49 protein-coding genes, 1 tRNA gene and 2 pseudogenes (2 of these 52 cut by a window edge) are annotated in these 56,637 nt (G+C 74.2%); 20 read left to right on the top strand and 32 right to left on the bottom strand.

Features of this window, described 5'->3' with window-relative positions; all coding sequences use genetic code 11:
• The 3 genes and pseudogenes from PU704_RS06375 to PU704_RS06365 all read right to left on the bottom strand — a co-directional run.
• A pseudogene (locus PU704_RS06375) lies at positions 1-107 on the bottom strand (carbohydrate ABC transporter permease); its annotated part reaches 214 nt to the left of the window's first position; the annotation flags it as partial.
• A gap of 130 nt (positions 108-237) precedes the next feature.
• The gene (locus tag PU704_RS06370) at positions 238-1,128 is read right to left on the bottom strand and encodes an aldose 1-epimerase family protein (protein ID WP_277550704.1); all 891 of its coding nucleotides are present in this window, start codon (positions 1,126-1,128) and stop codon (positions 238-240) included.
• A gap of 220 nt (positions 1,129-1,348) precedes the next feature.
• Positions 1,349-2,545, bottom strand: coding sequence for an ROK family transcriptional regulator (locus tag PU704_RS06365; protein ID WP_277550703.1), 1,197 nt, complete (start codon positions 2,543-2,545; stop codon positions 1,349-1,351).
• 185 nt (positions 2,546-2,730) lie between these two features.
• Between PU704_RS06365 and PU704_RS06360 the strand changes: the two genes are divergently transcribed.
• The 5 genes from PU704_RS06360 to PU704_RS06340 all read left to right on the top strand — a co-directional run bounded on the left by PU704_RS06360 (position 2,731) and on the right by PU704_RS06340 (position 10,036).
• The gene (locus tag PU704_RS06360; protein WP_277550702.1) at positions 2,731-4,008 is read left to right on the top strand and encodes an ABC transporter substrate-binding protein; all 1,278 of its coding nucleotides are present in this window, start codon (positions 2,731-2,733) and stop codon (positions 4,006-4,008) included.
• Positions 4,005-4,907, top strand: a complete 903-nt coding sequence (locus PU704_RS06355) for a carbohydrate ABC transporter permease (RefSeq protein ID WP_277550701.1) — start codon at positions 4,005-4,007, stop codon at positions 4,905-4,907. The genes PU704_RS06360 and PU704_RS06355 overlap by 4 nt, the downstream gene beginning before the upstream one ends.
• Entirely contained in the window at positions 4,907-5,806 is a 900-nt protein-coding gene (locus tag PU704_RS06350) for a carbohydrate ABC transporter permease (protein WP_277550700.1), read from the top strand. The genes PU704_RS06355 and PU704_RS06350 overlap by 1 nt, the downstream gene beginning before the upstream one ends.
• Complete coding sequence (locus tag PU704_RS06345; RefSeq protein WP_277550698.1) at positions 5,803-7,581, top strand: glycoside hydrolase family 13 protein; 1,779 nt, start codon at positions 5,803-5,805, stop codon at positions 7,579-7,581. Before PU704_RS06350 ends, PU704_RS06345 begins: the two co-directional genes overlap by 4 nt.
• Before the next feature lie 112 nt (positions 7,582-7,693).
• Complete coding sequence (locus PU704_RS06340; protein ID WP_277550697.1) at positions 7,694-10,036, top strand: DEAD/DEAH box helicase; 2,343 nt, start codon at positions 7,694-7,696, stop codon at positions 10,034-10,036.
• A gap of 4 nt (positions 10,037-10,040) precedes the next feature.
• Here the strand turns inward: PU704_RS06340 and PU704_RS06335 are convergent, their stop codons facing one another.
• The 7 genes from PU704_RS06335 to ssd all read right to left on the bottom strand — a co-directional run bounded on the left by PU704_RS06335 (position 10,041) and on the right by ssd (position 15,229).
• On the bottom strand, positions 10,041-10,376 hold the full coding sequence (locus PU704_RS06335) for an Rv3654c family TadE-like protein (RefSeq protein WP_380112960.1): 336 nt from the start codon (positions 10,374-10,376) through the stop codon (positions 10,041-10,043).
• 145 nt (positions 10,377-10,521) lie between these two features.
• Positions 10,522-10,923: a TadE family type IV pilus minor pilin gene (locus PU704_RS06330; protein ID WP_047803079.1), complete on the bottom strand. Its 402-nt coding sequence runs from the start codon at positions 10,921-10,923 to the stop codon at positions 10,522-10,524.
• 271 nt (positions 10,924-11,194) lie between these two features.
• Positions 11,195-11,509, bottom strand: a complete 315-nt coding sequence (locus tag PU704_RS06325) for a DUF4244 domain-containing protein (RefSeq protein ID WP_277550696.1) — start codon at positions 11,507-11,509, stop codon at positions 11,195-11,197.
• A gap of 126 nt (positions 11,510-11,635) precedes the next feature.
• The gene (locus tag PU704_RS06320; protein WP_277550695.1) at positions 11,636-12,202 is read right to left on the bottom strand and encodes a type II secretion system F family protein; all 567 of its coding nucleotides are present in this window, start codon (positions 12,200-12,202) and stop codon (positions 11,636-11,638) included.
• Positions 12,199-12,951, bottom strand: coding sequence for a type II secretion system F family protein (locus PU704_RS06315; RefSeq protein WP_277550694.1), 753 nt, complete (start codon positions 12,949-12,951; stop codon positions 12,199-12,201). The genes PU704_RS06320 and PU704_RS06315 overlap by 4 nt, the downstream gene beginning before the upstream one ends.
• Positions 12,948-14,141 carry a TadA family conjugal transfer-associated ATPase gene (locus PU704_RS06310; RefSeq protein ID WP_277550693.1) on the bottom strand — a complete coding sequence of 398 codons (1,194 nt, stop codon included), beginning with the start codon at positions 14,139-14,141 and terminating at the stop codon, positions 12,948-12,950. Before PU704_RS06310 ends, PU704_RS06315 begins: the two co-directional genes overlap by 4 nt.
• Positions 14,138-15,229 (bottom strand): septum site-determining protein Ssd, encoded by a 1,092-nt coding sequence (gene ssd / locus PU704_RS06305; protein WP_277550692.1) that lies wholly within the window; start codon positions 15,227-15,229, stop codon positions 14,138-14,140. Before ssd ends, PU704_RS06310 begins: the two co-directional genes overlap by 4 nt.
• 143 nt (positions 15,230-15,372) lie before the next feature.
• Here ssd and PU704_RS06300 point away from each other — a divergent pair, with 143 nt between their 5' ends.
• A complete protein-coding gene (locus PU704_RS06300; protein ID WP_277550691.1) occupies positions 15,373-17,115 on the top strand; it encodes a bifunctional 3'-5' exonuclease/DNA polymerase in 1,743 nt (580 codons plus the stop codon).
• Between the two features lie 150 nt (positions 17,116-17,265).
• On the opposite strand, the gene PU704_RS06295 is transcribed toward PU704_RS06300, so the two are convergent.
• The 3 genes from PU704_RS06295 to nth all read right to left on the bottom strand — a co-directional run bounded on the left by PU704_RS06295 (position 17,266) and on the right by nth (position 22,737).
• A complete protein-coding gene (locus PU704_RS06295; RefSeq protein WP_277550690.1) occupies positions 17,266-20,976 on the bottom strand; it encodes an nSTAND1 domain-containing NTPase in 3,711 nt (1,236 codons plus the stop codon).
• A gap of 109 nt (positions 20,977-21,085) precedes the next feature.
• Positions 21,086-21,775, bottom strand: a complete 690-nt coding sequence (locus tag PU704_RS06290; protein WP_082157331.1) for an NUDIX hydrolase — start codon at positions 21,773-21,775, stop codon at positions 21,086-21,088.
• Positions 21,776-21,861: 86 nt separating this feature from the next.
• Positions 21,862-22,737: an endonuclease III gene (nth, locus tag PU704_RS06285; RefSeq protein WP_277550689.1), complete on the bottom strand. Its 876-nt coding sequence runs from the start codon at positions 22,735-22,737 to the stop codon at positions 21,862-21,864.
• A gap of 174 nt (positions 22,738-22,911) precedes the next feature.
• Between nth and acs the strand changes: the two genes are divergently transcribed.
• Together acs and aroQ are read left to right on the top strand one after the other, a co-directional pair.
• Positions 22,912-24,861, top strand: coding sequence for an acetate--CoA ligase (acs, locus tag PU704_RS06280; RefSeq protein WP_277550688.1), 1,950 nt, complete (start codon positions 22,912-22,914; stop codon positions 24,859-24,861).
• 122 nt (positions 24,862-24,983) lie between these two features.
• Positions 24,984-25,433, top strand: coding sequence for a type II 3-dehydroquinate dehydratase (gene aroQ / locus PU704_RS06275; RefSeq protein ID WP_277550687.1), 450 nt, complete (start codon positions 24,984-24,986; stop codon positions 25,431-25,433).
• Between the two features lie 4 nt (positions 25,434-25,437).
• Here the strand turns inward: aroQ and PU704_RS06270 are convergent, their stop codons facing one another.
• Positions 25,438-26,610, bottom strand: a complete 1,173-nt coding sequence (locus tag PU704_RS06270; protein ID WP_277550686.1) for a MarP family serine protease — start codon at positions 26,608-26,610, stop codon at positions 25,438-25,440.
• A 262-nt stretch (positions 26,611-26,872) separates the two neighbouring features.
• On the opposite strand from PU704_RS06270, the gene PU704_RS06265 reads away from it, so the two are divergent.
• A complete protein-coding gene (locus tag PU704_RS06265) occupies positions 26,873-27,550 on the top strand; it encodes a Crp/Fnr family transcriptional regulator (protein WP_047801914.1) in 678 nt (225 codons plus the stop codon).
• A gap of 78 nt (positions 27,551-27,628) precedes the next feature.
• Here PU704_RS06265 and PU704_RS06260 read toward each other — a convergent pair whose 3' ends face one another.
• Genes PU704_RS06260 through PU704_RS06250 form a run of 3 tightly spaced genes read right to left on the bottom strand, consistent with a single transcriptional unit; the run spans position 27,629 to position 29,259 of the window.
• A complete protein-coding gene (locus tag PU704_RS06260) occupies positions 27,629-28,555 on the bottom strand; it encodes an NUDIX hydrolase (protein ID WP_047801915.1) in 927 nt (308 codons plus the stop codon).
• Positions 28,539-29,024 (bottom strand): RidA family protein, encoded by a 486-nt coding sequence (locus PU704_RS06255; RefSeq protein WP_047801916.1) that lies wholly within the window; start codon positions 29,022-29,024, stop codon positions 28,539-28,541. The genes PU704_RS06260 and PU704_RS06255 overlap by 17 nt, the downstream gene beginning before the upstream one ends.
• Before the next feature lie 40 nt (positions 29,025-29,064).
• Positions 29,065-29,259: a DUF4177 domain-containing protein gene (locus PU704_RS06250; RefSeq protein ID WP_047801917.1), complete on the bottom strand. Its 195-nt coding sequence runs from the start codon at positions 29,257-29,259 to the stop codon at positions 29,065-29,067.
• A gap of 91 nt (positions 29,260-29,350) precedes the next feature.
• Between PU704_RS06250 and PU704_RS06245 the strand changes: the two genes are divergently transcribed.
• Together PU704_RS06245 and PU704_RS06240 are read left to right on the top strand one after the other, a co-directional pair.
• A complete protein-coding gene (locus tag PU704_RS06245) occupies positions 29,351-31,507 on the top strand; it encodes a transglycosylase domain-containing protein (protein WP_277550685.1) in 2,157 nt (718 codons plus the stop codon).
• 14 nt (positions 31,508-31,521) lie between these two features.
• On the top strand, positions 31,522-32,439 hold the full coding sequence (locus PU704_RS06240; RefSeq protein ID WP_277550684.1) for a metallophosphoesterase: 918 nt from the start codon (positions 31,522-31,524) through the stop codon (positions 32,437-32,439).
• A gap of 146 nt (positions 32,440-32,585) precedes the next feature.
• On the opposite strand, the gene PU704_RS06235 is transcribed toward PU704_RS06240, so the two are convergent.
• Positions 32,586-33,158, bottom strand: coding sequence for an RBBP9/YdeN family alpha/beta hydrolase (locus PU704_RS06235; protein WP_277550683.1), 573 nt, complete (start codon positions 33,156-33,158; stop codon positions 32,586-32,588).
• Positions 33,155-33,313, bottom strand: a complete 159-nt coding sequence (locus PU704_RS06230) for a hypothetical protein (RefSeq protein WP_170301020.1) — start codon at positions 33,311-33,313, stop codon at positions 33,155-33,157. The genes PU704_RS06235 and PU704_RS06230 overlap by 4 nt, the downstream gene beginning before the upstream one ends.
• 185 nt (positions 33,314-33,498) lie before the next feature.
• Here PU704_RS06230 and PU704_RS06225 point away from each other — a divergent pair, with 185 nt between their 5' ends.
• The 4 genes and pseudogenes from PU704_RS06225 (at position 33,499) to PU704_RS06210 (ending at position 38,485) form a co-directional block, all read left to right on the top strand.
• Positions 33,499-36,333: an FAD-binding and (Fe-S)-binding domain-containing protein gene (locus PU704_RS06225; protein ID WP_277550682.1), complete on the top strand. Its 2,835-nt coding sequence runs from the start codon at positions 33,499-33,501 to the stop codon at positions 36,331-36,333.
• A 55-nt stretch (positions 36,334-36,388) separates the two neighbouring features.
• Positions 36,389-36,805: pseudogene (locus PU704_RS06220) on the top strand (MarR family winged helix-turn-helix transcriptional regulator); the annotation flags it as partial.
• Between the two features lie 190 nt (positions 36,806-36,995).
• Entirely contained in the window at positions 36,996-37,418 is a 423-nt protein-coding gene (locus PU704_RS06215; protein ID WP_062735092.1) for an organic hydroperoxide resistance protein, read from the top strand.
• Positions 37,419-37,477: 59 nt separating this feature from the next.
• Complete coding sequence (locus tag PU704_RS06210) at positions 37,478-38,485, top strand: NADP-dependent oxidoreductase (protein WP_277550681.1); 1,008 nt, start codon at positions 37,478-37,480, stop codon at positions 38,483-38,485.
• Here the strand turns inward: PU704_RS06210 and PU704_RS06205 are convergent.
• Positions 38,475-39,173, bottom strand: coding sequence for a haloacid dehalogenase type II (locus PU704_RS06205; protein ID WP_277550680.1), 699 nt, complete (start codon positions 39,171-39,173; stop codon positions 38,475-38,477). The two genes, PU704_RS06210 and PU704_RS06205, sit on opposite strands and share 11 nt — an antisense overlap.
• Before the next feature lie 319 nt (positions 39,174-39,492).
• On the opposite strand from PU704_RS06205, the gene PU704_RS06200 reads away from it, so the two are divergent.
• From PU704_RS06200 to PU704_RS06190, 3 genes are read left to right on the top strand one after another with little or no spacing between them, the layout of a single operon-like run.
• Positions 39,493-39,918: a YybH family protein gene (locus PU704_RS06200; protein ID WP_277550679.1), complete on the top strand. Its 426-nt coding sequence runs from the start codon at positions 39,493-39,495 to the stop codon at positions 39,916-39,918.
• Positions 39,915-41,378 (top strand): purine-cytosine permease family protein, encoded by a 1,464-nt coding sequence (locus PU704_RS06195; protein ID WP_277550678.1) that lies wholly within the window; start codon positions 39,915-39,917, stop codon positions 41,376-41,378. Before PU704_RS06200 ends, PU704_RS06195 begins: the two co-directional genes overlap by 4 nt.
• On the top strand, positions 41,365-42,054 hold the full coding sequence (locus PU704_RS06190; RefSeq protein WP_277550677.1) for a cyclase family protein: 690 nt from the start codon (positions 41,365-41,367) through the stop codon (positions 42,052-42,054). Before PU704_RS06195 ends, PU704_RS06190 begins: the two co-directional genes overlap by 14 nt.
• A gap of 115 nt (positions 42,055-42,169) precedes the next feature.
• Here PU704_RS06190 and PU704_RS06185 read toward each other — a convergent pair whose 3' ends face one another.
• The 5 genes from PU704_RS06185 to PU704_RS06165 form a co-directional block, all read right to left on the bottom strand.
• Positions 42,170-42,901, bottom strand: coding sequence for an HAD family hydrolase (locus PU704_RS06185; protein WP_277550676.1), 732 nt, complete (start codon positions 42,899-42,901; stop codon positions 42,170-42,172).
• 168 nt (positions 42,902-43,069) lie between these two features.
• On the bottom strand, positions 43,070-44,638 hold the full coding sequence (locus tag PU704_RS06180) for a M28 family peptidase (protein WP_277550675.1): 1,569 nt from the start codon (positions 44,636-44,638) through the stop codon (positions 43,070-43,072).
• Positions 44,639-44,786: 148 nt separating this feature from the next.
• On the bottom strand, positions 44,787-46,229 hold the full coding sequence (locus PU704_RS06175; RefSeq protein ID WP_277550674.1) for a M28 family peptidase: 1,443 nt from the start codon (positions 46,227-46,229) through the stop codon (positions 44,787-44,789).
• 294 nt (positions 46,230-46,523) lie between these two features.
• Positions 46,524-48,119, bottom strand: coding sequence for a M28 family peptidase (locus PU704_RS06170; protein ID WP_277550673.1), 1,596 nt, complete (start codon positions 48,117-48,119; stop codon positions 46,524-46,526).
• A 157-nt stretch (positions 48,120-48,276) separates the two neighbouring features.
• Entirely contained in the window at positions 48,277-49,485 is a 1,209-nt protein-coding gene (locus PU704_RS06165) for a M28 family peptidase (RefSeq protein ID WP_277550671.1), read from the bottom strand.
• A 272-nt stretch (positions 49,486-49,757) separates the two neighbouring features.
• Between PU704_RS06165 and PU704_RS06160 the strand changes: the two genes are divergently transcribed.
• Positions 49,758-49,834: transfer RNA gene (locus PU704_RS06160), tRNA-Pro, on the top strand.
• 160 nt (positions 49,835-49,994) lie between these two features.
• Here PU704_RS06160 and PU704_RS06155 read toward each other — a convergent pair.
• Positions 49,995-50,585 carry a thymidine kinase gene (locus PU704_RS06155; RefSeq protein ID WP_277550670.1) on the bottom strand — a complete coding sequence of 197 codons (591 nt, stop codon included), beginning with the start codon at positions 50,583-50,585 and terminating at the stop codon, positions 49,995-49,997.
• Between the two features lie 441 nt (positions 50,586-51,026).
• Here PU704_RS06155 and PU704_RS06150 point away from each other — a divergent pair, with 441 nt between their 5' ends.
• The gene (locus PU704_RS06150) at positions 51,027-51,260 is read left to right on the top strand and encodes a hypothetical protein (protein WP_277550669.1); all 234 of its coding nucleotides are present in this window, start codon (positions 51,027-51,029) and stop codon (positions 51,258-51,260) included.
• A gap of 77 nt (positions 51,261-51,337) precedes the next feature.
• Here the strand turns inward: PU704_RS06150 and PU704_RS06145 are convergent, their stop codons facing one another.
• The 6 genes from PU704_RS06145 to PU704_RS06120 all read right to left on the bottom strand — a co-directional run.
• Positions 51,338-52,066 (bottom strand): hypothetical protein, encoded by a 729-nt coding sequence (locus tag PU704_RS06145; protein ID WP_277550668.1) that lies wholly within the window; start codon positions 52,064-52,066, stop codon positions 51,338-51,340.
• Between the two features lie 34 nt (positions 52,067-52,100).
• Complete coding sequence (locus PU704_RS06140) at positions 52,101-53,609, bottom strand: hypothetical protein (RefSeq protein WP_277550667.1); 1,509 nt, start codon at positions 53,607-53,609, stop codon at positions 52,101-52,103.
• Between the two features lie 149 nt (positions 53,610-53,758).
• The gene (locus PU704_RS06135; RefSeq protein WP_277550666.1) at positions 53,759-54,511 is read right to left on the bottom strand and encodes a class F sortase; all 753 of its coding nucleotides are present in this window, start codon (positions 54,509-54,511) and stop codon (positions 53,759-53,761) included.
• A 5-nt stretch (positions 54,512-54,516) separates the two neighbouring features.
• Entirely contained in the window at positions 54,517-55,386 is an 870-nt protein-coding gene (locus PU704_RS06130; protein WP_277550664.1) for a type II secretion system F family protein, read from the bottom strand.
• Between the two features lie 28 nt (positions 55,387-55,414).
• Entirely contained in the window at positions 55,415-56,362 is a 948-nt protein-coding gene (locus tag PU704_RS06125) for a type II secretion system F family protein (RefSeq protein ID WP_277550663.1), read from the bottom strand.
• A protein-coding gene (locus PU704_RS06120) for a TadA family conjugal transfer-associated ATPase (protein ID WP_277550662.1) crosses the window boundary here: on the bottom strand, positions 56,362-56,637 show its final stretch. It continues 1,266 nt past the right edge of the window; 276 of the gene's 1,542 nt are visible here — the last part of the coding sequence; its start codon lies beyond the right edge, outside the window; its stop codon occupies positions 56,362-56,364. Before PU704_RS06120 ends, PU704_RS06125 begins: the two co-directional genes overlap by 1 nt.

The following is a 56,637-nucleotide window of genomic DNA, read 5'->3' as shown; positions in this document are numbered from 1 at the left end:
CACGCGCTGATGAAGACGAAGATCGCGACCGCGGTGAGGATCGAGCGGGACAGGGGCAGGATCACCGACCAGAACACCCGCAGGTCCCCGGCCCCGTCGAGGCGTGCGCGGGCACCGGGGGCCGAGGGCTCCGACCGTGCCGGCGCAGGGGACATCGAGCGGCTGTGCCGGGCGCAGCAGGGTCCGGCCGTCGAGGCACGGCGGACGGACCGGCGCGCCCGCACGGCCCGGTCGTCCTCAGAACGCGCGGAGCTCCCAGTCCAGCGCGTGCTCGGCCCCCGGGGCGAGCACCACGAGGTCCTGGCCCGAGTTGAAGGCGTCGGGCGGGCAGTCCATCGGCTCGACCGCCAGCCCGCTGCGCGGCGCCCCCACGAGGTGGTCGCCGGTGTGGATCTGCACCCAGGCGGCGCGGGGGTCCCAGCCGAGCAGCGCGCCGTGACCGTCCGGGGCGGTGAGGCGGACCGTGCACCGCCCGTCGTGCGGGACCACGCCGGTGAACGCGTTGTCGACGAAGGCCCCCCGCAGCGGACGCCCCGCCCGGAAGTCGAAGGCGCCTCCCGCCGTGTCCTCCAGACCGGTCGGCAGCAGCCGGTCGGGGGAGACCTGCAGCATGCTCGACGCGTCGAGCTCGAGGACCCAGTCGTCCACGTCCCCGGCACCGGCCACGACGTAGGGGTGCGAGCAGCACCCGAAGGGCGCGTCGGCCTCCCCCTCGTTCCGGGCCCGGATCCCCACCCGCAGGCCGTCCTCACCGAGCGTGTAGCGCACCTCCACCCGCACGGCGAAGGGGTACCCGGGGTCCGCGCCCAGTCGGAGGGCGAGCACCACGTCCGTCGAGCTGCTGGAGACCACCTCCCACTCGCGGTCGAAGACCAGCCCGTGCAGGGCCGTCCTGCGCTCGGGCTCCGTGACGGGGACCTCGAGCCGGCGGTCGGCGAAGCGGTACCGGCCGTCGGCCAGGCGGTTCGGCCACGGGGCGCACACGACGCCCCGGAAGTCCTCGGTCGTGGTGCCCGGCTCCCGGGCCACCACCAGGCCCCTGCCGTCGTGCTCGAGCGCGCACAGCGCGGCCCCGAGGGTGTCGACGAGTGCGGTGTAGCCGCCGGCGGCGAGCGGGAACGACGTCACGGGGTCCTCCTGGAGGGTGGGGCCGCTCGCGGCGGCCGCGAGGACGGTGGGCGACCGGGACGGCGGTCCGGGTCGGGGCGGGGCGCCGCTGCTGCGCCGGGGGCGGCGGAAGGGCGTACCGGAGCGACGCTATCAGCGCGGTGCCGCCCGTGGCGCAGCGCACACGCCACGGGCGCGCGGGGACTCCCGGGCGACCGTGGCACGGTGCCCCCGCAGGGCCTCAGCCGGCCGCCGCCCCCAGCTCCAGGTCCAGGGCGTGGCGCTCCACGTGGTCCAGGGCCAGGCGCACCGCCCCCACCGAGACGACCGCGTCCCCGAGCACGGAGACGGCGACCCGCGGAGGCGTGGCGGTGAACCGTGGCAGCTGCTGGTCGATGCCCTCCAGCAGGACCGCGGAGGACTCGGCCACGGCCCCGGCGATGACCACCAGCTCGGGGTCGAGGAGCGTGCCCAGCAGGCCGATGACCCGTGCGAGGCGCTCGGCCAGCCGGTCGAGGATCCGCCGGGCCACGTCGTCCCCGGCGGCCGCCGCGCGGAAGACGTCGCGGGCCTCCACCGTTCCGGCGGGCCCGGCCAGGTTCCGCAGCGCGGTGGCCGGCGCGCCCGGCAGCAGCGCCTCGGCGCCCCAGGCCCGGCACAGCGCCGCGATGCCGTCCGGGCTGCCGACGCCCTGCACCAGGGCCAGTCCGCCGAGCTCGCCCGCCGCACCGGAGCGGCCGTGCAGCAGGCGGCCGGCCTCCATCACCCCGGTGCCGATCCGCTCCCCGGCCAGCATGACCACGAGGTCGTCCACCCCGGCGGCGGCACCGCACCAGCGCTCGGCCATCGCGGCGAGGTTGGCGTCGTTGGCCAGCAGGGTGGGCCAGCCGCGGCGCTCCTGCAGCCGGCGCTCGAAGCCGAGGTCGAAGGCCTCCCAGAACGGCTGGCCGTGGGAGATCCTGCCGCGGCGGTCCACCGGCGCGGCGATCCCCACGGCGGCGGCCAGCACCGCGTCCGGGGCCACGGCGGCGTCCGCGAGCGCGCCGTCGACGGCGGCGTCCACGGTGCCCAGGCGCCGCGCCGGGGCCGGGTCGGCGAAGACGCGGGTCGCCCGGCCCAGGACGCGGCCCCGGAGGTCGGCCACCACGGCGGTGGTCCTGGCCTCGCCGACGTCCACGCCGACGACGAAGCCCGCCCGGTCGTCGAACCGGAACCGCCGCGCGGGCCGGCCCACCTGCGCCCCGGAGGACCCCTCGACCTCCTGGATCCAGCCTCGGTCCAGCAGGTCGTCGCACACGGCGATCACCGTGGTGCGGACCAGGCCGGTGGCGGCCATCAGCTCGGTGACGGTGACCACGCCGGCGTCGCGCAGGACCTGCAGGACCGCGCCCAGGTTGGTCCGCCGCAGCAGCTGCGGAGATGTTCCGGCACGGCTCACTCGATCCCCCTTGACGCTCGTCGGATGTGATCCGCATAATAGTCCAAGCAATAAATCTAAGTCGTAAATATATTCTCGGAAGACCCGGTCGGCGACCACCGCGGGTCGCCACCGCAGGAGATCCGCATGCGCACCAGGTCCCGCCCGTCCTCCCGGCCCGCCGCCCCGCCGTCAGCGGGCGCGAGGTGAGGGCCTCCGCGACCGCCCGCCGGTCGCTGCTCCGCCGGACGGGCCTCGCCGCATGCGCACTGCTGCTGACGGGCTGCTCCGCGGGCGAGGCGCAGCAGCCCACCACCATCACGTTCTTCCAGTTCAAGGGCGAGGCCGTGGCCTATTTCGAGGAGCTCGCCCGGCAGTTCGAGGTGCAGAACCCGGACGTGCGCGTGGTCGTGGACAACGTCCCCGACCCGGAGACCGCCCTGCGCACCCGTCTGGTGAAGGAGGACGTGCCGGACGTGCTGACCCTCAACGCCAACGGGACCTTCGGCGAGCTGGCCTCGGCGGGCGTGTTCGCCGACTTCGCGGGCTCCGCGGCGCTGGAGGACGTCAACCCGGCCTACGCCGAGATCGTCCAGGAGCTCGGTGCGGGCTCCGAAGGGGCGGTGAACGGCGTTCCCTTCGCGGCCAACGCCGGCGGCGTGCTCTACAACGAGGAGCTCTTCGCCGAGCACGGCGTCGCCGTGCCGCAGACGTGGGACGAGCTGATCGCCGCGGCGCGGACGTTCGAGGACCGCGGCGTCACCCCCTTCTACGGGACGCTCGCCGACGCGTGGACCGGCCAGGCGCCGCTGGCACCGATCGTCCCCCAGACCACCCCCGAGGACTTCTGGGAGCAGCGCTTCGCCGGCGAGACGACCTTCCAGGAGGCGTGGCCGGAGGCCGCCGGGAAGCTCGCGGAGCTGTTCGAGCACACCCAGCCGGACCCGGTGGCCACCGGCTACGAGGACGGCACCGCCGCCTTCGCCCGGGGCGAGTCGGCGATGCTGCTGCTGGGCAACTACGCGGTGCCCCAGATCCGCTCGTTCGAGCCCGGCTTCACCATCGGCAGCTTCGCCCTGCCCGCCACGAACGACCCGGCGCAGACCGTCCTGGTCTCCGGCGTGGACGTGGTGATCACCGCCGGCGCGGACACCGAGCACCCCGAGGAGGTCCGGCGCTTCGTCGAGTTCCTCATGCAGCCCGAGGTCGTCCAGGACTACGCCGAAGAGCAGACGGCCGTGCCGACCCTCGAGGGCCTGTCCAACGACGACCCCGCCCTGACCGGGATCCAGCCCTACATCGACCAGGAGCGCATCGTGGGATTCTTCGACCACCAGTTCATCCCCGCCGTCCCCCTGGGTCCGCTGCTGCAGCAGTACCTCATCGACGGGGACCGGGAGGCGTTCCTGACGTCCCTCGACGAGAGCTGGGACGAGGTCGCCACCCGGCGCAGCTGGGGCCTGGGAGCAGTGGAGTCCCGATGAGCGCCACGACCCGCCCCGCCACCGCCCGCAACCGCCGTACCGGACCCGGGCGTGCCTACTACTGGATGGTGCTCCCCGCCCTGGCGCTCTTCCTGCTCTTCCACACCGCCCCGGTGCTGCAGGGGGTCTTCTACAGCTTCACCGATTCCCCCGGCTACGGCGACTGGGACTTCGTCGGGCTGTCCAACTACGCCGCGCTGTTCGGCGACGAGAGGGTGCGCGCCGCCTACTGGTTCACCTTCCGGTTCGCGCTCGTGGCCACGGTCCTGGTCAACGTCCTCGCCCTGGCTCTGGCCGTGGGCCTCAACGGGAGGATCAGGTTCAAGAACACCCTGCGCGGGGTCTACTTCGTGCCGAACGTGCTCGCGGTGCTGGTCATCGGCTACGTCTTCAACTACCTGTTCACCAACTCGCTGCCGAGCATCGGCGCCGCCCTGGGAATCGACCGTCTCTCGACGTCCCTGCTGGCCGACCCCGAGCTCGCGTGGGTCGGGATCGTCGTCCTGGCCGTGTGGCAGGCGGTCGCGTTCAACATCATCATCTACCTCGCCGGCCTGCAGACCGTGCCGGCCGAGCTCTACGAGGCCGCCGCCATCGACGGCGCGGGCCCGTGGAAGCGGTTCTGGTCCATCACCTTCCCCATGATCGCGGCGTTCTTCACGCTGAACATGGTGCTGTCGCTGAAGAACTTCCTCCAGGTCTTCGACCACATCATCGCCATGACCGGCGGCGGACCGGGCACCGCCACGGAGTCCGTCTCCGTGCTCATCTACAAGGGCGGCTTCCAGGGCGGGGAGTACGGCTACCAGATCGCCAACGCCGTGGTGTTCATGGTGGTGCTGGTGGTCTTCGCCGTCGTCCAGCTCCGAGTCCTCCGCCGCGAAGAGGTGTCCGCCTGATGTCCTCCACCCACGTCGCCGCCCCGCCCAGCGGGACCGCCGCCCCCGGGACCGCCCCGCGCCCCGCCCGACGACGGCGCACCGGCGCCCGGGTCGACTGGTGGCTCACCGCGCTGCTGGTCGTGCTGGCCCTGACCGTCCTCGTGCCGCTGTACTTCACGGTGGTCACCGCCCTGAAGACCCCCGACCAGCTGGGCGGAAGCGGCTTCGCGCTCCCGACCGAGGTCCGGTGGGCCAACTTCGCCGACGCCTGGACGCTGACGGACTTCCCCCGGGCAGCGCTCAACAGCGCGGTCATCACGGTGTCGGCCGTGGCCCTGACCCTGCTGACGAACTCGATGGTGGCCTACGCGATCGCCCGGAACATGCACCGGCGCCTCTTCAAGGGCCTGTTCCTCTACTTCGTCTCCGCGCTCTTCGTGCCCTTCCCCATCCTGATGCTCCCCGTGGCCAAGCAGACCGCGCAGCTGGGCCTGGACAACCCGGCCGGGCTGGTCCTGCTGTACGTCGTCTACGGCCTGTCCTTCAACATCTTCATCTTCACCGCCTACATCCGCTCCATCCCCCTCGAGCTCGAGGAGGCGGCCCGGATGGACGGCGCCGGCACGTGGGGCGTCTTCTGGCGGGTGATCTTCCCCCTGCTCACGCCCATGAACGCCACCGTCGGGATCCTGACCTGCCTGTGGGCGTGGAACGACTTCCTGCTCCCGCTCATCATCGTCTCCGACCCCGGGCAGGCGACCCTGCCGCTCGTGCAGTACGTTTTCCAGTCCCAGTTCCAGACCAACTACACCGTCGCGTTCGCGTCCTACCTCATGGCGATGGCACCACTGCTCGTGGTGTACGTCCTCGCCCAGCGGTGGGTCATCTCCGGCGTGACCCGAGGAGCCGTCAAATGACCACCAGTCCTCAGCAGCACGACCTCACCACTGCCCCGGCCCCCGCGTGGTGGACCGACACCGTGGTGTACCAGATCTACCCCCGCTCGTTCGCCGACTCGAACGGCGACGGGATCGGTGACCTGGGCGGGATCCTCGCCCACCTGGACCACCTCGAGGCCCTGGGGGTGGGCGTGATCTGGCTGTCGCCGATCTACCGCTCCCCGCAGGACGACAACGGCTACGACATCAGCGACTACCAGGACATCGACCCGTCCTTCGGCACGCTCGAGGAGTTCGACGAGCTGCTCGAGGCCGTGCACGCCCGCGGCATGAAGCTCGTGATGGACCTCGTGGTCAACCACACCTCCGACGAGCACCCCTGGTTCGTGGAGTCCCGCTCCTCCCCCGACTCCCCCAAGCGGGACTGGTACTGGTGGCGCACGCCCCGCCGCGGCATGGAGGCGGGGGCGCCCGGGGCGGAGCCGACCAACTGGCAGAGCATCTTCTCCGGGCCCGCCTGGGAGCTCGACGAGGCCTCCGGCGAGTACTACCTGCACCTGTTCTCGGCCAAGCAGCCGGACCTCAACTGGGAGAACCCCGAGGTGCGCCGGGCCGTGCACGCCATGATGCGCTGGTGGCTGGACCGCGGGGTGGACGGCTTCCGGATGGACGTGATCAACATGATCAGCAAGGACGTCGCCGCCGACGGGCACCTGCACGACGGGCCGCCCGTGGAGGGGACCCCCTACGGCGACGGCTCGGTGTCCTACACCAACGGGCCGCGCATCCACGAGTTCCTCCAGGAGATGCACCGGGAGGTCTTCGCCGGCCGGGACGCCCAGCTGCTGACCGTGGGCGAGATGCCCGGCGTCACGGTGGAGGAGGCGGTGCTGTTCACCGACCCGGCCCGGGCCGAGGTGGACATGGTCTTCCAGTTCGAGCACGTCAACCTCGACCACGGCCCCGGCGGCAAGTTCGACCCGAAGCCGCTGCGCCTGACCGATCTGAAGGCCTCCCTGGGCCGGTGGCAGGAGGGTCTGGAGGAGGTGGGCTGGAACTCCCTGTACTGGAACAACCACGACCAGCCCCGGGTGGTCTCCCGCTTCGGCGACGACTCCCCGGAGCACCGGGTGGCCTCCGCCACGTGCCTGGCCACGCTGCTGCACCTGCACCGCGGCACGCCCTACGTCTACCAGGGCGAGGAGCTGGGCATGACCAACACCGACTTCGGCTCGATCGAGGACTTCCGGGACATCGAGTCGGTCAACCACTACCGGCACGCCGTGGCCGCCGGGGCGGACCGCGCCGCCGTGCTGGAGGGCCTGCGCTGGACGGGCCGGGACAACGCCCGCACCCCGGTGCAGTGGAGCGCCGGGGAGCACGCCGGGTTCACCACCGGCACCCCGTGGATCCCGGTCAACCCGAACCACGACGTGGTCAACGCCGACGCCGCCCGGGCGGATCCGGGCTCCGTGTTCCACCACTACCGCCGGCTCATCGAGCTGCGCCGCACCGAGCCGGCGGTGGCCCTGGGCGACTTCACGATGTTGGTCCCGGAGCACGAGCAGGCCTACGCCTTCACCCGGCGGCTGGGCGACGTCGAGCTGCTCGTGCTGGCCAACGTCTCGGGCGAGGACGTGCGCGCCGACCTCCCGGACGCCGCCGCGTGGGCCGGCACCGAGGTGCTGCTCGGCAACCGGGGCGGCAGCGCCGCTCCGGCGGACGTCACCGTCCTGGCCCCCTGGGAGGCGCGCGTGCACCGGCGGGTCCACGGCGCGGCCGGACAGGACTGACGGAACGGGTCCGGCGCCGGGTCGCCCGTCCTGTCCCCGGCCGGCGCGTCCCGCGGTCCCGGCGGCCCTTCCACGGGTGGGGCCGCCGTGACCGCGGTGGCACAATGAACCGGTGCCGTCCTCCGACCACGCCTCCCTGATCCCCCTGCTCGGCCGCGGCGACGCGCCGGAGCAGGTGCGTCATGTCCGGGAGCTGCCGGACCGGGACGCGGTGACGGCCCCGTGGCCCGAGCACCTGCACCCGGACGTGGTCGCGGCCTACGAGCGGCTGGGCGTGCACCGGCCGTACCTGCACCAGGTCCAGGCCGTACTGGCCCCCCGGCACGTGGTGGTGGCCACCGGCACGGCCTCGGGCAAGTCCCTGGCCTACCAGCTGCCCGTGGCCGACGCCGTGCACCGGGGACGGCTGGCCGCACTCGCGCATCCCGGCATGGTGCGCCACCCGGACGAGGCCACGGCCCTGTACCTCTCGCCCACCAAGGCCCTGGCGGCCGACCAGCTCAAGGGGCTGGAGGCGCTGGGCCTGCCGACCCTGCGCGCCGCCACCTACGACGGCGACACCGACCCGGCCGAGCGCCGCTGGGTCCGGGACCACGCGGACGTGGTGCTGTGCAATCCCGACATGCTGCACTACGGTGTGCTGCCCAACCACGCGCGCTGGTCCCGGTTCTTCCGCCGGCTCCGGTACGTCGTCGTGGACGAGGCGCACTCCTACCGCGGGGTCTTCGGCTCGCACGTGGCCAACCTCATGAGGCGGCTGCGCCGGATCTGCCGGGCCTACGGCGCCGACCCCGTCTTCATCGGGGCCTCGGCCACCTCGTTCGAACCGCACGCCTCCTTCGCCCGGCTCGTGGGCGTGCCCGAGGCCGAGGTGACGCCGGTGACCACGGACTTCTCCCCGCACGGGCCGGTCACCGTGGTGCTCTGGGAGCCCGAGCAGACGGACGGCGTGGGCGAGAACGACGCCCCGGTGCGCCGGACCGCGCTGGCCGAGGCCGCCGACATGCTCACGGACCTGGTGCTGCACCGGGTCCGGACGATCGCCTTCATCAAGTCCCGGCGCGGCGCGGAGACGATCGCCCAGATCGCGCACCGCCAGCTCGAGGAGGTCGATCCCTCGCTGGCCCACCGGGTGGCGGCCTACCGCTCCGGTTTCCTGCCCGAGGAGCGCCGTGCCCTGGAGGCGGCCCTGCGGGACGGGCGGCTGCTCGGCGTGGCCAGCACCTCCGCCCTGGAGCTCGGCATCGACGTGGCGGGCCTGGACGCCGTGGTGGTGGCGGGCTGGCCCGGAACCCGGGCCTCCTTCTTCCAGCAGATCGGCCGGGCGGGCCGGGCCGGGCAGGAGGCGCTGGCGGCGTTCGTGGCCGGCGACGACCCCCTCGACACCTATCTGGTGAACCACCCGGAGGCCGTCTTCGACGTGGACGTCGAGGCCACCGTCTTCGACCCCTCGAACCCCTACGTGCTGGCCCCGCACCTGTGCGCGGCGGCGGCCGAGCAGCCGCTGCGGGCCGAGGAGGTCGGCGCGTTCGGCCCCACGGCGGCGGAGGTGCTCTCCTCCCTGGTGGCCAACGGGCACCTGCGCCGCCGGCCGAGCGGGTGGTTCTGGACGCACCCGCAGTCCGCGGCCGGGATGGTCTCCCTGCGCTCGGACGGGGGCGGGCCGATCCGGATCATCGAGACCGACACGGGCGCGGTGCTGGGCACCATGGACGCCCCGCAGTCCCACTACCAGGCCCACCCCGGGGCCGTGTACGTGCACCAGGGGCGGACCTACCTCGTCGACGAGCTCAACGAGGCGGACTCCTACGCGGCCGTGACCCGGGCGCACCCGGACTTCTACACGACCGCCCGGGACGTCACCCAGGTCACCGTGGTGGCGGAGGAGCGCTCGGAGACGTGGGGGCCGGTGACCGTCCACTTCGGCCAGGTGCAGGTCACCACGAAGGTGGTCTCCTTCCAGCGCAAGGCCGTGACCTCCAACGAGGTGCTCGGCGAGGAGCCTCTCGAGCTCGACGCCCGGGACCTGTTCACCAAGTCGGTGTGGTTCACCGTGCCCGGGCCGGTGCTGAACGGCGCCGGGATCGAGGAGCCGGACGTCCCCGGCTCCCTGCACGCGGCCGAGCACGCCGCCATCGGCCTGCTCCCGCTCGTGGCGTCGTGCGACCGGTGGGACGTGGGCGGGCTCTCCACCGCCCTGCACGCCGACACCGAGCTGCCCACGGTCTTCGTCTACGACGGGCACCCCGGCGGCGCGGGCTTCGCGGAGCGCGGCTACGACACCGCGGTCGCGTGGCTGCGCGCGACCCGTGAGGCGATCTCCTCCTGCGAGTGCGAGCACGGCTGCCCGTCCTGCGTGCAGTCGCCCAAGTGCGGCAACCGCAACAACCCGCTGGACAAGCAGGGCGCGGTGAAGCTGATCGACGCGCTGCTGCGCAACGCCCCGGGCGCCTGAGCGCTCACGGGTCCCGGGGCGGACCGGCCCGGGAGACCCCGCGGGCCGCGCCGAACCGGGCCAGCGGCCCCTCGAGCGCGACCGCGGTTCCCACATCGACGACGACCCGGTCCGGCTCCACCAGCTCGCACAGCTCCAGCTGAGCGCCGTTGGCCTGCGCGACGCGGGCGGCGGTGCCGCACGGCTCACCGGCCGCGAGTCCGCGGGCGACGTCCGCGGCGGCGAGCGCGGCGAGGTCCGCGGCCTTGCCCGCCCGATGGGTCGCGATGCCCGCCTGCGCCAGCAGCAGCACCGTGACCAGGAGCACGCCGAGCACGAGGGAAAACGTCAGGGCGTGCACGGTGCCGCTGCCACGGTCATCGTCACGGTCACGGTCACGGGCACGGTCACGGTCACGGTCACGGTCACGGTCACGGGCACGGGCACGGGCGGCGGCCGGTGTGCTGCCGGCCGGCACCGGGCCGACCGCCGGGCGGGCTGCCGGGTCAGCCACCGTGGTCCCCGGCCGTGCGGGCGCCCTCGGTCTCGGCGGAGGCCTCGGCGCGCAGCTCCCAGCCGCCCCAGGTGCCCAGGATCCCGGGGGCGGGGCCGGCCACGACCACCGTGGAGGTCCCGGTGCCGGCCTCGACGTGCACCGCGGCGTCCCGGCCCGCCACGGACAGCGCGGTCGAGCGGACGGTCGCGGAGCTCTCGCCGCGGGCTGCGGCCCGGGCCGAGGCCCGCGCGGCCTCCTCGTAGCGGATCAGCGTCATCCCGGCCGCGGCCGCGGCGAGCAGCACGGCCAGGAGCAGCACGAGCGCGGGCAGCAGGACCGCCGTCTCGGCGGTGACGGCCCCGCGGTCGGGACCCGCGGTGTGCGGCGACGGACGGGGGCGTTCGGCGGTCATGGCGGTCTCCTCGGGGACGGTGAGCGAACGGTGGGCAGGCGGAGGGCAGTGGTGATGAGCCGGTGAGCCGGTGGGTGAGCGGACGGGACGGCTGCGAACGGCCGGGCGCCGAGGACGGCCGGCTCCGGGCGCGGGGAACGGTCACCCACCCCGCGGGGCGCCGAGGATCACAGGGAGCCAAGAGCCGTGACAAAGGGAGGACCGCGGGACGGGAGGACCGCGGGGTCCGCGGCGCCGGGACCGGCGCCGCGGACCCCACGCGGCACGGTTCTCAGACCCCGAGGGCCTTCTCGATGATCGCGGTCAGGAGCTCGCGCACCTGGCCGGAGGAGAGCACCGCGGCCATGACGCCGCCGAAGGCCGCGGCGGCGAGCACCACCATGGCGTACTCGACCGTGGTCGCCCCGAGGTCCGCCTCCTCCGCCCGCCGGAGCGGACGGGGCGGAGCGGAGGCGCCGCGGCGGGCGGCTCGGGCGGCGGTGGCGGTGAGGCCGGTGCCGTGGGCGAGGTCGGATGCCACGGACCTGCGGCGCCGGAACGCCTCACGGGAGGAGAACCGGGGCCGGGAGAGCTGCTGCTGGGACATGACGGGTCCTTTCGGGATGGGTGGAGCAGATGGAGGGAGGCGGCCTGATCCGCCTCGATCGGTGGACGGTGCAGCGGGCGGAGGCGGCTCCCGCGGACGGGGGCGCGCGGCTCCGGGCGCGGCGGGTCATCGGAACACCTCCGGGACGAGGCCCATCACGACCGGCAGCACGCCCCAGCAGACGAAGGCCGGCAGGGAGCACAGCCCCAGCGGCAGCACGAGCTGCACGGACAGCACCTCCGCGGCGCGCTCGGCCCGCCGGTAGGCGGCCCGGCGCACCTGGGAGGCCTGGGACCGCAGGCTCCGCGCCGAGGGTGCCCCCGAGGTCGCCGTGAACGCGAGGGCCTCGCGGTAGTCCTCCAGGTGCGCCGGCAGCTCGCCGGCCGCGGCCCAGGCGGTGACCCACGGCAGCCCCAGCCGCAGCCCGGCGCCCACCCCGGCCAGGGCACTGCCGGGAGCGTGCCCCCGGCTCCCGCCCAGCACGGCCACGGCCTCCCCGAGCGGCAGCCCGGCGTCCAGCATGGCCGCGGTCAGCTCCACGAGGACCCCGGCGGAGACGTGCGCCGCGGGAGCCCGGCGGCCCACCGTGGCCGGGCCCGAGCACGCCGTCAGGCGCGCCCGGTGGGGCAGGAGCACCACGGTCGCGGCCGCGAGCAGGAGCAGGCCCACGGCGGCGGCGATCAGGGCCGTCATCGCGCACCCACGGCCTCGGCCCGGCCGATCAGCGCTCGCGTCCACGCCCGGCCGAGGACGGTGAGGACCGCGCCGGCGACGAGCGCGGCCGCGCCCCACGGCGTGGTGAACAGGGTGCGCAGCGGGTCGACGCCCATCAGCATGCCCAGGGCGATCCCGAGCACCGGCAGCCAGGACAGGATCCGGACGGTCGACCGGGGGCCCGCCAGTGCGGTGCTCCGGGCCGCCTCGGCGTCCAGCTCGGCCTCGAGGGCGTCGGCGAGCCCGCCGAGCAGCTCGGCCAGCGGTGCACCGGTGCGCTCGGAGACCTCCCAGCACAGCGTCAGCTCGGCCGTGGCCGAGGCCGCCCACCGCTCCAGGGGCCGGTGGCCGAGCGCCGGGGCGGGAACGGCGGCGAGCGCGTCCGCGGTGCCCAGGCCCAGGTGGGCGGCGGCCGCCACGGCGGCGCACAGCTGCTCCAGGTGACGGGCCGTGGGTGTGCGGGACCGGTGGCCGGCTCCACCGGCGGCGCCCTCGAAGGCCGTCGCCGGCGACCGTCCCGCCTGCAGCAGCGCCGCCAGCCGGCGCAGCAGCGCGACCCACTCGGCCGCCTCCGCGGCGGCGTCCCGGGAGAGACGGGACCGCCACGCCGTCATCCGCTTCCTGCCGGGGTCCCGCCGTGCGGCCGCCCGGACCCGGTGGAGCGGTCCGCCCAGCAGGGCGGCGGAGCAGCCGGCCAGGCACAGGGCGAGGACCAGCAGCGCGCTCACGGGGTGCTCCGCGCGGTGGCCGGTGCCGCGGCGAGGGACCGGTCCAGCAGGGCGCACAGTCCCGCCCAGCCCGGTCCGCGGCGCAGCCGCCCGTCGGCCTGGACGGCGGCGGGCACCGTGGCGAGGGCTCCGGCGCGCTCCTCGAGCAGGGAGACCGCGCGGACCTCGCGGCGCCCGCCCGCACGGGCGACGTGGACGACCAGGTCCAGGGCGCTCACGGCCTGCAGCGTGACCGCCTCCCGGCTCATCCCGGCGAGCGCGCCCAGGGCCGCGAGCCGGGCGGGCAGCGCCTCGGCGGAGTTCGCGTGGACCGTGCCCGCTCCCGTGTGCCCGGTGTTGAGCGCGGTGAGGAGCTCGCGCACCTCGGCCCCGCGGCACTCCCCCACCACGAGCCGGTCCGGGCGCATCCGCAGCGCCTGGCGGACGAGCTCGGCCAGGTCGATGCCTCCGGCGCCCTCGGCGTTGGCGTGCCGGGCCTGGAGCCCGACCACGTGGGGATGCTCGGGGCGCAGCTCGGCGGCGTCCTCGATCAGCACGATCCGCTCGTGCTGCGGCGACCGGGACAGCAAGGCGTTGAGCACGGTGGTCTTCCCGGCTCCGGTCGCCCCGCTGACCAGGAAGTTCGCCCCGGACTGCACCGCCCCGGCGAGCAGCTCGGCCGTGTCCGGGTGGAGGGTGCCCACGTCCACGAGGTCCTGCAGGGACAGGGTCCGGTGGGTCCGGAAGCGCACGGAGAGCAGGGTCCCTCCGGTGGAGACGGGCGGCAGGACGGCGTGCACCCGGTACCCGCCGGCGGTCTGGACGTCGGCGCACGGGTGGGCGGCGTCGAGCCGGCGACCGGCGGCGGTCACCAGCCGCACCGCCAGGGCCCGCACCTCGGCGTCCGAGCGGAACGGGGACGCGACCCGCCGCACCCCGGCCCCGGTCTCCAGCCACACCTGGTCGGGCCCGTTGACGTAGACGTCGGTGAGTCCCCGGTGCGGCAGGAGGGGCTCCAGCGGACCGAGCCCGGTGAGCTCGGCCCGCACCACCTGGACCGCGTGCAGCGTGCCGGCCGCGCCCAGCACGCGGCCACCGGCGCGCACGGCCTCGGCGATGTCGGCGTCGGTGACGGGGCCCGGGGCGGAGAGCAGCCGGTCCCGCACGTCCTCCAGCAGCGCGTCCGGCAGCTCCGGCGGGGAGGCGCTCACCGCAGCGCTCCCACGGCCGCGAGCAGCCCGGCCACGTCCCGGCCGAGCCGGCGGGAGCGGCCGGCCTCGAGGAGGCGGCCCGTCTCGGCGGCCTCGGGCACCCCGCCGCAGAAGCGCACGGATCCCGCGACCGGCAGGCCGGTCGCGGCGGCGGCGAGGGCGTCGTCCACGTCGGCCACGTTGAGCCCGGCAGGCACCAGGCGGGCCGGGATGCCGGCCAGCAGGTCCGCGGCCCACCGGGCGGCCAGCATGCCCCGGACCGTGCGGGGCGCCGGCACGAGGACCTCGTCGCACAGGACGGCCGTGTCCGCCGCCGCCGGGCCGGCCCGGCCCAGGTCCACGACGACAAGCTCCGCGGCCCGGCGCAGGGCTTCCAGCACGGGCGCGTAGGGCGCGGGCGCGCCGTCCGGGCGGGAGCGGTCCCAGGAGAGCCACCGCAGCCGGCCGGCACGGGCGAGGGCCGGCCACAGCTGCTCCGCGTGCACGGTCCCGGCGATCCGCTGCAGGTCCGGCCAGCGCAGCCCGTCCCGGTCCTCGAGGCCCAGCAGGACGTCGATGCCGCAGCCCTCGCGGTCCGCGTCCACCAGCACGGCCGTGCGCTCCTCCTGGGCGGCCCGGTCCGCGAGCCAGCACGCCAGCGTGGAGGCGCCCGCCCCGCCCACCGCACCCAGGACGCCCACGACGTGCCCCGTCCCGCCCGGGCCGGGTCCGCCCGTGCTCCTCGCGCAGAGCAGGTCGGCGAGCCAGCCGGCGGCGTCCGGCAGCACCGCGACGGTGCAGCCGCCGAGCTCGGCGGCCCGGTCCCACAGCCCGGTGTCCTCGGGCCGGCCCACCAGAACGGTGCCCGGCCGGACCCGGCCCCGCACCGCGTGGTGCACGTCCACCAGCTCGGTGTCGGCGAGCGGCGCCCGCGCGGGAGAGCTCGGATCGGCGGGCTCGGCCAGCAGCTCGGCGCCGGCCGCGGCGCAGACGCGTCCGACCGTGGCGCGCAGGGCGGGGTCGTCGCTGACGAGGCGGACCGTGCGGACCCGGGCGGTGAGGGCGCCCGGGGTCCGGGCCGGGGCGGGGCGGTGGGCGGCGGTGCTCATGGCCCCACTCTCGGTCCGGGCGGCCGGACCCGGACCGGGCCGGGCGGGACGTGTGGACGGGCTGCCGGGCACGGCGCGGCGCGGGCGCGTGTGCAGTCCGGGCACCGGCCTACGGTGACGGACCCGTGCAGGACAATGGCCTGATGCACATCGTGGTGGGAGCAGCGGAGGAGGGACGGGCCGGGCACCGTGCCGTGGTGGTGTCCGACGGGGCGGCCGGCGCCGCCGTGGACGTGCCCGCCGGGGAGCTGGCCGCGTTCGTCACCGCGCGCGAGGAGGCCGCCCGCCGGGCCGGGGACACCGCCCCGCGCTGGGCGTGGGAGCGCACCGGAGCGCTCTATCCCGAGCTGCTGGCCGCGGGAGCGCGCGTCGAACGGTGCCACGACCTGCGGCTGTGCCAGGCGATCGTCGCCACGGCCGCGACCGCGCACGGCTCCGGGGCGCAGGGCCCCCTCCCCTACGCCCCCGTCCTGCCGGCGCTGCCGGAGGACGAGGCGCCCGGCCTGCTCCCGCCCCCACGGCCGGCGCAGGACCAGTCGAGCCTGTTCGAGCTGCCGCGCGCCGCCGGGCCGGGGGTGGACGAGCTCGTGGGCGAGCTGCTGGCCCAGCTCGCCGCCGTGGCCGGCGCGGCGGACCCCCGCCGGCTGACCCTCCTGCTGGCCGCGGAGTCCCAGGGGGCGCTGATCGCCGCGGAGATGCAGCACGCCGGGGTGCCCTGGCGCGAGGACGTCCACCGCGCCCTGCTGGAGGAGGCGCTCGGGCCCGAACCGGCCCCCGGGGAGCGGCCCGAGCGGATGGAGCGGACCGTCCGGCGGCTGCGGGAGGTGCTGCACGCCCCCGGGCTGAACCCGGACTCCCCGCAGGAGCTGCTCAAGGCCATGCGCGCGGCGGGCATCGACGTGACCAGCACCCGGCAGTGGGAGCTCGTCGAGTGGGCCCGGGCCGTGCCCGACCTGGCCGCGCGGCGCCAGGCGCTGATCGAGCCGATCCTGGAGCACAAGAAGCAGGCGCGGCTGCTCAGCGCCAACGGGTGGCACTGGCTGGACAGCTGGGTGCGGGAGGGCCGCTTCCGGCCGGAGTACGTGGTGGGCGGTGTGGTCACCGGGCGGTGGTCGGCCCGCGGCGGCGGCGCCCTGCAGATCCCGCACGTGGTGCGGGACGCCGTGCGGGCGGACCCGGGACGGGTGCTCGTCGTCGCCGACGCCGCCCAGCTGGAGCCGCGCGTCCTCGCGGCCCTCGCCCACGACGACGCCCTGGCCGCCGCCTCCCACGGCCGTGACCTGTACCAGGCCATCGCGGACCTGGGCGAGGAGCGCGGATCGGAGCTGACCGAGCGCCCGCAGGCGAAGGTGGCCATGCTGGGCGCCATGTACGGGGCCACCACCGGGCAGTCCGGGCGGCTCATGCCGCACCTGGCCCGGATGTTCCCGCGGGCCGTGGACTACGTCGAGCGGGCGGCCCGCGTCGGGGAGACCGGCGGGCAGGTGTGCACGCACCTGGGCCGCTGGTCGCCCCGGCCGGGGCCGGACTGGGACGCGGCCCAGCGCGACACCGCGACCGCGGAGGCCGAGCGGCGCGCCGGGTCGATGGCCCGCGGCCAGGGCCGGTTCACCCGCAACTTCGTGGTGCAGGGCACCGCGGCGGAGTGGGCGATGTGCTGGATGGGCGCCATCCGTTCCGCCCTCGTGCGGGAGGGGATCGACGCCGAGCTCGTCTTCTTCCTGCACGACGAGATCGTGCTGCACTGCGCCCGGGAGGAGGCCGAGCGCGCGGCCGAGCTGGTCCGGGGATGCGCCGAGCAGGCGGGGCGGATGGTGTTCGGCCGGATCCCGGTGGAGTTCCCCGTCAGCGTGGCCGTGGTGGAGTCCTACGCGGACGCCAAGTGAGCGGCCCGGCGGCGGGCCGCGCCGGGGACTCCGGGGCGGTCCGCCGGCCCCGCCCCGGTTCCGCCTCGGGGCCCGGCACCGGCCTGGGCGCAGCGCTCGGCGCAGACCCCAGCACAGGGCCCCGGACAGGAACGGCCACCGGCGCCGGGCTCAGCACAGGTCCCGGTACGGGGCTCCCGTCACGTGCCGGCTCCACTCGTCCTCGGTGATCCGGTCCCCGCGGGCCGCGCAGACCGCGCTGACCGCGTCCTCCGCCTGCACCAGCCAGCTGCGCACCACGCCGTCGTCGCCGGTGGCGACCAGCTGGTCGCCGACGAAGCGCACGTCGTTCATCCGGTCCCCGGAGGCGGACAGGGCCGCGTAGACGCTCAGGTCCGCGGCGCCGACCTCCCAGATCCACACGAACTTGTCCCCCGAGGCGCCCGCCAGCAGGGTGCCGTCCGGGGAGAACTGCAGTCCCTTGACCGAGGACAGGGCGTCGGAGGTCTCGCCCAAGGGGTGGGGCTCGGACGGGTCCGCGACGTCCCAGAGACGCACCCGCCCGCCCTCGGTCCCCACGGCCAGGACGTCGGCCACCGGGGAGAACACGGCCGAGGTCACGACCGAGTCCAGGGTGAGCTCCGCGGTCCGGCGGGGCGCGGCGGGGTCGGAGACGTCCCACAGCTGCACGTGCCTGGAGTCGTCCGCCGCCGCGAACACCGTCCCCGAGGCGTTGAACCGCGCCGCCTCCGTCCCGGCCACCGGGATCGTGGACACGCGCCGGACCCCTCCGCCGGCGTCACGGCGCAGGAGGGCGACCTCGGTGCCGACCTCGGACCACGCCGCGATCGTGGAGCCGTCCGCCGTCACGTCGGCGCCCGTGACCCCCACGTCCAGGGCCGCCGCCCGCGCCGGCTCCTGCGGGCGCCCGTCCTCGAGGGGCCAGGCCAGGACGTCCCCGTCCTCGGTGCCACCGGCCACGAACGAGGCGTCGGGGGCCACGGCGCCCGCGTACCAGAGGGTCTCCCCGGGCGGGGCCTCCGGGGACGGCAGCGGCACGGGCACCTCCCCGGTGAGGTCGAACAGGGAGACGACGCCCGCGCCGATGCCCACGGCGCTGAGCACCGTGGCCGAGCGGTCGGTGGAGAGCTGGTACACCGGCTCCCCGCGGCGGTGAATCACCGGGCCTTCCAGGTCCCACGAGCGGGTGGTGCCGTCCTGGGAGGCGGTGATCAACCGCTCGCCCACCTGCAGCGCCCCCGTCACCCGGGCCGCGGTAGGGAACACCTCCACGCGCGCGAGATCGGGCAGCCGGTGCACGTAGGCGTTCTGGTCGAAGCTCGCGGCCACGATCTGCTCCCCGTCCGGGGAGAAGCTGACGTCGCTGACCCAGCTGCCGAAGTCGCGGACGGTCCCGGCCTCGGCCAGCCGCTCGCCCTCGACGTCGTAGAGCCGCAGCTCGCGGGCGCTCAGCCCCACGGCCAGGCGGGCGCCGTCATCGTCGAGGGCCAGGGACCGGACGGTCCGGCCGGTGGGCACCGGGTCGAGGCGCTCGGCGTCCCGGCCGTCGGTGGCGTACCGGACGAGGCCCGCGGAGCTCCCGCCGGCGTAGACGGTGCCGTCGGCGGCCGCGGCGACGGCGAGGACGTCGGCGTCCTCGCCCAGGGGCAGCCGCGGCAGCGCCTGCGGGGACCCGGGGTCCTCGAGCGACCAGCGCAGCACCTCGCCCCGGCCGCCGGCCAGCAGCTGCCGCCCGCCGGGCGAGAACACCACCGCGTTGAACGGGGTCCCGGTGTCCACCTCCAGGCCGGCGAGCTGCCGCACGGGCCGCTCGGTGACGTCCCACAGGCTGACGTGGCCGGTCCCGGCGACCGCCGCGAGCACCCTCCCGTCCCGCTCCACGAGGTCGACGTCGGCCAGGCCCCGCTCCGCGTCGTCGAGGACCACGACGTCCTCCCGGTCCTCGACCAGGCTCTCGAAGTCCCACCACACGGACAGCCGGCCGTCCCCGGCGGCGCGCGCCACCACCGAGCCGTCGTCCAGCGCCGCGAGCCGGGACGCGCCGTCCGGGCCCAGCCAGCGCTCCGGCGCGCTCACCGCGGTCGCGTCGATGAGGGCGGAGACGCCCTCCCGGGTGGGCGACATCCGGTACGCCGCGAGACTGAGCTGGGCGGCCAGGTTCGGCGACTCCCCCCGGATGCGGGAGGCCTCCAGCGCCGTCTGCCGGGACAGGGCCTGGTCACGGGCCGTCTCCGCGTCGATCTGGAAGCGCTCCGCCCGGATGCCCAGGGCGCCCGCGACCACGGCCGCGCAGACCGCCAGGGCCAGCAGGACGAGCGCCACGTGGCCGCGCCGCTCGATCTCCCGGGCCGTGCGCTTCTGCCGCTCGAGGGCGTCGTCGTAGTGCCGTTCGCTCTCCGCCAGGTACTCGCGCTCGGCCGGGCTGAGCAGCACCTGCTGATGCGGGTCCCCGGTCCAGTCCCGGAAGGAGGCCAGCTGGCCCAACGGGATCAGCGCGAGGGGATCGCGGTCGTTGGCCAGCCACATCTGGGTGGCCCGTTGCAGCTGCTGCCGGACGTAGAGGTCGCGCCGGCCGTCCTCGATCCAGCGGCTGAGCCGGGACCAGTGGTCGAGCAGGGACTCGTGGCTGAGCTGGACCTCGTCCCGGTCCACGGTCAGCAGCCGGGCGCGGGCGAAGTGCTCCACCACGGCGGGACCGCCCTCGGGCAGCTCCTCGCGCGGGACCGGGGTGCGCACCACGGCGGCGGAGGAGCCGGTGCCCACAACGCGCACCAGGCGCAGGAAGATGGCCCGGGCGAGGTCCCGCTCACCGGGCTCCAGCGCGGCGTAGACCTCCTCGGCCCGGCGGTCCACGGCCTCCGTGATGCCGCCCGCGGCGTGGTAGTCGGCCACGGTGAGCTCGCGGGTGCGGGCGTGCTCCCACGTGCCGAGCAGGGCCTGGGAGAGCAGGGGCAGCAGCCCCACCCCGATCTCCGCGCCGCGGGGGGCCACGTCGCGCAGGATCACCTCGACCAGGTCCGGGGAGACACGGGCGCCGACGGCCTCGGCGGGGCCGACGACGATCTGCTGCAGCTGCTCGCGGGTCAGCGCGCCGAGCAGCACGGGGCGCTCCAGGGCGGCGCGCAGCTCGGCGTGGCTGCTGGCCTTGCCGAAGAAGTCCGCGCGCAGGCCCACCACGACCACCCGGTCCCGGCTCGCGGCGGCGAGCCGGTCCAGGAACCGCCCGGGCTGCTCGGCGTCCCGGGTGCCGGTCCACAGCTCCTCCAGCTGGTCGACGACGAGCAGGTCCGGGTCGGCCTCCACCGCGTCGTCGAGCCGGCGCCCGGGGTCCAGGCCCGGTGTGGTGGCCAGGGCGCTCCACCCGTGCAGCGGCTGGCCCTCGGCGCGCAGCCGGCCGAGCAGGCCGGCCCCCAGCAGGGAGGACTTGCCCGCGCCCGAGGCGGCCACGACGGCGAGGATGCGGGGCCCGTCGGCACCGGCCAGCCGGGTCACCCGCTCCCCGAGCTCGGCGACCTCCGCGGTCCGCCCGAAGAAGTGCGCCTCGTCCTCGGCGCGGTAGGAGCGCAGGCCCACGTACGGGGTGGTCGCGGGCTGGACGGGCGTGCGGGAGCGGTTGACGTCCTCCCACCACTGCTCCGCCGGGCGCTCCTCGGTGAGGCCGAGGGCGTCCAGGAGGGCCGTGAACTCCTCGCGCAGGGCCGGGCCGGGCAGGTGCGCCCCGCTGAGCCAGCCCTGGATGGTGCTGGCGGGCAGGCGGCAGGCCGCGGCGAGCGCGCGCACCGACAGGCCGCGGCGGCGGCGGGCGGTGCTGAGCTGCTCGGCGAGCCGCGGCCGGTCGGCGCCGGGTCGGGGCGAGGCCACCGGGAGCCTCCTCGGGGGTCGTGGGCAGGGGGGACGCTGGCATCGTAAGTCGGCTTGCCTGCGCTCCGGCAATGTTGCGCCCGGAGGTGCGCGATGTCCCCGGGACCTGCTAGAGCGGTGCCGGCAGGACCCGGTCGGTGTCCCACGGCACGGCCCAGCCGAGGGCGGTGAGCACCCGGTCCAGGAGCACGCCGGTGAACCCCCAGACGGTCACCCGGGCGTCGGTGCCGGCCACGGGCACCGCGAAGGCCGGCGAGCGGTAGGTCTGCCGGCCGCGCGTCACGGCTGCGTAGTGCCGGTTGGCCGGGTCGATCAGGTCCAGGACCGGCACGCGGAAGACCAGGGAGGACTCGGCGTGGTCGACGACGTCCACGGGCGAGACGTCCTGCCACCAGCCGAGCACCGGGGTGACGAGGTGGTTGGAGACCGGCAGCGGCACCGGGGCGAGGGCGCCGAGCACCTCCACGCCCCGCGGGTCGAGCCCCGTCTCCTCCTCGGCCTCGCGCAGGGCGGCGCGCACGTGGGCGCCGCTCACCCGGCCGCCGGGCACGGGGACCAGCTCGTGCGGGTCCCCGTCCTCGGGGTCGAGGCGGCCGCCGGGGAAGGCGACCTGCCCCGGGTGGGAGCGCAGGGTCGCGGCGCGCTGGACGAGCAGGACGTCCAGGTCGCGTCCCACCCCCTCCGCGTGCGCGCGGCTGCGGGAGGGAAGGTCGTCGAGCGCCCCGAAGAGGATGAGCACCGCGGAGCGCCGGTAGTTCTCGTCGATGCGCCCGATCCGCCACGGCTCGCGGTCCTCCATCCGCAGGCTGTGGCCGTTGCGGGCCACCCGCAGCAGGTCCCGGTAGGCGTGGCCCCGCGGTGCTCCCCCGGCGTCCTCGGCGGCGGTCACGAGCTCAGCGGCCAGCCGTCGGCCTGCAGCTCGGCCCGGGTGCGGCCGGCGAGGAACTGCCCCAGCAGCTCCTCCCGGCCGGGGGCGAACTCGTACTTGAGCAGCGACGCCGCCTCGGCGGTGTCCGTGGGGCCCTCGCCGTAGGACGGGCACAGGTCCGCGACGGGGCACACCCCGCACGCCGGGCGGCGGGAGTGGCAGATGCGGCGCCCGTGGTAGACGAGGCGCTGGGACAGGTCCGTCCAGTCGCGCGGCTCGAACAGCGCCGCGACGTCGCGCTCCACCTTGACCGGGTCCTCCTCGGCCGTCCAGCCGAAGCGGCGGGCCAGCCGGCCGAAGTGGGTGTCCACGGTGATCCCGGGCACCCCGAAGGCGTTGCCCAGCACCACGTTGGCGGTCTTGCGGCCCACGCCGGGCAGGGTGACCAGGTCCTCCAGTCGGCCGGGCACCTCGCCGTCGTGGTCGTCCACGATCTTCTGCGCCAGGGCCTGGATCGCCCGGGTCTTGGCCCGGTAGAAGCCCAGCGGCCGCACGATCTCCTGGACCTCGGCCTCGTCCGCCTCGGCGAGCGCCCGCGGCGTCGGACAGGCGGCGAACAGCCGGGGCGTGGTCGCGTTCACGCGCACGTCCGTGGTCTGCGCGGAGAGCACCGTGGCCACGAGCAGCTCGTAGGGCGAGCGGAAGTCCAGTTCGGCGACCGCGTAGGGGTAGGCCTCGGCGAGGACCGCGTTGATCCGCCGGGCCCGGCGCTTGAGCGACAGCGGTGACTCCGGCGTCCCGGTGCGGCGGCGGCGCGCCGCGCCGGCCCGCGCCTTCGCGGGGTCCACGAGGCGCAGGTGGGCGGGTGGGCGGGGCACGGCGGGTGGGACCATCCCTCGATTCTAGGCCGCTCCGGGGGCCCGGTTCCGTGACTCCTCACGGCGGGGCGTCTGTGGAACCGGGTGGGGTGATCGTCTAGGGTGACTCTGACACCATGTGAGCCGCGACACGGGCGTCCGGGGGCACCGGGGGTCCGTGCGGGGTGCGCCACGAGAAGGGAAGACCAGATGGCTTCGGACACCACGCCCGCCGAGACCCAGACCTTTGCCCCCAGCCCGGAGTTCACCGCCCAGGCCAACGCCGGCGCCGAGCTCTACGACCAGGCGGAGGCCGAGGGCGTCGATTTCTGGGCCCGTCAGGCCCGCGAGCTGCTGACCTGGAACAAGGACTTCACCGAGGTCCTCGACTGGTCCAACCCCCCGTTCGCCAAGTGGTTCCAGGACGGTACCCTCAACGCCTGCTACAACGCCGTGGACCGGCACGTGGAGGCCGGCAACGGGGACCGCGTGGCCATCCACTTCGAGGGCGAGCCGGGCGACAGCCGCAGCTACACCTACGCGCAGCTCAAGGACGAGGTGTCGAAGGCCGCCAACGCGATGGAGGGTCTGGGCGTGGTCAAGGGCGACCGCGTGGCCCTGTACCTGCCGATGATCGCCGAGGCCGTCATCTCGATGCTGGCCTGCGCGCGGATCGGCGCGATCCACTCCGTGGTATTCGGCGGCTTCTCCGCGGACGCGCTGCGCTCCCGCGTCGAGGACGGGCAGGCGAAGCTGGTGGTCACCGCGGACGGTTCCTTCCGCCGCGGGAAGCCATCCATGCTCAAGCCCGCCGTCGACGAGGCCCTCTCCGAGGGCGCGTCCTCCGTGGAGCACGTCCTCGTGGTGCGCCGCAACGAGGCCGAGGTCGAGATGACCGAGGGCCGGGACGTGTGGTGGCACGACGCCGTCGGCTCGGCCTCGACCGAGCACACCCCGGCCGAGCAGGGCGCCGAGGACCCGCTGTTCGTGCTCTACACCTCGGGCACCACCGGCAAGCCCAAGGGCATCATGCACACCACGGGCGGCTACCTCACCCAGGGTGCGTTCACGCACAAGTACGTCTTCGACCTCAAGCCGGAGACCGACGTCTACTGGTGCACCGCCGACGTCGGGTGGGTCACCGGCCACTCCTACGTGGCCTACGCGCCCCTGGTCAACGGCTCCACCCAGGTCATCTACGAGGGCACCCCGGACTCCCCGCACCGCGGCAGGTTCTGGGAGATCGTGCAGAAGTACGGGGTGACCATCATGTACACCTCCCCCACCGCGATCCGCACCATGATGAAGTGGGGCGAGGAGATCCCGGGCGAGTACGACCTCTCCTCGCTGCGCGTGCTCGGCACCGTGGGCGAGGCCATCAACCCGGAGGCGTGGACCTGGTTCCACCGGGTCATCGGCGGCGGGCGCTGCCCGATCGTGGACACCTGGTGGCAGACCGAGACCGGCGCCATCATGATCTCCCAGCTGCCCGGCGTGACCGTGGCCAAGCCGGGCTCGGCGCAGGTGCCCATGCCCGGCATCAAGGTGGACGTCGTGGACGACAACGGGCAGCCGGTGCCCGACGGGACCTCCGGGTTCCTGGTGCTGCGCGAGCCGTGGCCGTCGATGCTGCGCACCATCTGGGGCGACGACGACCGCTACGTGGACACCTACTGGTCCCGGTTCGGGGACATGTACTTCGCCGGTGACGGCGCCAAGCGCGACGAGGACGGGGACGTCTGGATCCTGGGCCGGGTGGACGACGTGATGAACGTCTCCGGGCACCGCCTCTCCACCCCCGAGATCGAGTCCGCGCTCGTCTCCCACCCCTCCGTGGCGGAGGCCGCGGTGGTGGGCGCCACGGACGAGACCACCGGGCAGGCCGTGATCGCCTTCGTGATCCTCTCCGACCAGGCCGACGCCGAGGGCCGGGACAAGGCGGAGCTCGCCGAGGAGATGCGCGCCCACGTGGGCAAGGAGATCTCCCCGATCGCCAAGCCGAAGAAGGTCCTGATCGTGCCCGAGCTCCCGAAGACCCGCTCCGGGAAGATCATGCGCCGCCTGCTCAAGGACGTCGCCGAGGACCGGGAGGTCGGCGACGTCTCGACGCTCGCGGACCAGACGGTGATGCAGCAGATCGTGGACTCGCTGGCCAAGTAGTCCCGCCCGGGACTCCCACCCGGGACTCCCGCACCGGACCGCGGCGCCCCCTCGCCCCTGCCGCGCGAGGGGGCGCCGCCACGTCCGGGGACCGGTGCGCCCGGGGTGAGAGGATGCGGGGCATGACCACCACGCGCAGACCGATCTACGTCCTCAACGGCCCGAACCTCAACCTGCTCGGCACCCGGCGCCCGGAGGTGTACGGCACCACGACGCTCGCCGACGTGGAGCAGAACGTGCGTGCCCGGGCCGCGGCCGGCGGGTGGGAGGTGGAGTTCCGCCAGACCAACCACGAGGGCGTCCTGGTGGACCAGATCCACGAGGCCCGGACCGCGGGCGCGGCCATCGTCATCAACCCCGCGGCGTACACCCACACCTCGGTCGCGATCCACGACGCGCTCGAGGCGGCGGAGCTGCCCGTGGTCGAGGTGCACCTGTCCAACGTGCACCGGCGCGAGCCGTTCCGGCACACCTCCTACGTGTCCCTGCAGGCGGACGCGGTGATCGCCGGCGCGGGCGCCCTCGGCTACGAGCTGGCCGTCGAGCACCTGCTGCGCACCCTGGAGGGCTGATCCCTCACGCCGCGCACGTGCCCGGCACGAGCGCCTCGGTCCGGCCCGCGGCCCGGTCCAGGGCGCCGCGCAGCTCGGCCAGGGTGAGGGCGTAGCCGACCTGCCCCTCGAGGGCCTTGGCGAAGACCACCCCGACCACCGTCCCGTCCTGTGCCACCAGCGGACCGCCCGAGTTGCCCTGCTGCACCTCACCGGCCAGCTGGATGATCTCCATGGTCGCGGGGGCGGCGCCGTCGCCGGGCACCGGGGCCAGGGCGGCGCCCTGGACGGTGGCGGGCCCGACGGCGAAGGGCCCGCCCAGGGGGTAGCCCATGAACGCGACGAGGTCCCCCGGCGCGGGGTCCTGCCCGAGTGCCAGGCCCGGCACCTGCAGGCCCGGGGCGGAGAGCACGGCGAGGTCCGCGTCCGGGTCGTAGTGCACGACCGAGGCGGTGTGCACCCGCCCGTCCCGGGTCTGCACGACGGGCTCGGTGACCCCGGCGACGACGTGGGCGTTGGTCACCACCTGACCGGGGGCCGTCGCGAATCCGGAGCCGGTCTGGTTCTGCCGGCACTCGTCCGCGGTGCCGTACACCTTCAGCACGGACTCACCGGCCTGCTCCTGCGCCGGTGTCGCCGCGCCGGCCGCGGGGGCCTCCGCGGCCGGGAACAGCAGGGCGTCCAGCTGCCGGATGCCGGTGGCCCCGCCCACGGCGTCCCGCGCCTCGGTCACCACCTCGCGGACCGGGGCGGGGGTGCGCTCGTCGATGGTGCGCAGCACCACGGAGGAGGCCACCTGCTGGGAGACCGAGGGGATGCCGAGCTGGCCCACGAGCGAGGCGAGCAGCGAGAGCACCAGCGCGGCCACGGTCACGTCCAGGGCCGCCCCGGCGATCCGGTTCAGCAGCCCCAGGCGCATCCGCTCCGTCACCGCGGACAGGGCGCGGCCGAGCATCCCGCCGAGCATCTGGCCCGCGATCAGCAGCACGAGCACCGTGGCCAGCACGGCGCCCACCCGGTACTGGGCGTCGACCTGCGCGCTGACCCACGGCGCGGCGGTGAACGCCGCCACGGCGCCCAGCACGAGGCCGGCCAGCGAGAACAGGGAGTTGAAGAACCCGCGGCTGAACCCGTAGAAGAGATAGCCCAGCAGCACCACGACCAGCAGGACGTCGAGCAGGTTGAAGGACGGAGACATCGGGTTCCTCTGGGTGTTCGGGGTGTTCTGGGGGCCGGGGCCCGGGAGCGAGCCACCAGCATAGGGACCCCGGCTGTGAGATTCGTAGGGCTCGTCCGTCCCCGTCCCCGGCCCGCCACGCCCGTCCTTGGGAATCGCGCGCCGGAGACACTACAGTGAACGTCAGGTACGTTAGGTCGCTCACACGCAGGTGCGGGCGACCCCCGCTGACATCGGCCGCCGCGGGCCACGGCTCGACGGCGGCGTTACTCTGAGGAGAACCATGGATATCGACGTCCTCCGCCGCGCGCCCCTGTTCGCGTCCCTGGACGACCAGGCGTTCGCCGCCCTGACCGAGGAGCTCACCGAGGTCGACCTCTCGCGCGGCTCCACGCTCTTCCACGAGGGCGATCCGGGCGACCAGCTGTACTTCATCGTCTCGGGCAAGATCAAGCTCGGGCGGACCGCCGCGGACGGACGCGAGAGCCTCGTGGCCATCATGGGCCCGGGCGAGCTGTTCGGCGAGATGGCCCTGTTCGACCCGAGCCCGCGCTCCACCTCCGCCACCGCCGTGTCCGAGACGCGCCTGGCCGGGCTCAAGCACGAGAACCTCAAGAAGGTCATCGAGCGCTCCCCGGACGTGTCCGCGCAGCTGCTCCAGGCCCTGGCCCGCCGGCTGCGGCGCACCAACGAGAGCCTCGCCGACCTCGTCTTCTCGGACGTGCCCGGCCGCGTGGCCAAGGCCCTCCTGGACCTGGCCGACCGCTTCGGCCGCCCGGCCACGGACGGCATCCTCGTGGCGCACGAGCTGACGCAGGAGGAGCTGGCCCAGCTCGTGGGCGCCTCCCGGGAGACCGTCAACAAGGCGCTGGCCGAGTTCGTCCAGCGCGGCTGGATCCGGCTGGAGGCCCGCGCCGTGGTGATCCTGGACCTGCAGCGGCTCAAGCAGCGCAGCCGCTGAGCCCGCCCGAACGGACACGGCCCGGTCACCCTCGAGGGTGACCGGGCCGTGTCCGTTCCCGGCGATCGGGCCGGCGGCTCAGGACCAGTCGAGGCGCAGCACCGGGCGGCCGTCCCGGACCTCGAGCACCGGGTTGCGGGTCACCACGGGCCGCTTCCGGGCGAGGAAGGCGATGGCCGAGGAGCACTCGGCGACCGACTCCAGCACGCACTGGACCCCCGGCGAGGACAGGTCTCCGACCGAGCGGCCCACGGTGTCCTCCTGGCCCACCAGGTCCCCGAGCCGGCTGCCCACCGGGTCCGAGACGACCTCGGCGGCCTCCACCCACCGGCCCCAGACGCCCTTGGACTGCAGCGGCACGGGGACCTGACCGTCGGGGACGACCGCGGTGAAGTAGTGGATGTCGTAGCGGCGGTGGGCGAAGTCCGAGGTGACCCAGTGCGCCAGGGGCCGCAGCAGGTCCGTGCGCAGCACGAGCCGGCGGCGGCCGAGCACCTGGGCCAGGGACACGTCCCCGACCGCCAGCGCCTCGCGCGAGCTCATCCACTCCGCGCCCTCCGCGGACTCCACCGTGCTCATCGGGTCCGCGCCGGCCAGCAGCACGCCGGCCTCCTCGAACGCGTGGCGCGCCGCGGCGACCACGGCGCGCCGGGCGCGGCTGACGTCCCCATCCATGCCCAGCCGGCGCGCCCACTCCGTGGGCGCGGGGCCGGTCCAGTCCAGGGGCTCGTCGTCGTGGGCCTCCACGGGCCCGCCGGGGAAGCCCACGGTGCCGAGCGGCGAGTTGCCCGGCCGGTAGGTGAGGTACGTCTCCACTCCGTGCTCCCCGTCGCGGACGAACACCACCGCCGAGGCCGGTGTCGGGGTGCTGCCGGGGATGCCGGAGCCGCGCTCCACCCAGGCCTCGGCGGCCCCGCGCTGGCGCTCCGGGACCTCGAAGTACCGCACCTGCGGCGCCCGCCCCCGCCGGGGGGCGCCGCCCGGGGGCTCAGCGGAACTCTGCAACGAGCTCCACCTCGACCGGCGAGTCGAGCGGCAGGACCGCGACGCCCACCGCGGAGCGGGCGTGCACCCCGGCGTCGCCGAAGATCCGGCCCAGGAGCTCGGAGGCGCCGTTGATCACCGCGGGCTGCCCGGTGAAGTCCGGGGCGGAGGCGACGAAGCCCACGACCTTGACGATGCGCACCACCCGGTCCAGGTCCCCCACCGCGTCCTTGACCGCGGCGACGGCGTTGAGCGCGGCCCGGGCCGCGAGCTCGTGCGCCTCCTCCGGGGAGACGGTGCCGGGGTCCCCGGACGAGGAGACCTTGCCGGTCGCGGGCAGCTCGCCGCCCACGAAGGGCAGCTGGCCCGAGGTGTGCACCCAGGAGCCGGTGACCACGGCGGGCACGTACGCGGCCACGGGGGCCGCGACCGCCGGCAGCTCGAGGCCGAGCTCGGCCAGACGGGCGTCGACGAGGGATGGGTTGCTCATGGATTCCTCCGCGGATCTCTGGTGCCGTGGTGTCCGGCCGTCAGCCCTTGGGGCGCTTGAAGTAGGCGATGGGGTTGGTCTGCACCGGGGCGGTCATGTTGCCCGCCGGGACGTCGGCCGGCGTGGAGCCCGGCAGCACGGTGACGAGCTCCCACCCGTCGTCACCCCAGTTGTCGAGGATCTGCTTGGTGGCGTGGATCATGAGCGGCACGGTGGCGTATTCCCAGGTAGTCATGGGCCCAGCGTAGCCAGGAACGGCGGGACGTGCTCCGCGGTGACGGCCCGTCCACCGGTTCCGGCCAGGTTCGCACTTGTAGACTGTCCCAATGGCTTCCCGCAAGAACTCTGCCGCGCAGTCACCGTCGGCCCTAGGCAACGTCGTGGCGTTCATCGCCACCAGCATCGTTGCCGGCATCGTGGCCGCCGGTCTCCTGGTCCCGCCCGCAGCCGCCGCGGGCCTCGCCGCCAACGCCTCGATCGGGTGGTTCAAGGACCTCCCGGCCCAGATGGAGGCCGGGCCGATGTCCCGCGCCTCCACGGTCGTGGCCCGCGACGGGACCGAGATCGCCTCGTTCTACGCGCAGAACCGCACCCCCGTCCCGCTGGAGCAGATCTCCCCGCACATGCGGGACGCGATCCTGGCCATCGAGGACCGGGACTTCTACGAGCACGGCGGCGTGGACCTCGGCGGCATCGCCCGGGCGCTGGGCAACAACATCATCCGCCCGGACGCGCGCCAGGGCGCCTCGACGATCACGCAGCAGTACGTGAACAACCTGATCATCGACTCCCAGGTCCGCGCCGGCGAGGAGGCCACGACCATCGGCGCCGACAAGGGCTACGCGGACAAGATCAAGGAGATCAAGCTCGCCCTGTCCATGGAGCAGGAGCTGTCCAAGGACCAGATCCTCGAGGGCTACCTCAACATGGTCCTCTTCGGCGGACAGAACTACGGCGTGGAGGCCGCCGCCCAGTACTACTGGGGCGTCCCGGCCGCGGAGCTGAGCATCTCCCAGTCCGCGGTCCTGGCCGGCATGGTGCAGTCCCCCAACTACTACGATCCCGCCGCCAACCCCGAGGCGGCCACGGAGCGGCGCAACATCGTGCTCGACACGATGCTGGGCACCGGGGCGATCACCGAGGCGGAGCACGCGGCCGCCGCGGCCGAGCCCATCCAGCTGGACCTGAACCCCACGAACTCCGGGTGCACGGCCGCGGAGATCGCCCCCTACTTCTGCGACTACGTCCAGAACCTCATCCTGCAGGACCCGGCGTTCGGCGAGACTCCCGAGGAGCGGCTCAAGACCCTGCAGCTGGGCGGGCTCACGATCACCACCACCCTCGACGTCGAGGCCCAGCGCAGCGCCGAGGAGGCGGTCAACGAGACGCAGCCGCGCGACGACAACCCGGACAACGTCTCCACCGCGCTCGTGTCCCTCGAGCCCACCAACGGCGACATCGTGGCCATGGCGCAGAACACGTACTACTCCGGCGAGGAGGGCGACTCCAACACCACGTACAACTTCAACGTGGACCGCGCGATGGGCGGGGCCGGCGGCTTCCAGGTGGGCTCGACCTACAAGCCCCTGACCTACGCCACGTGGCTCGACGCCGGCAACGGGGCCGAGGACCTCCTGGACGCCACGCAGACCCGGTGGCCGGCGGACCACCGGTGGAAGGCCTCCTGCCTGGAGCGCGGCTACAAGATCGAGCCCGGCAACAACGGCGAGGGCTTCGAGATCCAGAACGCCGAACCCGGCTACACCCGGGAGATGGAGGCCGACTTCGGCCTGTACAACTCCATCAACACCGCCATCTACGCGATGGCCGAGGACCTGGACCTGTGCCACATCGGGGAGATCTCCGACGCCCTGGGCATCCACGACGGCAAGGCGGGCGAGCCCGTGGACACCACGGTCCTGTCCGCCCTGCTGGGCGGCTCCGTGGACATCTCCCCGATGACCATGGCCCGGGCCTACTCCGCCTTCGCCAACCGCGGCGAGATGTGCGAGCCGCGCGCCCTGGAGAAGGTCGTGGACTACACCGGCCGGGAGTACGACATCCCCGAGACCTCCTGCGAGCAGGTCATCGACGAGGACGTCGCCGACGGCGTCAACTACGCCCTGAACCAGACCCTGATCCGCGGCTCGGGCTGGCAGCGGGAGATCGACCTGCCGGGGGCCTCCGCCGCCAAGACGGGCACCACCGACAACTCGACCCAGACCTGGATGGTCGGCTACACCAAGGGCCTGGCCACCGCCTCGTGGGTCGGCAACTACGAGTTCGGCTCCCGCTCCCTCAACGGGCTGTCCATCGGCGGCGAGCGCACCGAGGGCGACGACTGGGTGGACGGCTCCACCTACGCCGGCGGCCAGTGGCAGCGCTTCATGCGCGAGGTGGCCCGCGACTACGACACCGGCAAGTTCGAGGAGCCCTCCGAGCGGGTCCTCAAGGGCCGCAACGGCACCTCGCGGCCGGGCTGACCCCGGTCCGCCGGATGAGCACCGCGAACACCGCCCACGCCGCCCCGGCCCTGCGCGCGGCCGCCGCCGCCGCAGGGGCCGGCGCCGCCGCGGCGGCGTGCCTCGGGGCGTGGGGCGTCGTCGTCGAGCGCCGCCGCTTCCAGCTGCGCACCGAACGGCTGCGGCTGCTGCCCGCGGGCAGCCCGCCGCTGCGCCTCCTGCACCTGTCCGACCTGCACGTGTGGCCCGGACAGCGGTCGGTGCGGGAGTTCGTGCACTCCCTGGCGGAGCTGGAGCCCGACCTGGTGGTGGACACCGGGGACAACCTCTCCCACCCCGAGGCGCTGCCCTGGCTGCTGGAGATCCTGGAGCCGCTCCTGCGCTTCCCCGGCGCCTACGTCCCCGGGTCCAACTGCTACTTCGCGCCGCGGCCGAAGAACCCGTTGCGCTACCTGTGGCGGGACACCTCCGGCGAGACCCGGGACGAGGCCCCCCGGCTGCCCACCCAGGCGATGCACGACGCCTTCGACGCCGCCGGCTGGACCCCGCTGATCAACCGCTCCGCCCGGATGGAGGTCGCCGGCCTGCGCCTGGACCTGTCCGGGGTGGACGACCCCCACCTGGGCTACGACCGGCACCCCGGCTTCGGGGCGCCCGGGACGGCGGACCTGCGCCTCGGGGTGGCCCACGCCCCCTACCTGCGGACCCTGGACCGCTTCGCCGCCGACGGTGCGGACCTGGTGCTCGCCGGCCACACGCACGGCGGACAGGTCTGCCTGCCGGGCGGGCGCGCCCTGGTGAGCAACTGCGATCTCGAACCGGAGCGGTGCAAGGGCCTGATCACCCAGGGCGGCGTCCCGGTCAACATCTCGGCGGGCCTGGGCACCTCCCGCTTCGCGCCCGTCCGGCTGTTCTGCCCGCCGGAGGCCGTGCTGCTGACGCTCACCGACTGACCCCACCGGCTGACCCCCGCGGACCGGCCCGGACCGGCTGACCCCCACCGGCGGACGCCCACCGGCGGACCTTCGCCCGCCGACCTCCGCCCGCCGGCCGTTGCCGGCCGGGACTCCCCGTCCGGCCCGCCACGGCGGGCGTGCGCTCAGCGCGGCGCGAGGGCGTCCAGGACGGCGGGCAGCCGCGTGATCCCGTCCCGGCCGCGGAAGTGCCCGGCCCCGGGCACCACCTGCAGCTCGGCGTCCAGCCGCGCCGCGAGGGCGTCGGTCGCGGCCTGCGGCACCGTGGGGTCGTCGTCGGAGCGGAGCACCAGCCGGCGCCGCACGTTGGCGCGCACCGCGGCGACGTCCACGTCCTCGGCGAGGAACGCGTCGAGGGACGGCTCGCTCTCGAGCGGGCCGGTGAAGCCGGCCACGAGCACGAGTCCGCCCAGCGCCCAGGGCTGCGGCAGGCCGGCGAGGTGGCGCAGGATCGTGATGCAGCCCAGGCTGTGGCCGACCAGGTGGGTGTGCTCGTCGGGCTCCCCCACCGCCCGCGCCACGGCGGCCTGCCACGCCGCGGATTCCGGCGCGGAGGGCTCGGGCAGCTCCAGGACCTCGGCGCGCACGCCGTCGGCGACCAGCGCCGCCCGCAGCCACGGGAACCAGTGCTGGTCGGGGGCGGCGTCGTAGCCGTGCACCACCACGACGGTGCGCACGGCCGGGCCCGGAGCGGTCATCCGGAGATCTCGGGCACGGCCACGATGATCCGGTGGTTGGAGCGGTCGCAGAGGTACATCTCCTCGGTGCCGTCGGGCACCGGTCCGCCCTCGGGCCACTGGTCCTCGGGGATCTGGCGCAGCGGTCCTCCGCAGGACGGGCAGATGGGGTCCATGGTCGTCTCCTCCAGGGTCGGGTCGCGGGCCCGGGTGCCCGTGGGGCGAGCTTCCCGCAAATCGGCGCCGGTCACAACCGCCCGCGCGCAACGGCCCGACGCGGATGCCCCGCCACCGCCCCTGTGGTCCTACCATGGGCTGTGGCACGCGCCACACCGGCTGCCCCGACCCCCGGAGGACCCCCATGACCGTCGCCGACCACCGCCCCGTCGCCACCGGGGCACTGCTGGAGGACCTGCGGACCTGGTGCGGCCGGGACGCGGTGGTGGACTCGGAGCTCGAGCACCGCGCACTGGCCCACGACGCCTCGCACTACCTGCTGCAGCCGGCCGCGGTGGTCCGCCCCCGCTCGGCCGCGGACATGGGCAACCTCTTCCGGACGGTGTCCCGGCACGGGCTGGGTCTGACCTTCCGCTCCGGCGGCACGTCCCTGTCCGGGCAGGCGGTGACCGACCAGGTGCTCGTGGACGTGCGCCGGAACTTCCGGGACGTGGAGGTGCTCGACGGCGGCCGGCGCGTGCGGGTGCAGCCGGGGGCCACGGTGCGCCAGGTCAACGCCCGGCTGGCGCCCTACGGGCACAAGCTGGGCCCGGACCCGGCCAGCGAGGCGGCGTGCACGATCGGCGGCGTGGTGGCGAACAACTCCTCCGGCATGGCCTGCGGGACCCGGGCCAACACGTACCGCACGCTCGAGTCCATGGTGGTCGTGCTGCCCTCCGGGACCACCGTGGACACCGCCGCACCGGACGCGGACGCCCGCCTGCGGGCGCTGGAGCCCGCGCTGCACGCGGGGCTGCTGCGGCTGCGCGACCGGGTCCGGGCCGACCCGGCGTCGGTGCGCACGATCGAGCAGCAGTTCTCGATGAAGAACACCATGGGCTACGGCCTCAACTCGTTCCTGGACCACGACGAGCCGGTCCGGATCCTGGAGCACCTGCTGATCGGCAGCGAGGGCACGCTGGGGTTCGTGGCACGGGCGGTCTTCCGCACGGTGCCGATCCTCCCGTTCGCCTCGACCGGGCTGCTGGTGTTCCCGGACCTGGCCTCGGCCACCCGCACGGTCCCCGCCCTCGTGGGAACGCACTCGGCCACCGTGGAGCTGCTGGACGCCACGTCCCTGAAGGTCTCCCAGCGCACGGGTCTGGCGCCCGCGCAGATCATGGACGTGGCCGTGGACGAGCACGCGGCGCTGCTCGTGGAGTACCAGGGCGCCACGCCGGAGGAGGAGCGGGAGCTCTCCGCCGCGGCCTCCGGGCTCTTCCGCTCCCTGGACCTGGCCGCGCCGGCCGCCCTGACCGACGACCCCGCCGCCCGGGCCGCCCTGTGGACGGTGCGCAAGGGCCTCTACACCACGGTGGCGGGCAACCGGCCGAGCGGGTCCAACGCGCTGCTGGAGGACGTCGTGGTCCCCGTGCCCGAGCTGGGCGAGACGTGCGAGCAGCTCACCGCGCTCTTCGACGCCCACGGCTACCGGGACTCGGTGATCTTCGGCCACGCCAAGGACGGCAACGTCCACTTCATGCTCAACGAGCAGTTCGACCGCCCGGACCTGCTGGCCCGCTACGAGCGCTTCACCCAGGACATGGTCGCCCTCGTCCTGGACCACCGGGGGTCCCTCAAGGCCGAGCACGGGACCGGGCGCAACATGGCCCCGTTCGTGCGCCGCCAGTACGGCGACGAGCTCTACGACGTGATGGTCCAGCTCAAGCGGCTGGTGGACCCGGCGGGGCTGCTCAACCCCGGGGTGCTGCTCAACGAGGACCCCGCGGTGTACGTGCGCGACCTCAAGACCGCGCCCACGGTGGAGCAGGAGGTGGACCGGTGCGTGGAGTGCGGCTACTGCGAGCCGGTGTGCCCGTCCAAGGACATCACCCTCACCCCGCGCCAGCGGATCGTGGGCCGGCGGGAGATCGCCGCCGCCGAGGAGCGCGGGGACGCGGCGCTCGCCGCGCGGCTGCGCGCCGAGTACGACTACGAGGGCCTGCAGACGTGCGCGGTGGACGGGATGTGCGTGACCGCCTGCCCGGTGCTGATCAACACGGGCGACCTCGTGCGCCGGCTGCGGGCGGAGAACCACAGCCGGGTGGCGGACGCCGGCTGGGGCGCCGCCGCGAGGGCCTGGGGCGCGACGACGACGGGGGCGGGGCTCGGCCTGACCGCCGCGAAGGCCCTGCCCACCGCGCTGCCGGCCGCCGCGACCGCCGCGGCCCGGGCGGTGCTCGGCGCCGAGCACGTCCCGCAGTACAAGGACGAGCTGCCCGCGGGCGGCCCCGCCCGGCCGCGCCGGCAGGACGCGGGCGCGGAGGCGGTGTTCTTCCCCGCGTGCATCAACACCATGTTCGGGCCCCCGGACGGCGAGGGCCCGACGGCGTCCGAGGCCTTCCTGGCGCTGTGCGACCGCGCGGGAGTGCGCGTCACCGTCCCGGAGGGCATCGGCAGCCTGTGCTGCGGCACGCCGTGGAAGTCGAAGGGCCTGCCCAGCGGCTGGGCCACGATGTCGCAGCGCACCCTCGCCGCGCTGTGGGAGGCCTCCGGGCAGGGCGCGCTGCCGGTGGTCTGCGACGCCGCGTCCTGCACCGAGGGCCTGGAGACCATGGCGGAGCTCGCGGCGGCCTCGAGCGAGTACCACGCCCTGCGGTTCGTGGACGCGGTGGAGTTCGTCGCCGACCGGGTGCTGGGAAGGCTGCGGGTGACCCGGCCCGTGGGCTCCATGGCGCTGCACCCCACCTGCTCCAGCGTGCACCTGGGCGTCACCGGGGCCTTCGAGACGATCGCGCGGGCGATCAGCGAGGACGTGGTCGTGCCGAAGGCCTGGGGCTGCTGCGCCTACGCCGGGGACCGCGGCATGCTGCACCCGGAGTTCACCGCCTCGGCCACGGCGGCCGAGGCGCGGGAGGTCAACCAGCGCCGCTTCGACGCCTACGCCTCCCTGAACCGCACGTGCGAGCAGGGAATGACGGAGGCCACCGGGCACGCCTACCGGCACGTCCTGGAGCACCTGGAGGCGGCGACCCACTGAACCGGCCCGCCCACACTAGGTTGTGCGCAATTGAGTTGTGTGCAACCATGAGCGCATGGATGCAGACCTCCGGCTCGACGCGCAGCTGTGCTTCGCGCTCTACGCGGCCTCCCGGGCCACGACCGCGGCCTACCGCGAGCCGCTGGCGGAGCTCGGGCTGACCTATCCGCAGTACCTGGCGCTGCTGGCGCTGTGGGAGCAGGACGGGCAGACCGTCACCGAACTGGGCTCCCGCCTGCGCCTGGACAGCGGCACGCTCTCCCCGCTGCTGAAGCGGATGGAGACCGGCGGGCTGCTGGAGCGCCGGCGGGGCCGTGCGGACGAGCGCCGCGTCACCGTGCACCTCACCGCGGCCGGCGACCGGCTGCGCGAGCGCGCCCCGGACGTGCAGCGCCGCGTCCTGGAGGTCTCCGGGCTCACCCCGGAGGAGATGGCCACCCTGCACCGGCTGGCCCGGCGGATCGGCGCGGCCGGCCCCGGAGCCGCCGCGTCAGGGGCCGCCGAGCCAGGAGCCGAAGGCCCCCGGGCCACCGCCCCGGACTCCCCTGTGCCCGGGATCGTCCCGGCCCCGTCCACTCCGCTCGCCACCCAGCACACCAGCGAGCGGACCGCCCGGCACCCCACCCAGTACCCCGATCAGCACCCCACCGAGGAGTAAACCCATGCAGACCGTCTACACCGCCGAAGCCCTCGCCACCGGCGCCGGCCGCAACGGCCGCACCCGCACCAGCGACGGCCGGATCGACCTGGGCCTGGCCGTCCCGCAGGAGATGGGCGGCTCCGGCGACGGCACGAACCCCGAGCAGCTCTTCGCCGCCGGGTACGCCGCGTGCTTCCACTCCGCGCTCCAGCTCGTCGCCCGGCAGCAGAAGGTCGACCTGGGCGACTCCAGCGTCGGGGCCCGGGTGGGCATCGGCGCCGACGGCCAGGGCGGCTTCGCCCTGCAGGTCGCCCTCGAGGTCGTCCTGCCGGACCTCGACGAGGAGACGGCCCGGGCGCTGGCCGAGAAGGCGCACCAGGTCTGCCCGTACTCCAACGCCACGCGCGGCAACATCGACGTCGTCGTCGACGTCGCCCAGGACTGACCCGCACCGCCTCTGACGCGGCCCCGCACCCCACCGACCGATCGACGATGGAGCACCGAATGACGCAGCCCACCCGCACCCGCCGGATCACCCTGGCCTCCCGCCCGCAGGGCGCCCCCGTGCCGGAGAACTTCCGGCTCGAGGAGATCGAGCTGCCCGAGCCCGGCCCCGGCCAGGTCCTGGTCGCCAACCGCTGGATGTCCGTGGACCCGTACATGCGCGGACGGATGAACGACGTGAAGTCCTACGTCCCGCCGTTCCAGGTGGACCAGCCCCTCGACGGCGGGGCCGTGGGCGAGGTCATCGCCTCGGACGCCCCGGAGCTGTCGGTGGGGGCCACCGTGCTGCACGGCGCCGGCTGGCGCGAGCACGCCCTGCTGGACGCCGGGGCCGTCACCGTGGTGGACCCGGAGCTGGCCCCGGAGTCCGCCTACCTGGGCGTCCTCGGGATGCCCGGCCTCACCGCGTACGCGGGCCTCATGGGCGCCGCGCGGTTCCAGCCCGGGGACACGGTGTTCGTCTCCGGCGCCGCCGGGGCCGTGGGCTCGCTGGTCGGGCAGATCGCCCGGCTCAGCGGCGCCGCCCGCGTGATCGGCAGCGCCGGCTCCCCGGAGAAGGTGCAGCGGCTGCTGGAGCTCGGCTTCGACGCCGCGTTCGACTACCACGACGGCCCCGTGCTCGACCGGCTGCGCGAGGCGGCGCCCGAGGGCATCGACGTCTACTTCGACAACGTGGGCGGCGAGCACCTCGAGGCGGCGATCTCCGTGCTGAACACCCGGGGCCGGGTGTGCCTGTGCGGGGCGATCTCGCAGTACAACGCCACCGAGCCGCCGGCGGCGCCGCGCAACCTGGCGCTGGCGATCGGCAAGATGCTGAGCCTGCAGGGCTTCCTGGTCGGCGGCTGGCAGGACATGGCCCCGGAGTTCCGCGAGCGGATGGCCGGCTGGCTGGCCTCCGGGGAGATCGTCTGGGACCAGACCGTGCGGGAGGGCCTCGAGGACGCCCCGCAGGCGTTCATCGACCTGCTCGCCGGTGCGAACACCGGCAAGATGGTGGTCAGGCTCTGAGACCCACGGCGTCGCCGCACAGCCGTGCGGCGAGCTCGCGCACCCCGGACACCCTGAGGTCCGGGGTGCGCGCGTATCCCGGCCACGGCGCGCCGTGCCGGTCCGTCCACACGGTGCGCATCCCGGCCCGGGCCGCGCCGTGCAGGTCCCAGGGGCTCGCCGCGATCATCAGGGCACGCTCCAGCGGCAGGCCCCAGACGCCGCTCGCCCAGGCGTAGGCCTCCGGGGCGGGCTTCCAGCACGGGGCGTCGTCGGCGGAGAGGACGTGCTCGAAGTGCTGGCGCACTCCTCCGCGCTCGAGCAGGCCCTCCGCGGTGGCCTCGGAGCCGTTGGTGAGGGCCACGATCCGGAAGCCCGCCTCGGCCAGGGTCGCGATGCCGGGGGCGACGTCCGGGTGCACGGGCAGGCGCTGCATCCCCTCCCGGACGTGGCGCACGGCCTCCTCCACCTCCCGGTCCGGGGCGTGGACGGCGAACAGGGAGCGGGCGACGGCCTCGCCCAGGACCGCGAAGGGCTGCGACTCGCCGTGCACGGCCAGCGCGAAGCCCTCCCGCAGCACCCCGCTCAGCCAGGTCTGCGCGAGCGGGCCGGGCAGTCCGAGCTCCTCGAAGACACCGTGCAGCGGGCCGGTGTCGGAGAGCGTCTCGTTGATGTCGAACACGAGGACCGGTCTCTGGTCGGCGGTCATGCCTGCCCCCCTCGCCCTGCGGCACTCCCCGGTGGCGCTCCCCTGCGGAGCCCGTGCTGCCCGTGATGGCCGTGGTGCCCACAGGATACGGGCGTCCCCGTGGTCCCGCCGTGGAGTGCGCGTCATGAACCGGTTGACAGAGTGGTGGTCATCACAACAAACTAGGGCAACATTTGTTGCCCCCTGGGCATCAAATCCGAGAACCCCCGGGGACCCCGCCGCCAGGCCGGGGTCCCCGGTTCCACCACGACACGCCGGCAGGATCTCCCGCCACGAAATCCGCCGGGATGTCCCAGCACGACGATGCGGAGCGCGGACCATGCCAGCTGCCCTGACCGAGGACGACGTCGTCCGAGCCGCCGGCGCGCTCGTCGCGGCGTTCGCCGCCACCGACACGGAGGCGTACTTCGCGGCCTTCGCCGAGGACGCCACGTTCGTCTTCCACACGGAGCCCCACCGGCTGGAGGACCGCGCGGCCTACGAGGCGCTGTGGCGCTCGTGGCTGGACGCCGGGTGGCGGGTGCTCGAGTGCCGCAGCACCGCCGCCCGGGTCCAGGTGCTGGGCTCCGTGGGGGTCTTCACCCACGACGTCCGCGCCACGGTCCGCACCCCGGACGGCCCGGAGACCACGCACGAGCGGGAGACCGTCGTCTTCGCCCGCCGGGACTCCGGGGCGCTCCTCGCCGTCCACGAGCACCTCTCCCCCGCCGCCCTGCCCACCACCAGCGCCCAGGAGGGCCGATGAGCTCCCACCCCGCACCCACCGACCGCGCCCCCGGCACCCGGTCCTCCGCCTCCCCCTGGGCCCGTCTGTCGAACCACCTCGACGAGAACACCGACGGCTACGGGCCCCTGCGCGGCACGCTGCCCACCGGGCGGATCACCATGATCTGGCTCGCGGCGAACCTCGTGGTCACCACCCTGCTCACCGGCACCCTCTTCGTGCCCGGTGTCCCCTGGGCCACCGCCCTGGGCCTGATCCTGCTGGGCACCCTGCTGGGCGGGGCCGTGCTGGTGCTGGTGGGCAACATGGGCACCCGCACCGGCCTGCCCACCATGGCGCTGACCAAGGGCGCGTTCGGGCTGCGCGGCTCGTTCCTGCCGGTCGCGGCCAACGTGGTGGTGCTGATGGGCTGGAGCTGGGTGCAGGCGATGCTCGCCGGTGTCACGGTCAACCACGTGGTGGCCCAGGCCACCGGCTTCTCCAGCCCCGTACTGTTCTCCGTGCTGGCCCAGCTCGTGGTGGTGGGCCTGGCCATCTTCGGCCACTCCGGCATCGCCCGGGTCGAGCCGTGGCTGGCCCTGGTGATCCTGGCGATCATGGCGTGGATCTTCGTCGTCGCGTTCACGACCCACCCGGTCGGGGACTTCCTGGCACTGTCCGCGGACCCGGCCGCCGGCTGGACCGCCGTGTCGGTGCTGGACGTCGTGATCGCCACCGCGATCTCCTGGACCGTGCTCTCCGCCGAGTTCAACCGCCTGGCCCGGACCCAGACCGCCGGCGTGGTCGGCTCGGCGGTCGGCTACACGCTGTCCACCACCCTCGCCATGACCCTGGGCGCCACCGCGATCGCCTGGGTGGTCCTCGAGGGCGGCGAGGCCGTCCCGTTCGACCCCACCGTGATCGTCGAGGCGTTCGGCGCCCCGCTGGCCGTGGTCGTGTTCCTGTCCGTGATGGCCACCAACACGATGGTCGTCTACGGCATGGTCTCCTCGGTGGTGAACATGGTCCCGTCCTCGCGGATCCGGTTCCTGCCCACCGCGCTGGTGCTCGGCGCGATCTCCGTGGTGGGCGCCACCTGGCTGGGCCTGCTGGACCAGTTCACCGCGTTTCTCACCGTCATCGGGGCGCTCTTCGTGCCCGTCTTCGCGGTGATGCTGGCGGACTACTACGTGGTCCACAAGGGCTCCTACGACGCCGACATCCTGCGCGGTCGCGGCGGGAAGTACTGGTACCGCGGCGGGGTGAACCCGGCCGCCGTGCTGACCTGGGCCCTGGGCGCGGTCTTCTCGCTGCTGCTCACCTACGTGCTGGCCAGCCCCGTGGGGGCGACCATCCCCACGTTCGTGATCTCCTTCGTGCTCTACCTCGCGTGGGCCGCGGCGGCCCGCCGGATCCGCACGGACCGGCCCGTCTCGCAGCACCTGGCCGACAGCGCCCCCGGGGGCGACGCCGAGCCGGAGGCCACCGGTGCGCGTCGTTGACCTGAGCCACCCGGTGCGCACCGGGATGCAGGTCTTCCCGGGCGATCCGCACGTGCGCACGCGCACCGCGGCGACCGTGGCCCAGGACGGCTTCCGCGTCGCGGAGCTGCACCTCGGCACCCACTCCGGCACGCACGTGGACGCCCCCTCGCACACGGTGGAGGGCGGCGCCGACGTCGACGCCCTGGAGCTGTCCTCGCTCGTGGGCCCGGCCCGCGTCGTCGACGTCCCGGGCTGCGCCCCCGGCCGGATGGTCCGCTGGGCGGACGTGGCCGGACAGCTCGAGCGGCTCGCGCCGGGGACGATCGTGCTCTTCCGCACCGGCTGGTCGGCGCACTTCGGCACCGAGCGCTACCTCGAGCACCCGGTCCTGGACCCGGAGATCGCCCGCCGCCTGGTCGCGGCCGGGGTGCGCACCCTCGGGGTGGACACCCTCAACCCGGACCCCACGCCCACCGCGGACGCCACCGACCCGGTGGCGCTGCCCGTGCACGAGGTGGTGCTCGGGGCGGGCGGGGCGATCGTGGAGAACCTCACCGGGCTGGCGGCCGTGCACCGCCCCGGGGCCGTGTTCGCGGCCCTGCCGCTGCGCCTGGCCGGGCTGGACGGCTCCCCGGTGCGGGCGGTGGCGATGTGGCCGGACGCGGCCGAGGACGGGGACCCGGCGGGCCGCTGAAGCGACCCGTTGAACCGTGCCGTTGAACCGTGCCGTTGAACCGCGCCGTTGAACTGAGCCGCCGAGCCGGGCCGCCGCGCGGGAGCCCCGAGGGCGGTCGCGCCCCCGGCCGCGCTCAGCCGGCGGCGAGGCGGCCCAGCGGGCTGGTCTCGAAGTCCTCGAGCAGGGCCTGCGGATCCGCGTAGACGGCCACGGCCCCCGCCTCCCGCAGCTCGGTCTCGCTGATCCCGCCGCTGGTCACGCACACGGCGTCGAGCCCGAGCTTCCACGCCGACTCGACGTCCCAGCGGGCGTCCCCCACCACGATCGCGTGCTCCGGGCGCAGGTCCCCGGCCTCCAGGGCCGCGGCGAAGATGTCCGGGGCGGGCTTGCTCTGCTCGGCGTCGGTGGCAGTGGTCACGGCGGTGAGCACGTCGTCGGAGCCCAGGGCCTCGCGCATGGCGGCGACCTCGGTGACGTTCGACGACGACGCCAGCACCACCACGAGGCCGGCATCGGTGCAGCGGCGCAGCAGCTCCGTGGCCCCGCGGGTGGGCTTGAGGCCCGGCCAGTGCACGGAGAACAGGGCGCCGTGGGCGGCACCGATGGCGTCGTCCTGGTCGGTGTCCCGGTCGGCGGGGAGCAGCTCGTCGATCAGCTGCTCCGAGCCCATCCCGATGAGCCGGTGGATGCGGTGCATGGGCACGTCGTGCCCGGCCTGGTTGAAGGCGTGCCACCAGGCGACGGTGTGCAGGTAGCTGGAGTCGATGAGGGTGCCGTCGACGTCGAACAGGACGCCGCGCCGGGCCGGTGCGGCGGAGTCGGCGGAGGATGCAGCGGAGGAGTCGGGGGTCCGGGGAGCAGTCATGGCCTCACCCTTCCACCCGGGGGCCGGGCGGGCAACGGGCGGCGGCGCGCGGGCGGGGCTCCGCGCGTCCCGGACCGCCCGAACGGACGGGAGACCGCGCCGACGCCCCCGCGGACAGCACGGCCGTGCGGACCGGCCACCGGGCGGCCGCAGCCCGGCCCTGTCCGGTCACAGCGCCGGCAGCTCCTCGACGGCGCTGCGCGGGCCCTGGCCCTGGTCCGCGGTGGCCGGGCCGAGCGGGAGCTCGCGGGCTCCCTGCCGGCCGCCGGCGCCGTCGACCTCCTCGGTCGAGGCCGCGAAGCGCGAGACCACGGCGGCCGCCGCGTCCGTCATCTCGCCCAGGCCCCGGCGGTCGACGTTGGCGAGGTCGTCGCACGCTGCGTGGTAGCAGAAGTCGTAGGCGACTCCTGCCCGGCCGCCGAACAGCGCGGCCTGTTCGACCGTCTTGATCCCCTCGGCGCCCGTGAAGAGGCCGCCGGAGGGGATGCCCTCGGCGACGAACGGCCCGTAGTCGCTGCGGCCGCTGAACTCCGTCTCGCCGGAGGCCAGGCCCGCGGAGCCGAAGTGCTCGTGGAAGGCCGCCTCGATCGCGGCGGAGCCCTCCGGGGCCGTCACCGGGCCTTCGGGACCCGGCACGGGCGGGAACGCGGAGTGGTCGCCGTCGTAGACGAAGCGTCCGTAGTTCGGGGAGCCGATCATGTCGAAGTTCAGGTACAGCGCGATGTCCTCGAGCGCCCCCGGATCGTTCGCCCTGAGGTCCGCGACGTAGTGCTGGGACCCGCGCAGACCGAACTCCTCCGCGCCCCACCAGGCGAAGCGCACGGAGTTGGCGGTCTCCGTGCCCGCGAGGGCCTCGGCGATCGCCAGGATCCCCGCGGAGCCCGAGCCGTTGTCGTTGATCCCCGCCCCCTCGGGGACGCTGTCCAGGTGGGCGCCGACCATCACGGTGTTCCCGGGATCGCCCGCGCCCGTCTCGGCGAGGACGTTGAAGCTCTGCCTCGTCTCGGAGACGGTGTGCGCCGACACGATCACCTCGCCCCCGCCCAGCAGCGCGGTCCCGGCCGCGTAGCTGAGGCCGACGACGGGCACGGTGGCAGCCCCGGGCTCGCCGAGGGTGCCGGCGACCACGCCCTCCTCACCGGGCAGGCCGGTGTTGAAGATCAGCACGGCCGAGGCGCCGGCGGCCTGCGCGTTGGCCGCCTTCACCCCGAAGGGGCACGTGCCGCGCTGGAGCAGCGCCACGTTCCCTGCCGTGAAACCGGCGAAGTCCTCCGCCTCGCACCCGCTGCTGCCCGCCCCCGGGGCGCCGGTGGTGTCCACGGGCTGGACGGGAGCGGTCACCGTGCCGGAACCGGAGTAGACCATGACGGCCGTCTCCGTCGCGGGCAGCAGCACCGGCGCGCCGTCGGGGCCCTGACGTGCGACCGTCGTGGGGACGACCTCCTGGAAGAACGGGAAGGAGAAGGCCTGGACCCGCGGGGAGTAGCCGGCGGCCCGCAGCCGGCCGACCACGTAGTCCACGCTCCCCCGGTAGCCGGGCGTGCCCGAGGCGCGGGTGCCGCCGTTGGCGTGCGCGACGGCCTGGAGGACCTCGAGGTGCTCCAGGACCTGGTCCGTGGAGACCTCGATGCCCGCCCCGTTCTCCGGCGGCGCGGCGACGGCGCTCGGCGCGGTGAGCGACACGGCGCCGGCCAGCGCGGCGGCCACGGCCCGGTGACGGTGTGTGCGGTGCGGCATGGGTCCTCCCGGGGCCAGTGGCCGATCGGGGGCTCGACCGTGTCCTGCGTCGGCTCCACCGAACGGAGGAGACCTGCGCACAGCATCTCAGCCCCAGGTCAGAGGCACAATAGCCCGCCTGGTTGTGGCGCGGGAGGCAGCCCCGGCCTCAGCGGGACCGCTTCTCCTCCGCGGCGTTGCTCGGGCCGTGGCCCTGGTCCACGGTGACGGGCAGCGCGGGCGCGACGGCCGTCCGCAACTGGCGGCCCACCTCCTCGACGTCCCCGGTGGAGGTCGCGAAGCGCAGGATCACGGCGGCGGCCGCGTCGGTCATCTCCTCGAGGCCCTGGACGTCGATGTTGCTCAGGTCGTCGCACTGCGCGTGGTAGCAGAAGTCGTAGCCGACGCCGGCGCGGCCGCCGAACAGCGCGGCCTGCTCCGCCGTCTTGATGCCCTCGGCGCCGGTGAACAGGCCGCCGGCGGGCACGCCCTCCGCGATGAAGGGCCCGTAGTCGCTGCGGCCGCTGAACTCGGTCTCGCCCGAGGCCAGGCCCACGGAGCCGAAGTGCGCGTGGAAGGCCGCCTCGATCGCGGCGGAGCCTTCCGGCGCCTCGGCGGAGACCTCCGGGCCGAACGCGGAGCCGTCGCCGTCGTAGACGAAGCGCCCGTAGTTCGGGGAGCCGATCATGTCGAAGTTCAGGTACAGCGCGACGGCCGCCAGCGCGGCGGGGTCGTTGGCCTTGAGATCGGCCACGTAGTGCCGGGAGCCGAGCAGGCCGAACTCCTCCGCGCCCCACCAGGCGAAGCGCAGCCGGTTCTCGGTCACCGTCCCGGCGAGCGCCTCGGCCACGGCCAGGATCGCCGCGGAGCCGGAGCCGTTGTCGTTGATCCCCGCGCCCTCGGGCACGCTGTCCAGGTGGGCGCCGACCATGACCGTGCGCCCGGGGTCGCCCGTGCCGGTCTCGACCAGGACGTTGGAGGTCTCCCGCTGCTCCGAGACGGCCTCGACGGTGACGGTGACCTCGTCCACCCCGAGCAGGGCCCGGCCGGCCGCGTGGCTGAGGCCGACCACGGGGACGGTCACCGCGCCCGGCGCGCCGAGGGTGCCGGCGACCACGCCCTCCTCCCCGGGCAGGCCCGTGTTGAAGATCAGCACGGCCGAGGCCCCGGCGGCCTGCGCCGCGGCGGCCTTGTCCGCGAAGGAGCAGCCGCCCCGCTGCAGCAGGGCCACGCTGCCCTCGGGGAAGCCGGCGAAGTCCTCGGCGGCGCACCCGCTGGTGCCGGCGCCCGGCTCGCCGGTGGTGTCCACCGCCTGCACCGGTGCCGTCACGGTGCCGGAGCCGGAGTAGGTCATGACGGCGACGTCCTCCGCGGCGAGCTGGGTGCCGCCCGCGCCGACCGTGGCGGGCCGGACCTCCCGGAAGAACGGGAACGAGAAGTCCTGCACCCGCGGGGCGTAGCCGGCAGCCCGCAGCCGGCCCAGCACGTAGTCCATGCTGCCCCGGTAGCCGGGGGTGCCCGAGGCGCGGTTGCCGTCGTTGGCGTGGGCGACGGCCTGGAACACCTCGAGGTGGCGCATGACCTGCCCCGGCGGGACGGAGACCGGGCTCATCGTGACCGCCCCGGTGCGGGCGGCCGCACGGCGGCGGCCTCGGTCCGGTGCTGGGTGCGCTGGTGCATGGTGCCTCCCGGGGCAGAGGCCGATCGGGGGCTCGACCGTGGCGGCGGCTCCACCGTGCGGCTGGAGCGTGATGCGGATGGAACGATGTGCACAGAGTCCCAGGTCGACGTGCCCGGGACAAGGATTCCGGCCATGTTGAGGAACGGGACGGCGTGGAGAAGCGGGACGGCCCCGCCGGGACGCGCTGTGCGTCCCGGCGGGGCCGGTCGTCGGGTCCGGTGCCGGTCAGGCGGCCGCCTTGTCATGGCCGTGACCGTGACCGTGACCGCGACCGTGCTCGGAGTGCGGGCCGTGGCCCCGATCGTTGCCCTTCGGGTGGCCGACGGCGCCCTTGCCCTTCTGCTTGTAGGGCTCACCCTCGCCGTTGACGTCGTGGGTGGACATCGCGTAGCGCAGGACCACGGCCGCCGCGGCGTCGGACATCTCCTCCATGCCCTGAAGGTTGACGTTGGTGATGTCGTCGCACACGGAGTGGTAGCAGGAGTCGTAGGCGACACCGGCCTGCCCACCGAACAGCTCGGCCTGCTCCTCGGTCTTCACGCCCTCGGCGCCCGTGAACAGACCGCCGGACGGGACGCCGGCCTCGATGAAGGGGCCGTAGTCGCTGCGGCCGCTGAACTCGGTGTCGCCGGAGGCCAGCCCCACCGAGGCGAAGTACTCGTGGAACGCCGCCTCGATCGCGCCGGAGCCCTCGGGGACGTTGGTGTCACCGGGGTCGAACGTGGAGGCGTTGCCGTCGTAGACGAAGCGCCCGTAGTTCGGGGAGCCGATCATGTCGAAGTTGAGGTACAGCGCGATGTCCTCGAACGCCTCGGGGTCGTTCTCCCGCAGATCGGTCACATAGTGCTCGGCGCCCAGCAGGCCGAGCTCCTCCGCGCCCCACCAGGCGAAGCGCACGTTGTTCTCGGTCTTCGTCTTGGCGATCGCCTCGGCGATGGCGAGGATGCCCGCCGAGCCTGTGCCGTTGTCGCTGATCCCCGCGCCCTCGAGCACGCTGTCCAGGTGGGCGCCGACCATGACCGTGTTCTCGGGGTCGCCCGTGCCGGTCTCGGCGAGGACGTTGTAGGTGGTGCGGGTCGCCGAGACGGTGTCCGTGCTGACCGTGACCTCCTGGGCGTCCAGCAGGTCCACGCCGGCCTGGTAGCTGAGTCCGACGGTCGGCAGGGTGGTGGCCTCCGGGGAGCCCAGAGTGCCGGCCACGGTGCCCTCGGCGTTCGGCAGGCCCGTGTTGAAGATCAGCACGGCGGAGGCGCCCGCCGCCTCCGCGTTGGCGGCCTTCGTCCCGAAGGCGCAGCTGCCGCGCTGCAGGAGGGCCACGCTGCCGACCCGGAAGTCGGCGAAGTCCTCGGCCTCGCACCCGCTGGTGCTGCCCACGCGCTCCCCGGTGGTGTCCACGGCCTGCACCGGGGCGGTGACGGTGCCCGTGCCGGAGTAGGTCATCACCGCGACGTCCTCCGCGGCGAGCTGCGTGCCGTCCGCGCTGACCGTGGCGGGGCTGACCTCCTGGAAGTACGGGAAGGTGAACTCCTGGACCTCCGGGGTGTAGCCGGCGGCCTGCAGCCGCTCGACCACGTAGTCGACGCTGGCCCGGTAGCCGGAGGTGCCCGAGGCGCGGTTGCCGTCGTTGGCCTCCGCGATGGACTGGAAGGCGGTCAGGTGCTCCGTGAGCTTCTGCTGGGAGACCGCCTGGGTGATCTTGTGGGTGGTGTTGTTGTTGCTGTTGTCGCGGGAGGGGGCCGCGACGGCGCTGGTGGCCGTGAGCGTCAGGGCGCCGGCCAGGGCGGCCGACGTGATCCAGGAGCTGGGCGTGCGAGCGGGCATGGAACCTCCAGGTGAGCGGCGACCGGGAGGTGACCCGGCCGTGACGCGGTTCACAGTCATCGGGGGATGACACGGATTTGCACATGTTCACAGCCGGGTTACCGGTGCGTCAAGAACTTTTGTCCACTGTTCGGCCCACAGCCTTGATCAGTCGGGCTCACCGGTGCGCCCGGGCGCGGCGCCGCACGGCGACGGCCACCCCGGCCACCACCGCGACGACCGCGCCCCAGACCATGAGACCCGTGAGCACGGGACTGAGCTCCTCGAGCGCGCTGCGGCGGGGCCAACCGTCCGGGGGACGGAGGGTCGCTGCGTCGTCGATCTCGGACGACGCGAAGCCCAGGACGACCGCGGCCGTGGCGTCGCTCATCTCCTCGAGGACCTGGAGGTCGACGTTGCCCAGGTCGTCACAGGCGTCGTGGTAGCAGGGGTCGTAGTCCGTGCCGGCCCGGCCGCCGTACAGATCCACCTGTTGCCGCGTCTTCTCGCCCGAGTCGCCGGTGAAGAGCCCGCCCACTGGGATGCCGGCCCCGGCGAACACGAGGTGGTCGCTGCCGTCGTCGATCGGCACCTCCTCCGCGGCCAACCCCACGGACTCGAAGTAGCTCTCGAACGCCACCTCGATGGCGTCCGATCCGGCCGGGGCCTCGGGCGAGCCGTCGTGCCATCCACCCCAGGACGAGTCGCCGTCGTAGAGGAAGCGCCCGTAGTTCGGGGAGCCGATCATGTCGAGGTTCAGGTACAGCGCGATGTCGTCGAACGCCGCGGGGTCGTTGGCCCGGAGGTCGGAGACGTAGTGCCCGGAGCCGTTGAGGTTGATCTCCTCCGCGCCCCACCAGGCGAAGCGCACCCTGTTCCGCGTCTCGGTGCCGGCCAGGGCCTCGGCGATGGCGAGGACGCCGGCGGCACCGGAGCCGTTGTCGTTGAGACCCGGGCTCTCCGGCACGCTGTCCAGGTGCGCGCCGACCACCACGGTGCTGTCCGGGTCCCCCGTGGCGGTGTCCGCGAGGACGTTGTAGGTGACACGGGGGCCCGCGGCCATGCCCTCGCCGTCGTCATGGCCGTGGTCGTGGTCGTGCTCGTGGTCCTCGTCGTACGGGACCGTGAACACCTGCACCCGGGGGTCGTAGCCGGCGGCGCGCAGTCGTTCGACGACGTGGTCGACGCTCGCCCGGTAGCCGGCGGTGCCGGTGGCGCGGTCTCCGCCGTGGGCGTCCGCGGCGTCCTGGAAGGCCCGCAGGTGGCTCTCCAACTGCTCGGCGGTGACGGCCCGGGTGATCTCCTCGGTCGAGGCGGCGCCGTCGGGCCCTGCCGGAAAGGCCCCGGCCGGGGCACCGGCGATGAGCGAGAGGAGCACCCCCAGCACGGCCGGGAGGAGTCCTCTGCTGGACGCTCGTCGACGCACGGCCCCTCCCCCGAGACATGGCGCCGTGCCTGCCCGGATCGGCCGTCCCCCTGACGTCCTCCCGTGAACCGACGGTGCTGTGCGCTCAGGCAAGCACGTGCGGGACCTCCGGTCAATGCTTTCGGAAAGGCGATGTTCCCCAGTGCAACACGGCCGCACGGACTCGATTTCCCACGCGCGGGACGGGATGGCTATGATGGAGCAGTTGTTTCCGGCCGAGGCCGGACGCTTCACGGGATGTGGCGCAGCTTGGTAGCGCGCGTCGTTCGGGACGACGAGGTCGCAGGTTCAAATCCTGTCATCCCGACCAGGTGATGTCCCAGGACATCGGCAAGGCCCGAACCCACGGATATGGGTTCGGGCCTTTGTCATGCCGGCGGAATGGCTCCGGACATCGCCCGATCCGTGACCGTCTCGGGCGGGGTCGTCCGCACCCCTGGCATCCGCGCCGACCGGACCCGGCGGTGCCCTCAGCTCAGCCGGCCGCCGGAGCGCTCGAGGTAGCAGGCCGCGCACAGCGACTCGTAGGACACGGCCGCGCCGTCGATGGCCACCTGGTCGCCCTCGAAGATGAACTCCCCGCCCACGCGCCGGGCGTTGAACATCGCCTTGGACCCGCAGCGGCAGATCGTGCGCAGCTCCTCCACCGTGTGCGCCACCGCCAGCAACCGGGCCGCACCCGGAAAGGCCTCGGTGCGGAAGTCCGTGCGCAGGCCGTAGGCGAGCACCGGGACGCCGTCGAGCACGGCGATGCGCAGCAGGTCGTCCACCTGCGCCGGCGTCAGGAACTGTGCCTCGTCCACCAGCAGGCAGTGCACGGCCCCGTGCTCCTCCACGGCGGCGTGGAACTGCTCGCGCACCGGGTCCTCCGGGGCCAGCAGGAGGTCGACGGTGCGCGACTCCCCCAGCCGCGAGACCACGGTCCCGGCGCCCTTGGAGTCGACCGCGGACTTGGCCACCAGGACGGTCTGGTCACGCTCCTCGTAGTTGTGGGCGGCCTGGATCAGCACCGTGGACTTGCCGGAGTTCATCGCGCCGTGGCGGAAGTAGAGCTTGGCCATCAGGCGGTGCGGCCGTGCGGGAGCGAGGACATGGGGGCGTTCACGAGGGGTGTCTCCTGGAAGCGTGCTGCGGGTCCGAGGCGGGGGCGCTCGAACGGTTCCAGGACACTGTACGTCCACGGAACCCCGGCCCGGGCTCGGGAGCACTGCTCCTGATCGCTCAGCGGGTCGGCGTGCACGCCGGCGGCACGAGCGGTGCCGGGGCGCCGGGCAACGGACACGCCTGCGGGCGGACAGTGGCACCCAGCTGTCCCCGGAAGAAGCGACGTTCCACACCGACAATGTCGCAAATGCATCAATTAGGCTCCGAATCGAAGAGCGTGCCCACCGGCGGCGCGGGGACCGGCTGATCCTCGCTCCCCGTTGCCGGTGGGGCACCGTCTTCGTCACGGGCGCCTCCGGGGCGCCCGGTCACGTCCGCTTGCTCCGGGGGGAGTCACCATGAATCTCGAGATCGACCGCGTCCTCGACGACGCGGGCTTCGGCGTGCTCGGCGCCGTCCTGCACCTGTTCACGGAGTGGTCCCTGTGGCTGGGCATCGGCCTGGCCGTCGCGGCCGTCATCACGTCCGCCATGACCAAGAAGGTGCCGTGGACGCGGGAGGCCGCCGTGTGGCTGTGCTCCATGGCGGCCACGGCGTGCTTCGCCGTGCACTGGTCGGTCGGTGCCGCCTGATCGGGGAGCACGACAGAAGGGCCCCTCCGCAAATGCGGAGGGGCCCTTCGCCTTCTCGACCGTTCGCTGGGCCCCTGCTACTCGGCGCCCGCCCGGGCGAAGACCAGGGTCTCGTTGCCGTCCCCGAGCTTTCGGTCCGCCAGGGTCCAGCCGGAGCGGGTGAGCTGCTCGGCGAGGCCTTCGGTGAGCGCCGTGTCCGCGCCGGTCCGCCGCAGCTCCTCCTCGAGGGCACGGGCGAGAATCTTCTCGGACAGGGGCCCGTCCGGGCCGGTCAGCTCCGGGGCGGCGAGGTCCTCCAGCAGGCACAGGCCCTCGCAGGTGACCTCGACCAGGAAACCGGCCTCGAGCCGGGTGGAGGTGGTCGTGGTGGTCGATGTCGTGGTCCGCTCCGTCCTCTGTTCCGAGAACTCCCCCACGGCCGGTGCCGCAGGCACCTGAATCGGGACCTGGGCAGGCACCTGGGCCGGGGCCTGCACCGGCGCCATCACAGGGGCGGGGGCCGCGGCGGCCGTAGCTTCCTGCGCCGAGCCGCCGCTGCCGCCCGCCATCGGGGTCCCCGTGGAGCTTCCGGCCACGGCGGCCTGGCCACCGGTCTCCTCGGCCGGAGCGGAGGACGGGGTTTCCGAGGCCGGGGCGGGTCGCGAGGTCGGCTGCGGCTCCGGGGCCGCGGACGGGGTCGCCGTGGTCAGCGGCGGGAGCGGCTCGTAGGTGTGCGCGGACCGGGCCTCGGCCGCGGCGCCGCCGCAGCCGGTGAGCGCCGCGAGCGCGAGCGCGGCCAGGGCGAGGATGCGGGTCTGCTGGGTCATCGGGTCTCCAGGAGCGAGAAGGGCGGAACGACGGTCAGGAGGTCTGATCGGATGCGGTGGACCGGCGGCGGCGCAGTGCCCACGAGCCGAGGCCGGCACCGACGGCGACCGCACCGAGGAGCACCGTGGTGAGGTTCTGCGGAGAGCCGGTGGACTGCGCCGCTCCGATGCCGGTGTTCGCCGTGACGGCGTCGGCGTACAGGGAGCCGTAGCCGTAGTCCGAGCCGAAGCCGGCACCGTAGTCGGAGCCGAACCCGGCAGATCCGGAGACGGTCGTGGTGGTCTCCGTGACGGTCTCGGTGTGCGTGCTCGTGGACTCCTCGAACAGCACGAAGGCGTCCAGGGTCGCGTTCACGCGCTGCACGGTCTCCGGGACGACGACCACGACGGGCACGTCCCGCTCCGGGGTCGATCCGTCCTCAGCGGCGGGACCCTGCCACCCTGCGCCGCCCTCGGACGGCTCCGGCCGGGGCTCATCGGCACTGTCGACGGCGTCCGGGTTCCCGGGGGTCCCGCCGTTGTCGGCGGCCGGGTCGGCGCCAGGAGTCTGCACCGCTCCGCCGTCGTCGGGCTCGTCTCCGTCCCCGACGGGGTCGCTGATGCCCGGTGAGGAGGCCTCCTCGATCGTGAAGGCAGCGCTGGCGGACCAACTGAGCTCGTGGTCCTGGCCGGCGATGAGCAGATCGCGGTAGCGGTCGTCGGCGAGGACGGTGAGCTCGGTGGCGGGCGTCGTGGCGGTCACGGTCGCGGTGAGCTCGCCCTCGGTGGTGCCGGCCGGGACGGCCAGGTCCATCACCTGCTCCCGCTCCTCGCCGGTGACGGTCCGCTCGCGGCTTCCGTCGGCGAAGGTCACCGGCCCGGAGAGGGCCACGGTGGCGGCGTCGTAGACCTCTGGCAGATGGACGAGCAGTCGCTCGGGGGTGCCGTCGGGGGCCTTGGCCAGTGAGATGGCGTAGCTCGTCTGCGCCATGAGCACCGGCACGCGGGTACGGGCGTCCTCGATCATGGCAGCCGCGCGGTCGAGGTGGGACCGCTCGATGCCGGACAGGTCCGGGGCAGGAACTTCGGCCGTGGCCAGGGAACGCACGGCCCAGTGCACGGCCAGCGTCTCGTGCACGTCCGCGGTGGTTCCGTAGACGGAGAGGATGTACCCGGCCAGGGCGGCGTCGTCCGGCTCCCAGTAGACGGGGTCGTCGCCGACCTTCTCGCCGACGACCTGCGTCCATCCGCCGGCGGGGTCGTCGAGCGGCTGGGCCACGGCGTAGTGCTCGTCGTCGAGGACGTCCTCCCCGATCGGGGCCAGGGGCTGGCCCTCGTGGATGCCGTAGGCGGTGTCCCCGTTGCTCAGTGCGACAGAAGTGAAGTAGTGCTCCGGCCCGGTGGCGGGCGCGCCTTCGGGGACCTGCACCGCGGTGCCGTTGATCCCCACGGGTGCGGCGGCAGCCGGCAGCGCGGTCAGCAGCGGACCGGCGAGCGCGGTGGCGCCGGCGAGCACCGCGGCGGCGAGCAGCCGGGGGCGGCGGGCGGACAGGGTGGAGGGCATGGAGTTCTCCTGGGGGGATCATGACGGATTCGGTGAGGGGTCCACCGTCGTTTACAAATGTAATTGCATGGAGTGCTGGCGTCCCACTGGAAGACGCCGTGCGACGGGCGGTGTACCCGCAAGAGCGGACAGTCTCGCGTCGTGGACCGTCACGGGACCGGCGCTGTCTCGGGGTCGAGGGCGAGATCCACCACGAGGTTGTTGGTGTAGGACCACGTGGGCGAGCCGTCGGGTCGGACGTAGTCGCCCGAGCAGGTGATCAGGGACAGTCCGGGCTCGCCGGTGAGCTCGAAGACGTCCTGCGGCAGCGCGGTCCGCGGAGTCGGCTCCCGCACGGCGACCACCGTGTAGGAGTGCACGGCCCCCGCGCCGTCGGAGATCCACAGCTTCTGCCCCGGCTGCGCGGTGTACAGGGTGCCCAGGGCGGGGGCCTCGGCGGGATGGTCCACGTGGCCGGCCAGCACGGCGTTGCCCTGCGCGGCGCCGATCGGGGCCGATTCCTCGTACCAGCCGATCGCCGCCCGGTCCGCGTGGGTCGGGACGGTCATGGCCCCGGCGCCGTCCGTGCCGACGGTCTCGAGAGCCGCGTCCACGCCGATCGACGGGGAGCACACTCGCGCTCGGGCCAGCAGATCGCCGCAGGTCTCCGGCCCGGTGACACCGTCGGCCGGACCCGGGTCACCGACCTCCCGGGCCTGTTCCGCCGAGAGTGCGGCGGCGGCCAGCGGACCCGGCGCGCTGACCGAGGCCGGGTCCGCGTGCTGGACGTCCCCGCCGACGACGACGGACCCGCCGAGCTGCTGCTGCACGAACAGGCCGGCCGCGGCGAGGGAGACGAGGGCGAGAAGAACCGAGGAGAGGGGACGGTTCTTCGTCCTCGTGGTGTCTGCGGTCTTCAGCATCCCGGTCACATCTTCAGGACGTTGAGCACGGTGGGCCCCAGCACGGTCAGGAAGAGCACCGGCAGGATGAACAGCATCAGGGGAATGAGGATCTTGGTCGGGATCTTCTGCGCGGCCTCCTCGGCCCGCTGGCGCCGCTTCACCCGCATTTCGTTGGCCTGGGTGCGCAGCACCGTGGAGATGGAGATGCCGTAGGCGTCAGCCTGGATCACGGCGCGGGTGAACTGCCGCAGGTCGGGCACGTCGGTGCGCTGCTCGAGCGCCAGGTAGGCGTCACGGCGCGGAATGCCCACGCGCATTTCCTGGAGCGTGCGCACGAGCTCTTCCGCGAGCGGACCCTTGCCGTTGTGCCCGGCCCGCGCCATCGCGGATTCGAAGCCGAGGCCCGCCTCCACGGCGATCATCATCTGGTCGAGGGTGTCCGCGAGCTCGAGCCCGATCGCCTTCTGCCGCTCGATCCCGCGGGAGTAGAGCAGCAGCTCGGGGAGGAAATAGCCCACCGGGACCATGACCACGGTGATGAGCAGGATCATGCCGTTGCCGCTCGTGACCGCCAGGAGCAGCAGGCCCACGAGCAGGGCGGCGCCCAGGGCGTACACCTTGCAGGCCAGAAGCCGCGGGACCGGCCACTCCGCCGGACGGCCTGCCTTGGAGTAGAGGTTCTCGAGCCGCTCCTGCCCGTTGCCGGTCGTGAAGCGGCGCGCCCAGCCGAAGTCCGGGGCGTCGCGCTGTGTTCCGGCGTCGACGGTGTCGAAGCCGGCCCGCAGGTTCAGCCGGACCAGCCGGTCCCCGCCCCAGCGCACGCCGACCGCGAGCCAGATGGCCAAAGCCGCGGCCCCGGCGAGGAGCAGCAGGCCGAGATAGAGGGGAGTCATGGGGGCGTCCTTCGGGTAAAGGGGGTGCTCAGAAGGTGATCTTGACGATCCGCGACATCCAGAAGCCGCCGATGGAGAACATCAGCAGCGCGACTAAGATCATCGCGTAGCCGAAGAAGCCGCTGGTCAGGAACTGAGAGATGTAGTCCGGGGAGATCAGGGACAGGATCCCGGCGATCAGCACGGGCAGCGCCATGAGGATGTAGGCGGACATCTTCCCCTCCGCCGAGAGCGTCTTGACCTGGCGCCGGATCTGGTTGCGCTCGCGGATGGTGCCCGCCACGCGGTCCAGGACCTCGGCGAGGTCACCGCCGACCTCGCGGTGAATACCAATGGCTTGGGCGACCCAGGAGAAGTCCTCGGACCCCATGCGTTTGGCGGCCTGGGCCATGGAGTCGTCGAGGTCCATGCCGAGGCGGGTCTCGTTGACGATCCGCGTCAGCTCCTCAGAGGTGGGTGCCTCCGACTCCTTCGCCACCGCGTCGATGGCCCTCAGCAGCGAGTGGCCGGCCCGCAGGGAACCGGAGAACAGCTGGAGGGTGTTGTCGAGCTGATCGGCGAAGATCCGCTTGCGCCGGTTCGTGAGGAAGCCGACCGCCATCTTGGCCAGGAGCGGAGCCGCGAGAAGGAACAGCAGTCCGAGCAGCAGTCCCCCGGCCAGGGTGCCGACAGCGGCGGCGACCACCATCCCGACGACCACCAGGATGAGGAAGTCCGCCGGGGAGGACTTGATCCCGGCGTTCTCGAGCGCCGCGGCGACTCTGCGGGTCCAGCCCTTGCGCTCCAGGAACTCCGCGACCGCTTCGGTGGTCACGCCCGAGAGCCGGGACAGCTGCGAGGCTTCCAGCTCTCGAGGCCCTCGTGGGGGCCGACGCCGGTCCATCGGCAGCCGCGGGGTGCGGGAGCGGAAGACCACGAACAGTGCGAGCAGTCCGGCGAGGACGAGCAGCCCGACGCCGGCCAGCAGCGGCGCCATCAGCGTCGCCCGGGGTCGAAGACGGAGGGGTGCAGCTTGATGCCGTAGTCCTCGAACTTGTCCACGAACCGCGGACGCACGCCGGTGGAGCGGGTCGTGCCGCGGAAGCGGCCGGTGCGCGGGTCCACACCGGCATCCCAGTCGAAGAGGAAGGCGTCCTGCAGGGTCACGGTCTCGCCCTCCATGCCCTGGATCTCGGTGATGTGGGTGACTCGGCGGGTGCCGTCGCGCAGGCGTGAGAGCTGGACGACCACGTGGATGGCCGAGGTGATCTG

It is taken from the genome of Kocuria oceani (assembly GCF_029524215.1).
GTDB lineage: Bacteria > Actinomycetota > Actinomycetes > Actinomycetales > Micrococcaceae > Kocuria > Kocuria oceani.
The sequence above is the reverse complement of the archived record's forward strand: the minus strand, read 5'-3'. Positions and strand labels throughout refer to the sequence as shown.

Bases quoted from the DNA above. Each gene is read 5' to 3' on its own strand.
- PU704_RS06170 (WP_277550673.1), bottom strand. From the start codon at position 48,119: ATGCCCGCTCGCACGCCCAGCTCCTGGATCACGTCGGCCGCCCTGGCC.
- PU704_RS06325 (WP_277550696.1), bottom strand. From the start codon at position 11,509: ATGTCCCAGCAGCAGCTCTCCCGGCCCCGGTTCTCCTCCCGTGAGGCG.
- PU704_RS06290 (WP_082157331.1), bottom strand. From the start codon at position 21,775: ATGGAGGACCGCGAGCCGTGGCGGATCGGGCGCATCGACGAGAACTAC.
- PU704_RS06245 (WP_277550685.1), top strand. From the start codon at position 29,351: ATGGCTTCCCGCAAGAACTCTGCCGCGCAGTCACCGTCGGCCCTAGGC.
- PU704_RS06140 (WP_277550667.1), bottom strand. From the start codon at position 53,609: ATGCCCTCCACCCTGTCCGCCCGCCGCCCCCGGCTGCTCGCCGCCGCG.
- PU704_RS06320 (WP_277550695.1), bottom strand. From the start codon at position 12,202: ATGACGGCCCTGATCGCCGCCGCCGTGGGCCTGCTCCTGCTCGCGGCC.
- PU704_RS06130 (WP_277550664.1), bottom strand. From the start codon at position 55,386: ATGACTCCCCTCTATCTCGGCCTGCTGCTCCTCGCCGGGGCCGCGGCT.
- PU704_RS06330 (WP_047803079.1), bottom strand. From the start codon at position 10,923: ATGACCGCCGAACGCCCCCGTCCGTCGCCGCACACCGCGGGTCCCGAC.
- ssd (WP_277550692.1), bottom strand. From the start codon at position 15,229: ATGAGCACCGCCGCCCACCGCCCCGCCCCGGCCCGGACCCCGGGCGCC.
- aroQ (WP_277550687.1), top strand. From the start codon at position 24,984: ATGACCACCACGCGCAGACCGATCTACGTCCTCAACGGCCCGAACCTC.
- PU704_RS06180 (WP_277550675.1), bottom strand. From the start codon at position 44,638: ATGCCGCACCGCACACACCGTCACCGGGCCGTGGCCGCCGCGCTGGCC.
- PU704_RS06255 (WP_047801916.1), bottom strand. From the start codon at position 29,024: ATGAGCAACCCATCCCTCGTCGACGCCCGTCTGGCCGAGCTCGGCCTC.
- PU704_RS06230 (WP_170301020.1), bottom strand. From the start codon at position 33,313: ATGGACCCCATCTGCCCGTCCTGCGGAGGACCGCTGCGCCAGATCCCC.
- PU704_RS06135 (WP_277550666.1), bottom strand. From the start codon at position 54,511: ATGCTGAAGACCGCAGACACCACGAGGACGAAGAACCGTCCCCTCTCC.
- PU704_RS06215 (WP_062735092.1), top strand. From the start codon at position 36,996: ATGCAGACCGTCTACACCGCCGAAGCCCTCGCCACCGGCGCCGGCCGC.
- PU704_RS06345 (WP_277550698.1), top strand. From the start codon at position 5,803: ATGACCACCAGTCCTCAGCAGCACGACCTCACCACTGCCCCGGCCCCC.
- PU704_RS06205 (WP_277550680.1), bottom strand. From the start codon at position 39,173: ATGACCGCCGACCAGAGACCGGTCCTCGTGTTCGACATCAACGAGACG.
- PU704_RS06265 (WP_047801914.1), top strand. From the start codon at position 26,873: ATGGATATCGACGTCCTCCGCCGCGCGCCCCTGTTCGCGTCCCTGGAC.
- PU704_RS06300 (WP_277550691.1), top strand. From the start codon at position 15,373: ATGCACATCGTGGTGGGAGCAGCGGAGGAGGGACGGGCCGGGCACCGT.
- PU704_RS06200 (WP_277550679.1), top strand. From the start codon at position 39,493: ATGCCAGCTGCCCTGACCGAGGACGACGTCGTCCGAGCCGCCGGCGCG.
- PU704_RS06210 (WP_277550681.1), top strand. From the start codon at position 37,478: ATGACGCAGCCCACCCGCACCCGCCGGATCACCCTGGCCTCCCGCCCG.
- PU704_RS06125 (WP_277550663.1), bottom strand. From the start codon at position 56,362: ATGGCGCCGCTGCTGGCCGGCGTCGGGCTGCTCGTCCTCGCCGGACTG.
- PU704_RS06250 (WP_047801917.1), bottom strand. From the start codon at position 29,259: ATGACTACCTGGGAATACGCCACCGTGCCGCTCATGATCCACGCCACC.
- PU704_RS06155 (WP_277550670.1), bottom strand. From the start codon at position 50,585: ATGGCCAAGCTCTACTTCCGCCACGGCGCGATGAACTCCGGCAAGTCC.
- PU704_RS06175 (WP_277550674.1), bottom strand. From the start codon at position 46,229: ATGAGCCCGGTCTCCGTCCCGCCGGGGCAGGTCATGCGCCACCTCGAG.
- PU704_RS06350 (WP_277550700.1), top strand. From the start codon at position 4,907: ATGTCCTCCACCCACGTCGCCGCCCCGCCCAGCGGGACCGCCGCCCCC.
- acs (WP_277550688.1), top strand. From the start codon at position 22,912: ATGGCTTCGGACACCACGCCCGCCGAGACCCAGACCTTTGCCCCCAGC.
- PU704_RS06270 (WP_277550686.1), bottom strand. From the start codon at position 26,610: ATGTCTCCGTCCTTCAACCTGCTCGACGTCCTGCTGGTCGTGGTGCTG.
- PU704_RS06235 (WP_277550683.1), bottom strand. From the start codon at position 33,158: ATGACCGCTCCGGGCCCGGCCGTGCGCACCGTCGTGGTGGTGCACGGC.
- PU704_RS06185 (WP_277550676.1), bottom strand. From the start codon at position 42,901: ATGACTGCTCCCCGGACCCCCGACTCCTCCGCTGCATCCTCCGCCGAC.
- PU704_RS06225 (WP_277550682.1), top strand. From the start codon at position 33,499: ATGACCGTCGCCGACCACCGCCCCGTCGCCACCGGGGCACTGCTGGAG.
- nth (WP_277550689.1), bottom strand. From the start codon at position 22,737: ATGGTCCCACCCGCCGTGCCCCGCCCACCCGCCCACCTGCGCCTCGTG.
- PU704_RS06145 (WP_277550668.1), bottom strand. From the start codon at position 52,066: ATGACCCAGCAGACCCGCATCCTCGCCCTGGCCGCGCTCGCGCTCGCG.
- PU704_RS06355 (WP_277550701.1), top strand. From the start codon at position 4,005: ATGAGCGCCACGACCCGCCCCGCCACCGCCCGCAACCGCCGTACCGGA.
- PU704_RS06240 (WP_277550684.1), top strand. From the start codon at position 31,522: ATGAGCACCGCGAACACCGCCCACGCCGCCCCGGCCCTGCGCGCGGCC.
- PU704_RS06150 (WP_277550669.1), top strand. From the start codon at position 51,027: ATGAATCTCGAGATCGACCGCGTCCTCGACGACGCGGGCTTCGGCGTG.
- PU704_RS06195 (WP_277550678.1), top strand. From the start codon at position 39,915: ATGAGCTCCCACCCCGCACCCACCGACCGCGCCCCCGGCACCCGGTCC.